At 69.7% G+C, this 40803-nt stretch carries 31 protein-coding genes and 1 pseudogene; 16 read left to right on the top strand and 16 right to left on the bottom strand.

Annotated elements, in window-relative coordinates; genetic code table 11:
* The coding region (locus ABZ319_RS24890; RefSeq protein WP_354988883.1) for a DEAD/DEAH box helicase at positions 1 to 2291 on the top strand (2291 nt) is incomplete at its 5' end.
* A 61-nt stretch (positions 2292 to 2352) separates the two neighbouring features.
* Here ABZ319_RS24890 and ABZ319_RS24885 read toward each other — a convergent pair.
* Together ABZ319_RS24885 and ABZ319_RS24880 are read right to left on the bottom strand one after the other, a co-directional pair.
* Positions 2353 to 3525, bottom strand: coding sequence for an amino acid deaminase/aldolase (locus ABZ319_RS24885; protein WP_354988882.1), 1173 nt, complete (start codon positions 3523 to 3525; stop codon positions 2353 to 2355).
* A 65-nt stretch (positions 3526 to 3590) separates the two neighbouring features.
* Positions 3591 to 4028 carry a TetR family transcriptional regulator gene (locus tag ABZ319_RS24880; protein WP_354988881.1) on the bottom strand — a complete coding sequence of 146 codons (438 nt, stop codon included), beginning with the start codon at positions 4026 to 4028 and terminating at the stop codon, positions 3591 to 3593.
* Between the two features lie 466 nt (positions 4029 to 4494).
* Between ABZ319_RS24880 and ABZ319_RS24875 the strand changes: the two genes are divergently transcribed.
* Complete coding sequence (locus ABZ319_RS24875; RefSeq protein ID WP_354988880.1) at positions 4495 to 5229, top strand: tyrosine-protein phosphatase; 735 nt, start codon at positions 4495 to 4497, stop codon at positions 5227 to 5229.
* A 214-nt stretch (positions 5230 to 5443) separates the two neighbouring features.
* On the opposite strand, the gene ABZ319_RS24870 is transcribed toward ABZ319_RS24875, so the two are convergent.
* On the bottom strand, positions 5444 to 6685 hold the full coding sequence (locus ABZ319_RS24870) for an AMP-binding protein (protein ID WP_354988879.1): 1242 nt from the start codon (positions 6683 to 6685) through the stop codon (positions 5444 to 5446).
* Positions 6686 to 6876: 191 nt separating this feature from the next.
* On the bottom strand, positions 6877 to 7671 hold the full coding sequence (locus ABZ319_RS24865) for an enoyl-CoA hydratase/isomerase family protein (protein WP_354988878.1): 795 nt from the start codon (positions 7669 to 7671) through the stop codon (positions 6877 to 6879).
* 41 nt (positions 7672 to 7712) lie between these two features.
* Here ABZ319_RS24865 and ABZ319_RS24860 point away from each other — a divergent pair, with 41 nt between their 5' ends.
* The gene (locus ABZ319_RS24860; RefSeq protein ID WP_354988877.1) at positions 7713 to 8735 is read left to right on the top strand and encodes a glutathione S-transferase C-terminal domain-containing protein; all 1023 of its coding nucleotides are present in this window, start codon (positions 7713 to 7715) and stop codon (positions 8733 to 8735) included.
* A 224-nt stretch (positions 8736 to 8959) separates the two neighbouring features.
* On the opposite strand, the gene ABZ319_RS24855 is transcribed toward ABZ319_RS24860, so the two are convergent.
* A complete protein-coding gene (locus ABZ319_RS24855; protein ID WP_354988876.1) occupies positions 8960 to 9367 on the bottom strand; it encodes a VOC family protein in 408 nt (135 codons plus the stop codon).
* A gap of 4 nt (positions 9368 to 9371) precedes the next feature.
* On the bottom strand, positions 9372 to 10211 hold the full coding sequence (locus tag ABZ319_RS24850) for a helix-turn-helix transcriptional regulator (RefSeq protein WP_354988875.1): 840 nt from the start codon (positions 10209 to 10211) through the stop codon (positions 9372 to 9374).
* A 118-nt stretch (positions 10212 to 10329) separates the two neighbouring features.
* On the opposite strand from ABZ319_RS24850, the gene ABZ319_RS24845 reads away from it, so the two are divergent.
* From ABZ319_RS24845 to ABZ319_RS24835, 3 genes are all read left to right on the top strand, one after another.
* Entirely contained in the window at positions 10330 to 11046 is a 717-nt protein-coding gene (locus ABZ319_RS24845; protein ID WP_354988874.1) for a hypothetical protein, read from the top strand.
* Positions 11043 to 11981 (top strand): ABC transporter ATP-binding protein, encoded by a 939-nt coding sequence (locus ABZ319_RS24840; protein ID WP_354988873.1) that lies wholly within the window; start codon positions 11043 to 11045, stop codon positions 11979 to 11981. Before ABZ319_RS24845 ends, ABZ319_RS24840 begins: the two co-directional genes overlap by 4 nt.
* Before the next feature lie 97 nt (positions 11982 to 12078).
* The gene (locus ABZ319_RS24835) at positions 12079 to 12873 is read left to right on the top strand and encodes an ABC transporter permease (RefSeq protein WP_354988872.1); all 795 of its coding nucleotides are present in this window, start codon (positions 12079 to 12081) and stop codon (positions 12871 to 12873) included.
* A gap of 78 nt (positions 12874 to 12951) precedes the next feature.
* Here ABZ319_RS24835 and ABZ319_RS24830 read toward each other — a convergent pair whose 3' ends face one another.
* Positions 12952 to 13485: a VOC family protein gene (locus ABZ319_RS24830; protein ID WP_354988871.1), complete on the bottom strand. Its 534-nt coding sequence runs from the start codon at positions 13483 to 13485 to the stop codon at positions 12952 to 12954.
* Positions 13486 to 13767: 282 nt separating this feature from the next.
* On the opposite strand from ABZ319_RS24830, the pseudogene ABZ319_RS24825 reads away from it, so the two are divergent.
* Together ABZ319_RS24825 and ABZ319_RS24820 are read left to right on the top strand one after the other, a co-directional pair.
* A pseudogene (locus tag ABZ319_RS24825) lies at positions 13768 to 17684 on the top strand (ABC transporter transmembrane domain-containing protein).
* Between the two features lie 113 nt (positions 17685 to 17797).
* A complete protein-coding gene (locus ABZ319_RS24820) occupies positions 17798 to 21586 on the top strand; it encodes a multifunctional oxoglutarate decarboxylase/oxoglutarate dehydrogenase thiamine pyrophosphate-binding subunit/dihydrolipoyllysine-residue succinyltransferase subunit (protein WP_354988870.1) in 3789 nt (1262 codons plus the stop codon).
* 91 nt (positions 21587 to 21677) lie between these two features.
* Here the strand turns inward: ABZ319_RS24820 and ABZ319_RS24815 are convergent, their stop codons facing one another.
* Positions 21678 to 23042, bottom strand: coding sequence for a VWA domain-containing protein (locus ABZ319_RS24815; protein WP_354988869.1), 1365 nt, complete (start codon positions 23040 to 23042; stop codon positions 21678 to 21680).
* A gap of 274 nt (positions 23043 to 23316) precedes the next feature.
* Between ABZ319_RS24815 and ABZ319_RS24810 the strand changes: the two genes are divergently transcribed.
* Together ABZ319_RS24810 and ABZ319_RS24805 are read left to right on the top strand one after the other, a co-directional pair.
* Entirely contained in the window at positions 23317 to 24036 is a 720-nt protein-coding gene (locus tag ABZ319_RS24810) for a PadR family transcriptional regulator (RefSeq protein ID WP_354988868.1), read from the top strand.
* Positions 24037 to 24096: 60 nt separating this feature from the next.
* Complete coding sequence (locus tag ABZ319_RS24805) at positions 24097 to 25572, top strand: DHA2 family efflux MFS transporter permease subunit (protein ID WP_354988867.1); 1476 nt, start codon at positions 24097 to 24099, stop codon at positions 25570 to 25572.
* Positions 25573 to 25663: 91 nt separating this feature from the next.
* On the opposite strand, the gene ABZ319_RS24800 is transcribed toward ABZ319_RS24805, so the two are convergent.
* The 7 genes from ABZ319_RS24800 to ABZ319_RS24770 all read right to left on the bottom strand — a co-directional run bounded on the left by ABZ319_RS24800 (position 25664) and on the right by ABZ319_RS24770 (position 34578).
* Positions 25664 to 26284, bottom strand: coding sequence for a Uma2 family endonuclease (locus ABZ319_RS24800; RefSeq protein ID WP_354988866.1), 621 nt, complete (start codon positions 26282 to 26284; stop codon positions 25664 to 25666).
* A gap of 332 nt (positions 26285 to 26616) precedes the next feature.
* Positions 26617 to 28311: a molybdopterin-dependent oxidoreductase gene (locus ABZ319_RS24795; protein WP_354988865.1), complete on the bottom strand. Its 1695-nt coding sequence runs from the start codon at positions 28309 to 28311 to the stop codon at positions 26617 to 26619.
* Positions 28312 to 28392: 81 nt separating this feature from the next.
* Entirely contained in the window at positions 28393 to 28806 is a 414-nt protein-coding gene (locus ABZ319_RS24790) for a VOC family protein (protein WP_354988864.1), read from the bottom strand.
* Positions 28807 to 29346: 540 nt separating this feature from the next.
* Positions 29347 to 31140 carry a long-chain fatty acid--CoA ligase gene (locus ABZ319_RS24785; RefSeq protein WP_354988863.1) on the bottom strand — a complete coding sequence of 598 codons (1794 nt, stop codon included), beginning with the start codon at positions 31138 to 31140 and terminating at the stop codon, positions 29347 to 29349.
* 122 nt (positions 31141 to 31262) lie between these two features.
* The gene (locus tag ABZ319_RS24780; RefSeq protein WP_354988862.1) at positions 31263 to 32177 is read right to left on the bottom strand and encodes an alpha/beta hydrolase; all 915 of its coding nucleotides are present in this window, start codon (positions 32175 to 32177) and stop codon (positions 31263 to 31265) included.
* A 10-nt stretch (positions 32178 to 32187) separates the two neighbouring features.
* Entirely contained in the window at positions 32188 to 33018 is an 831-nt protein-coding gene (locus ABZ319_RS24775) for an SDR family NAD(P)-dependent oxidoreductase (RefSeq protein WP_354988861.1), read from the bottom strand.
* A 39-nt stretch (positions 33019 to 33057) separates the two neighbouring features.
* The gene (locus ABZ319_RS24770) at positions 33058 to 34578 is read right to left on the bottom strand and encodes an NAD(P)/FAD-dependent oxidoreductase (protein WP_354988860.1); all 1521 of its coding nucleotides are present in this window, start codon (positions 34576 to 34578) and stop codon (positions 33058 to 33060) included.
* Positions 34579 to 34647: 69 nt separating this feature from the next.
* Here ABZ319_RS24770 and ABZ319_RS24765 point away from each other — a divergent pair, with 69 nt between their 5' ends.
* Positions 34648 to 35289: a TetR/AcrR family transcriptional regulator gene (locus tag ABZ319_RS24765; protein WP_354988859.1), complete on the top strand. Its 642-nt coding sequence runs from the start codon at positions 34648 to 34650 to the stop codon at positions 35287 to 35289.
* 73 nt (positions 35290 to 35362) lie between these two features.
* Here the strand turns inward: ABZ319_RS24765 and ABZ319_RS24760 are convergent, their stop codons facing one another.
* Complete coding sequence (locus ABZ319_RS24760) at positions 35363 to 36247, bottom strand: glycine betaine ABC transporter substrate-binding protein (protein WP_354988858.1); 885 nt, start codon at positions 36245 to 36247, stop codon at positions 35363 to 35365.
* Positions 36248 to 36602: 355 nt separating this feature from the next.
* On the opposite strand from ABZ319_RS24760, the gene ABZ319_RS24755 reads away from it, so the two are divergent.
* The 5 genes from ABZ319_RS24755 to ABZ319_RS24735 all read left to right on the top strand — a co-directional run bounded on the left by ABZ319_RS24755 (position 36603) and on the right by ABZ319_RS24735 (position 40630).
* Complete coding sequence (locus ABZ319_RS24755) at positions 36603 to 37496, top strand: ABC transporter substrate-binding protein (protein ID WP_354988889.1); 894 nt, start codon at positions 36603 to 36605, stop codon at positions 37494 to 37496.
* Between the two features lie 26 nt (positions 37497 to 37522).
* On the top strand, positions 37523 to 38671 hold the full coding sequence (locus ABZ319_RS24750; RefSeq protein WP_354988857.1) for an ATP-binding cassette domain-containing protein: 1149 nt from the start codon (positions 37523 to 37525) through the stop codon (positions 38669 to 38671).
* Positions 38668 to 39336 (top strand): ABC transporter permease, encoded by a 669-nt coding sequence (locus ABZ319_RS24745; RefSeq protein WP_354988856.1) that lies wholly within the window; start codon positions 38668 to 38670, stop codon positions 39334 to 39336. The genes ABZ319_RS24750 and ABZ319_RS24745 overlap by 4 nt, the downstream gene beginning before the upstream one ends.
* Positions 39333 to 40070: an ABC transporter permease gene (locus tag ABZ319_RS24740; RefSeq protein WP_354988855.1), complete on the top strand. Its 738-nt coding sequence runs from the start codon at positions 39333 to 39335 to the stop codon at positions 40068 to 40070. Before ABZ319_RS24745 ends, ABZ319_RS24740 begins: the two co-directional genes overlap by 4 nt.
* A gap of 110 nt (positions 40071 to 40180) precedes the next feature.
* Positions 40181 to 40630, top strand: coding sequence for a CBS domain-containing protein (locus tag ABZ319_RS24735; RefSeq protein WP_354988888.1), 450 nt, complete (start codon positions 40181 to 40183; stop codon positions 40628 to 40630).
* Positions 40631 to 40803: the final 173 nt, after the last annotated feature.

The following is a 40803-nucleotide window of genomic DNA, read 5'->3' as shown; positions in this document are numbered from 1 at the left end:
AGACCGACGCGAATCCCGTACACGCGAGCGGCATGAATCTCGCACACCAGACCGACGCGAATCCCGTACACGCGAGCGGCATGAATCTCGCACACCAGACCGACGCGAATCCCGTACACGCGAGCGGCATGAATCTCGCACACCCGACCGACGCGAATCCCGTACACGCGAGCGGCATGAATCTCGCACACCCGAGCGGCGTGGATCTCATACACCTGAGCGGCACGAATCTCACCGTCCCCAACGGCGCGGATCGCCGGGGAGCGGGCCGGGGTCGCCCGGCCGACGGCGAACCCCTCGGGCACCCGACCGCGAGAGTGCCGGGCGGCGCGATCGCCGGGCCCCACGACGACCCCGAAGCCGTACTCCGGCTGCGGGATTGGCTGCTCGAACTGGCCGCCGAACACGGGGTGCTGCCCGCCCGGCGCATGTCCTACGACTACTGGGAGAGCGGACCGGACGAGGTCGAGGCCGCGCTGCGGGAGTTCGCCGACAGCGAGTGCCCGGAGCGACGCGACATCGCACAGGTCGCGGCCGCGTATACCGCTGCCGCACTGGGCTATCACCGGCGCGAGCGGCGGCCGCTGCGCTGGGCGCACGAGGACCGCCTCGATCATCCGGTGGACGAATGGGCCGAGACGCCCGGGGTGCTGATCGCCGATTCGGGCACCGTCGACACCGACTGGCACGGCACCGGACAGCAGCCGCTGCGCCGCTACCTCACCCTCACCGGGCGGCTCGGCACCGGCAACCCGCCGCCGCCCGGCACCCCGGTACTGACCGTCTACGACCGGCCCGCGCCCGGCATGCGCACCGCGCCCGGCCGCCGGGCCACCGCGTACGCCACGGTCCTGGGCTGCGCGCCGGCCGCCAATTTCGAGGACGTGGTGCGGGTGGTGGAACTGCTGCCCGAGGACTGTGCGCCGTACGCCGAACTCCCGGCGGCCATCGCGCCCCGACCGCCCGGCCGGGACGAGCATCTGGAGGAGGTACTCGAGGACGTCGCGCACCAGCTGCTGGTGGCCCTGCCCGAGGTGCCGGAGAACGCGGTCTTCGACCTGCTGTGCCGGCGCGCACCGCGGCTGCGCGACGGCGCGGCGCTGCCGGAGGTGTTCGGCGATCACGCGTCCGCGGTCACCGCCGCCGTTCTCGAACTCGACGATTCCTACGTGGCGGTGCAGGGCCCGCCCGGCACCGGCAAGACCGACACCGTCGCGCGCGTGCTGGAAAGACTCGTCACCCGGTACCGATGGCGCGTGGGGGTCATGGCGCGTGCGCATCCGGTGGTGGAGCACGTGCTGGACGCCGTTGTGCGCGAAGGCATTCTGCCCGAACTGGTCGGTAAGACCGACGCGCTGTCGGTGGCCTCGGAGTGGCTGCACATCGAGGCCGCGCACTACACCCGATTCCTGGACAACGCGGTCAACGGCTGCGTTGTGGGCGGGCTGACCCGCGATTACACCGAGCCCGGGCGCATTCCGCGCGATCGCCTGGACCTGCTGGTCATCGTGGACGCGGGCCGGATACCGCTGGCCGAGGCGGTCGCCGTGGCGGCGGGCGCCCGAAACCTGCTGCTGGTCGGGGATCTCGCGCCGGCCGCCGGGCACGGCAGGCACCCCGAACCGGTCGATGAATCGGTGCTCGGGCGCGTGGTGGGACCGCACCGTACCTTGCCCGCCGCCTTCGGCTACTTCCTGGACCGCACCTGGCGCATGCATCCGCGCATGTCCGGCCCGGTGTCCCGGCTGCGCTACGACAATCGGCTGCGATCGAACGAAACCGTCACCCTGGCAAGAGAACTCGACGGCGTAGCCCCGGGCGTGCGCACGATCACCGTCGAACATCACGGCAACAGCACCGAATCCGCCGAGGAGGCGCGCGAGATCGTGCGCCAGGTGCGCACCCTGATCGGGCTGCCGTGGCAGACCGCGACGGGCACCCGCCGCCTGCACCCGCACGACATCCTGGTGGTCGCGCCGTATCACGCGCAGGTCGCGCGGATCCGAACCCTGCTGTCCCGCGCCAGAATCGAGGATGTCCTGGTCGGCACGGCCGATCATTTCCAGGGCCGCGAGGCGGCGGTGGTCCTGGTCTCGATGACCACCTCCGCCCCCGGCGACGCGCCCTACGGCGTCGGCGCGCTGGTCTCGCGGCACTGGGTCACCGGCGCGATATCCCGGGCCATGTGGGCGGCGATCATCGTGCGCTCACCGCTGCTGACCGAATTCCTGCCCGCCACCGAGGCCGGGCTCTCCGACCTGGCCGCGGTGCTCCAGGTGGATGGGATGTGACGGGGTTCGGCAGCGGACCGCTACCGTGCCCGTCGCGGAACCGGAGATCCCGCGGCGGCCACTAGCCGAAGCACTGCCCCTCGCCACGATAGGTCGGCACGGTGACGCGCTCACCGTCGGTGACGAGCTGCACCGCGGTGAAGCGCTCGCACAGCTCGCCCGCCTTGGCGTGCCGGAACCAGACGCGGTCGCCGATGGCGAGGTCCTCGGCGCCGGTGAGCGGGGTCTGCACCTCACCCGCGCCCTCGGTGCCGATCAGCCCCAGGCCCAAGGGCCACACCGGTTTCGGCACCCGCGAGGCCCCGGTCGGACCGGAGGCGATGTAGCCGCCGGAGTAGGCGGTGGCCATGCCCTCGGCCGGATGGCGCAGCACCGGCAGGGCGAAGTACATCGCCGGGCGGGGAGCGAGGTTGCGGTAGCCGTCGAACAGGGTCGGCAGGTACAGACCCGAACCGGCGGTCACCTCGGTGACGCCGGGTTCCTGAATGCTGACCTCGATGGAACCGGTGCCGCCGCTGTTCACGATCTCGAGCTCGCCGACCTCGGCGCGGACCGCGTCCAGCACCCGGCGGCGACGGCGCAGGATCTCCATGGCGGAGAGCTTCTTCACCACGCGCACAGCGGGATTGGTGTCGGGCAACCCGGCGATCTGGGCCTCGTAGGTCATGACGCCGACCACCCGGAAACCGCGCCGCTTCGCGGCGGCCGCCACCCGCGCCACGTCCTCGGGTTCGCGCAGCGGCGAGCGGCGCACGCCCAGGTGCAGCGGCCCGATGCGCAGGGACGCGTCCACGTCCAGACAGATTCGAGGACCGGGCTTGTCACCGATGACGGCGCGCACGAAGTCGAGCTGATCGAGATCGTCGATCATGAGCGTGATGGCGTCCAGCAGCACCGGGTCGGCGGCGAGTTCGCGCAGTGCGCCCCGATCGACGCTGGGGTAACCGAGCAGGATGTCCCGCGCGCCCTGGCGGGCGAGCCAAATGGCTTCGGCGAGCGAATATCCCATGATTCCGGCGAAGCCGCCGGAGCGGGTGAGGTCGCTGCCGAGCACCTCTTCGAGCACGGCGCGGCAGCGCACGGACTTGCTGGCCACGCGAATCGGCACCCCGCGCGCCCGGCGCACCAGATCGGCGGCGTTGGCCCGCAGCGCGGTCATGTCGACGGCGGCGAGCGGCGGGTCGAGGTCCTCGGTGGCCGCGTGCAGCCCCGTGATCGGAGACGGTTGGGTCACCGCTTCATTCGATCACGAAACTGGTCATGCGTCCAGTATCTCGGTGGATTCTTACCGGGCTCCGATCAGAGGTCGACGGCCTTGGTCGACATGTAGGACACCAGATCGTCGAGCACGACCAGGGCCGTCTCGTCGTCGCAATCGGAGAGCCAGCGCAGCACCATGCCCTGGATGACGGCCACCAGGTAGGCCGCGACCGCCTCGACCGGCTCGAGCCACTGCGTGCCCGAGCGCTGGGCGCACAGCTCGAGGAAATCGGTCACCGCCGCGTCCATGTTCTGGAACATGGCCGAGGCGACCGGGTCCGGCACACAGACCGACCGGCCACCCTCCCAGCGCTGGCGCAGGATGGCCAGCGTGGCCTCGTACGACTGGATCTGCCGGTCGGGGCTGGACTTCAGGATCGGCCACAGCGTGCTGATCCCGGCGTGCAGCAGCACCCGCAGCGCACGATTACCACTGAAGTCGAGCGACGCGGCAGCTTTCTCGATGGCCTCGGTCATAGCAGGACGAAGTCCGACCTGGGTGATTTCTCCACTAGCGCTCAACGACGACTCCCTATGGCGAAAAGAACTCGCGCACCTCGCCTGCGCGGCTGCCTCAACGGGTGATAGATCAGCATTGATCCCGAGCTGCACCTCGGTGGACCCGTTCAACAGGTATCGATGCTACGTCGTTTTCTGGGTTCGCGACCAGCTTTGATAGCCGATTTCGTACCGGAAGATTGTTTTGTTACCTAATCGGGACGCGCCCGCGATCGAATGGGAATGGCCGAAATTCCCGGATCGCCCGGTAAACCAGGCATTAGTACCGCTAGGTATTTTACGGACACCACTTCCCCGGAAGATAGCCACTGTGGGTCAGGGCACAGTGACGCACCGGCGCAACGCGCCGGTCACTACCTGGAATTCACTTCCACCCATCGGATTCGATACCCCCCGCGCCCGCGCTCACCGATAGCCTGAGCGGGTGACTTCTGCGCGCCACGATCCTTTCCTGATCACCGGCACCTTCAACTTCCGTGACGTGGGCGGAGCCCGGACCGCCGCCGGAGCCCGCGTCCGCGACGGGGTCCTGCTCCGCTCGGCACAGCTCAGCGGGCTCGACGACCAGGGCCGCTCCCGGCTGCTCGACCTCGGCGTCACCGACGTGCACGACCTGCGCGGCTTCGCCGAGATCGACCACATCGGCCACGACGCCCTGCCCGATCAGGTCCGCCTGCACGTCACCCCGTTCGACTCCCAGATCAGCCTGACCCCGCCGCACGAGGCACGGGCGCACGCCACCGCGTCCAACCACATGCTCGAGGTCTACCGCACGTTCCCCGCCATGCCCGAGGCGCACGTGGCCATCCGGACCCTGGCCGAATCGGCCCTCGCCGGCACCGCGCTCGTGCACTGCGCCGCGGGCAAGGACCGCACCGGCTGGGCCATCGCGACCCTGCTGCGCACGGTGGACGTCACCGAGGAGGACGTCTACGCCGACTACCTGCTCAGCAACGACGCCGTGCCCACCCTGCGCGCGATCATGACCGAGGGCTCGAACGAGGAGCTCTCCGACGACCTGCTCGGCGTCAAACCCGAGTACCTCGCCTCGGCCACGGACTCGATGATCGCGATGTACGGGGACCTGGACGGCTACCTCGCCGAGGTGGGCATCACCCCCGAACAGCGCACCGCGCTGCGCGGCCGCTTCATCGAGTAGGCGATAGCCCGGCGCTTGATCCACAGTTCGCATCGTCTCCGCACGGGGCCCCGTGTGTCGTGCGCGGATGTCGGTTTAGCGGCCGCGCGAGGGTCCGCGATGTTGGCAACCGGCACACCCCGGCAGGCGGCCCCTGCGGCGTCAGCATGTTCGACGCGGGCTTGTGCCGGATGTCGGCGGTCATGCGCGCGGCGCGCCGCGGGAACGCCTCGTCTCAGGCGACGGGAGCCCGGCGGACCAGGCCGGTCGGGTCGATGGTCACGTGGTTGCCCGTGTGGAACCACGAACCGGTGAACCGGGATTCGGTGGTCTGCGGGTCGTTCCAATAGCGCGGGGCGATATTCGGCCCGCGACAGAGCAATTCGCCGCGACCGGTGTCCGCGGCGGGGCCGAAGAGCGCGAGTTCGGTTCCGCCGAAGGCGAATCCGAGGGAGTCGCAGGCATCGGGGGCGGCGTCGTCGCGAGCCAGCCCGATGCCGCTGGTCTCGGTGGCGCCCCACACCGACCACTGCCGGGCCGCGGGGAAGACCGCGCGGAGCGAGTCCGAGACCGTGTCGGCGGCGCCCGGTTCCACGGCGGCGAGTTCGGCGCGATGACCCGCGCTGCACACCTTGCGGACCCCCTCCATCCGCAGTCCAGCCAGCTCCGGTAGCAGGCCCGCGAAGATGCGCGGGGTGGCCGCCACCATGTCTATTCGCTCGGCGGCAAGGGTTTCGGCGATCGCGGCCGGATCCGGGGCCAGCACCACGGTGCCGCCCACCGCGAAGGTCGGCAGCAGCTGATCGACGCAGCCGCTCGCGTGCGCCAGGGGCAGCAGCACCAGGTTGCGCAGCCCCGCCGTGGGTAGCTCCAGCGCCCCGACCACCGAGCGGATCGCGGACAGCAGATTCTCGTTGGTGAGTTCGACCCCGCGCGGGCCGACCGGAGAGCCGGGACTGGTGTAGCAGAGCAGGGCCAGCTCACCCAGGGACGCGCCGTCGTCGATGAACGCGGCGGCGTCGGGCAGCGCCGCGCGGTATCCGTGCGCACGGCCGCCGCCGTCGAGGATGTAGTCGGCGCTGGCGTCGTGAATGACCTTGTCCGCCAGGGCGTCCGGGAGCCGGTCGTGCACCAGCACCGGCACCGCGCCGGACAGCAGCGCGCCCAGGAACGCCTGCACCCAGCGCACGCCCACCGGCATGCGGACCGCGACCCGATCCCCGTAGCCGATCCCGTGCTCCTGCAACCCGCCGGCTATCCGCGAGGCGGAATACCATAGCTCGCGATAGGTGAGCCGCGGGCCCCCGATCTCGACGACCGCCTCCCGCGCGGCGAACGTGTGCACCTGAATATCCAGTAACTCGGTGAGTGCCGGATTGAGGTTTCCGTAGCGCAGGACGCCATCGGCCCCACGCGCAAGGGGGTTGTCGCACCGGGCATTTCGCGAGTGCGGGTATTCCACCAGTAGCTGCGACATAGGTCCCTCCGAGCGCCTTGTGGCCAGCAGGCACCAGTGACTATATGATGCAGATCACAGCTACGGGCGGATTGCGCCGTCTTTGCGGCTAGTTGCCCGTGTCCGGGGCTCCCCCGCTCCGGTTTCCACCCGCCCCGCACACCCCCGCACCACCCGGCCCGGAACCCGGGCGCGGACGGCTGCGCGGGGAACTACTCGCCCGTGTACGTGGCCTTGCCCGGCCCCACATCGAGGAAGCTGCGGACCGCGTTCTTCAGGTCCGAGGTGGCGAACAGGCGGCCCGAGATCTCCGGGGTCACCGAATCCGCGTGCGCCACACCGCCCGAACGCCAGGCCCCGATGATCTCCTTGGTGGCGGCGTGCGCGCGGGTCGGCCCGTCGGCCAGGCGGGCCAGCAGGGCGCGCGCGGCGTCGTCGACGTCCTCGTGCACCGCGTTGACCACGCCCCAGTCGGCCATGGTGGCCGCGTCGTACAGGTCCCCCGTCATCACGAACTCGCGGGCGCGGCCGGAACCGGCGCGCTCGGCCAGGCGCTGCGGGCCGCCCATCGACGGGGTCAGCCCGACCACGGTCTCCACCAGGCCGAACTTGGCCTTGGGCGCGGCCAGGATGATGTCGCAGGCCAGCGCGATCTCGAAGGCCGCGGTCAGCGTCAGCCCGTGCGCGGCGAACACCACGGGGCACGGCAGCGCCTCGATGGGATGGATGACCCGCGCGAACAGGGTCTGCCACAGCTGCGCGCCCTCCTCGGTGGTGAGGCCGTCGAACACGTGCACGTCCACCCCGCCCGAGACCAGCTTGCCCTCCGCGCGCAGCAGCAGCGCCCGCGGCGGATCGGCGGCCAGCTCCTCGAAATCGGCGGCGAGCGCGTCCAGCAGCGCCTTGTCGAACAGATTCAGCGGCGGATGCGCGACGGTGATGATCGCGGCCCGCGCACCTCCCGCGGTGACGATGCGTTCCAGGCGGGTGGGCTTCGAGTCAGTCATGGTCCCGAATGTACGACACGGTCTCTGCCAGACTGGATCGCGTGACCACCTCGGAATCGCAGAACGGGACCTACGTCGAAGCCGGCGGGTTCAAGCGGGACACGAACTACATCACCACCCGGATCACCGCCGACGGGCGCGAGGGCTACCCGGTCGAGGCCGGGCGCTACCGCCTGGTCGCGGCGCGGGCCTGCCCGTGGGCCAACCGCACGCTGATCGTGCGGCGGCTGCTGGGCCTGGAATCGGCCCTGTCCGTGGGCATGCCCGGCCCGACCCACGACAAGCGGAGCTGGACCTTCGATCTCGACCCCGGCGGCGTGGATCCGGTACTCGGCATCCACTTCCTGCGCGACGCCTACCTGGCGCGCTTCCCCGACTACCCGCGCGGCATCACCGTGCCCGCGATCGTGGAGATCGCCACCGGGCAGGTCGTCACCAACGACTACGCGCAGATCACCCTCGACTTCTCCACCGAATGGACCGAGTTCCACCGGCCCGGCGCGCCGCGGCTGTATCCGCAGGAGCTGCGCGAGGAGATCGACACGGTCAACAAGCGGGTGTACACCGAGGTCAACAACGGCGTGTACCGCTGCGGGTTCGCCGGTGATCAGGACGCCTACGACGCGGCCTACGACCGGCTGTTCACCGCCCTGGACTGGCTGACCGAACGCCTGGCCGGGCAGCGGTACCTGGTGGGCGACACCATCACCGAGGCCGACGTGCGCCTGTTCACCACCCTCGCGCGTTTCGATCCCGTGTACCACGGCCACTTCAAGTGCAATCGGCAGAAACTGTCCGAGATGGACGTGCTGTGGGCCTACGCCCGCGACCTGTTCCAGACCCCGGGCTTCGGCGACACCATCGACTTCACCCAGATCAAAGAGCACTACTACATCGTGCACACCGACATCAATCCCACGCGGATCGTCCCCAAGGGCCCCGAGCTGTCCGATTGGCTCACCCCGCACGGCCGGGAAGCGCTGGGCGGCAACCCCTTCGGCGACGGCACCCCACCCCCGCCGCCACAGCCCGGCGACGTGGTCCCGGCCGCGCACTCCGCGTAGCGCCTCGACGGTCGGAGTTCACCGGCCGGACCAGCGGCAGGTCGGCCGGGCAGTCGGTCGGCCCGGCGGTCGATCGGCCCGGCGGTCGATCGGCCCGGCGGTCGATCGGCCCGGCGGTCGGTCGAGCGGGCCGTCAACCAGGCTCGGCAGTCAGTCAGCTCGCGGTCGGCCCGGCCGCGGGCATCCGAGCACCGGTGCCGGGATACCCGGCCCGGCAGGCGACCCTACTCCCCCGCGAAGGTGCCGAAGCTCCAGTAGACGCCCTCGGGGTCGCGGCAGGTGAAACCGCGTGACTCGTAATCGGTTTCGTCGCGGAGCTCGCGAATGACGGTCGCGCCCGCGGCGACCGCGCGGGCGTAGATCGCGTCGGGTTCGGCGGTGACGATGTAGATCGCGCCGACCCCGGCGGGCTGCCCGCTCAGGGCCGAGTCCTCGCGGACCGAGCCGAGCATGATGCCGCCGCCGGTGGGCCAGCGCAGTTCGGCGTGGTCGACGACCTCGCGGGAGCCGTGCCGGGCGGTGCATTCGAAGCCGAAGACGTTCTCCAGGAAGGAGATCGCCGCGTCGGCGTCCCGATAGATCAGGGCGGGCCAGATGGTGGTCAGGGTCTTGGTGCTCGCTGATTCGCTCATGCCACTAGGGTGTCGCGGCGGCCCCGTGTCGGTCTTGGACGAATGGGAACTCCTCGCGTTCGCGCCAGACCGAGGGCGGCAATCCGGCCAGCTCACGCCATTCGCGGGCCATATGGGCCTGGTCGTAGTAGCCGGTCAGCGCCGCGATCTCGGCGAGCGCGGGCGGATCGGGCAGCCGCAGCATCAGGTGCGAGCGCTCGAAGCGAGCCAGGCGCACCGCGTCCTTGGGCGTGATGCCGAACTCGGCGGCGAACCGGCCGCTCAGATGCCGCCGGCTCCAGCCGATCTCGTCCGCGACCGCCGCCACCCGCACACCCGGATCCGCCCCGGCGAGCAGGTCCCAGGCGCGGGCCAGCTCCGGATCCCAGTGCACCGGGCGCATGCGGCGCAGCAGGATCTCGTCGAAGATCTCGAAGCGCGCTGTCCAGTCGGCGGTGGCGGCGAGCCGCTCGCGCAGTTCGCGGGCGTCTCCCCCGAGCAGATCGTCCAGCTCCACCATCCAGGAACCGAGGGCGGCGGTGGGCACCCCGAGCAGCGCCCGGCAGCCGCGCGGGGTCAGCGTCAGCTGGACGCCGTGCTGATACCCCGAGTGCGCGATGACCACCGGCCGCACGGTCAGCCCGCTGGCCAGGGTCTCCCAGCTGCCGCCCGGTTGCCCGGGATGCGCGGTGACCGGAATCCGCAGCGGCTCGTCGAAGGTGACGATCACGGTCAGGCCCGGACCGGGCATTCCCACGTGAACGCCTGGTTCGAATCCGCGCAAAAGGTAACCCTCGTAACCGAGGACAAACTCGCGCAGGCGCGGATCGGGTACTCCGCTCGCGCCCTCCGACACACCGGACACCACTTCACCGTAGGCGGGTCCGGTGCGAACGCGCGGGGCGGAACCGGCTTCTCTCGCGGTTCGTTGTCCGATTGCCATAGAGTTTCGGTCGGAGGACCGCACGAAGAAGGGGATCGCGATGTACAAGACCGGGCTCGAGCGGGCGGTCGTCTCGCTGCTCGACAATGGGGCGCAGGTACAGGCACCCGCCGTCGCCAAGTACGTGGACAAGCTGCGGCGCAGCCACCCCGACGAATCTCCGGCGCAGATCATCGCGCGCATCGAGAAGCTGTACCTCACCACCGTGACCGGCAGCGGCACCGCCGTGGGCGCGACCGCCGCGGTCCCCGGCGTCGGTACCGTCGCCTCGCTGGCGGCCATGAGCGCGGAGACCGCGTTCTTCATGGAGGCCTCCGCCGTCTACACCCTGGCCGTGGCGGCCGTGCACGGCGTCGCGCCCGAGGACAAGGAACGCCGCCGCGCGCTCGTGCTCGCGGTCGTGCTGGGCGACAGCGGCATGGCGATCGTGCAGAAGAGCGTCGGGCATTCGGCCAAGAACTGGGGAAACCTGCTGGCCAACAAGATTCCCGGACTCAGCGCGATGAACGATTCGCTGCTCAAGCGCTTCATGGTGCAATTCCTGGCCAAGCGCAGCGCGCTCATGCTCGGCAAGGTGATCCCGGCCGGAATCGGTGCGGTCATCGGCGGTTTCGGCAACCGCGCCCTGGGCCACAACCTGATCGACAACTCGCGCAAGGCTTTCGGGCCGCCGCCGCGGGTGTGGCCGCAACTGCTGGTCATCGACGCCGACCCGCTGCCCGCCGTGGAAGCCGCGCCCAAGAAACTGCAGAAGTGAGCCAGGCCCGCCCGCTCGCCTTCGCCGCCGCCGGACTGAGCCGGGATTTCGGGACCGTCCGGGTCGTGGACGAGGTCAGTTTCGTGGTGCCCGCCGGGACCGTGGCCGCGCTCATCGGGCCGGCCGCCGCGGGCAAGAGCACCGTGCTGCGCATGCTGCTCGGGCAATTGCGGCCGACCTCGGGCACCGCGAGCGTGGGCGGGCCCGGCTCGGGCGTACGGCGCGGACGGCAGCCCGTCGGGGCGATGCTCACCCCGCGCGGACTGCATCCGGCGCGCACGGTGCGCGCGCAACTGCGGGTCTTCGCCGCGGCCGCCGGCGTCCCCGACGAGCGGGCCGACGAGCTGCTGACGCTGACCCGCCTGGAACCCGTGGCCGGAGAACGCATCTCGATGCTGCCCCCGGGCGCGCAGACGCGCCTCGCGCTGGCCGTCGCGCTGCTCGGCGATCCGCCGCTGCTGGTGCTGGACGAGCCGTTGTCCGGGCTCGATCTCGCCGAATCCGCCTGGCTCTTCGAGTTCTTACAGGGGCACGCCCGCCGCGGCGGCACCGTGCTGCTGACCTCGCGGACCCTGAGCACGGTGCTGCCGGTCGCGGACGAGCTCATCGTGCTCGATCGCGGCAAGGTCACCTATCAGGGCAGCCCGGCGCGGCTGCGCCGCAGCCATCCGGATCGACTGCTGGTCAAGGCTTCCAGCCCCATCGCGCTGGCCACCACCCTGGCCGCGCAGGGCTTCACCGACGCGGTCATGCGCCCCGACGGCCGCCTCGCCGTCGCCGAAGCCTCACTCGCGCAGCTGGAATCGGCCGCCGCCCTGGCCCGGGTCCAGCTCACCGAGATCACCCCGGAACACATCCACCCGGACCAGGTCCTGGCCACCCTGACCCGCCCGGCCCCCACTCCCTACCCCGCCGCGTACGGCATGCCGCGTTGAGCACGAGTCCCCGGCCGGCCGCGCCCCACGGGACTGGAGCCGGGGCCTCGAAGCATCCCGATTCCGTGCGCGCTCGTTCGCGACGAAAGGACTGTCGATGAACCGCATCGTCGTACCGGAACCCGTACTGCGGGCGGCCCGTTCGGAGGCGCGCAAGGCCGGCTCGCTGCGGGTGAACCAGGCGCTGGGCGGGCTGGTGCCGGTGCTGGCCGTGCTGGCCTTCGCGACGCTGGGGCTGATGCTGGACCGGCTGCCGTCCGAGGACGAAGACAAGGTCATTTCCGCCGCGGGCTGGCCGGGGCTGTTCGCCGCCGTCGCCATGGTGGCCGCCGTGCTGGCCGCCGGGGTGTTCGGGGCGCTGTCCGCGGGTGCGGAGTACCAGTACGGATCGCTCGCGCTGACCGCGCTGTACACCCGCGACCGCAACGTGCTGCTCGGGGCGAAAACCGCCGTGGTGGCGGCGATTTCGCTGGCGATCGTGGTGCTGGCGGAGGCACTCGCGGTGGGCGCGCTGCTGCTGTTCGGCCGGGACCGGGTGCAGCTCGGGTCCTGGTTGTTCGCCGTGCTGGCCGGGGTGGCCCTGGCCGCGGTGTGCTGGTCGGTACTCGGCACGGCCCTGGGCTTCCTGCTGCGCTCGCCGGTGCGGGCGCTGGCGGTCGGCCTGGCCGTGGTGCTGCTGGAACCGCTGCTCTGGCTCATCGTCCGCGCGGCCGGGATCCCGGGTGTCGCCGCCGTGCTTCCGGTCTCGGCCACCCTCGGCACCATGACCAGCAGCGAGTTCACCGACGGCGGGCTCATCGCCCCGACCCCGGCGGCCATCGTGGTGCTGCTGCTCTGGACCGCCGCGGCGGCCGGTGCGGCGTGGTGGTTCACCACCACCCGCGACCTCTGACCCACCCGCGACCCCGGCGGAACGCCGCCGCCCCCAGAACTATTCGCGAGCGGCGCCTCAGGGTTCGCGAGCGGCTCCTCAGCCGCGACCCGCGAACAGCCGCCGCCAGACCTCGTGATCGGTGCGCGGGCCGCCCGGGGTGTCACCGCCGTATTCGGCGATGAGTGCGGGCAGATCGAGCGGAACCGTGGGCGCCGACATGCCGGACAGCGCCTTTTCCACGGCGGCGTCCGGGACCAGCCAGCAGACCTCGAACTCGATGCCGTCCGGATCGGCCGCGTACAGGGCCTTGGTGGAGCCGTGATCGGAGGCGCCGGTCAGGGCGTTCGCCGCCGTGAGCGCCGCGCGCACGCGCTGGAGTTCGTCGAGCGTGTCCACCTCCCAGGCCAGGTGATAGAGGCCGACCCGGCCGGTGCGGTGCGGCGTCGACGGATCCGGCGACTGGAACAGACCCAGGTCGTGGTCGTTGGCCGAGCCCTCCGCCTGGAGGAACGCTCCGCCCGGAAACCCCATCGGCAGCCGGCGGAAGCCGAGCACCTCGCCGTAGAACGCGGCCGAGCGCTCCACATCGGAGACGAACAGCACAGCGTGGTTGAGACGCTGGATTGGCATGGGCGCGGCCCCTTTCGAATGGACAGTTCCGTCCAGCCGACCACGCAGACGCCACCGGGCACAAGGCGACGTCCCGACTTCGCACCCGGACACCTCCGGACACTCGCGGACCCGCCGGACACGGCCCGCCACGCGGGACAACCCGGGCGCCCGGGAACAAACGGGGGGTGCTCCCGTCGTTAGACGATCCAGATGAGTGTGAGTCGAGTGGATGAGATCGGGGGTGACCCCGTGGTGCGGGCGACGGCCGGGAACGGGCGGACCGGCGGCTGGTTGCGGCGGCTGTGGCGGCGGGCGCGGGAGCACCCCTGGATGCTGGCCGGAATCGGGCTGGCCGTGCTGGTGGGCGCGGTCATCGAGGTGACCGGGCCGCTGCTGGCCAAACGCGCCCTGGACGGCGCGACCGCCGGGAACACCGAGATCATCACGGCCATGGCCGGACTGCTCGCCCTGCTCGCCGCCGCCCGGTTCGGCACCAGCTTCAGCCGGGCATGCTCGCCGGCCGCCTGGCCCTGGACGTGCAGCACGAACTGCGCGTCGATCTGCTCGGCGCGCTCCAGCGCCTGGACGGGCCGGGTCAGGACGCCCTGCGCACCGGCCAGGTCGTGTCGCGATCCATCAGCGACCTCACCCTCGTCCAGGGCCTGCTGGCCATGGGCCCGTGGTCCTCGCTCGCCGCGGTGCAATTCGTGCTCGCGGCCGGGGTCATGCTGTGGCTCTCGCCGCCGCTGGCCCTGACCGCGCTGCTGGTCGTGCCGGTGCTGGGACTCGTGGTCTACCGCGTGCGACCGCGGCTGTACGCGGCCACCTGGTCCGCGCAGCAGCGCGCCGCGGATCTGGCCCAGCACGTGGAGGAGACCGTCACCGGCGTCCGGGTGGTCAAGGGCTTCGGCCAGGAAGCGCGCATGGTGGATGTGCTCGAACGGCACGGCCGCGAGCTGTACGGGGAGCGCATGCGCGCGGCCCGCATCGACGCCCGCTTCGCACCGACCCTGGCGGCCATCCCCCAGCTCGGACTGGTCGCGGTGATCGCGGTCGGCGGCGCGCTGGCCCTGCGCGGCTCGATCGGCCTGGGCACCTTCCTGGCCTTCAGCGCCTATGTCGGCACGATGACCGCGGCGACCCGCACCGTGTCCATGGTGGTGGTGCTCGCCCAGCTGACCCGGGCCGCCGCCGAACGCGTCCACGAGGTCATCGACAGCGCGCCGGAGCAGACCGATCCGGAGCATCCGGTGGAGTTGCCCGCCGGCCCGCTGGGCGTCGAGATCGAGGCTCTCACTTTCGGTTTCACCCCGGACCGGCACGTCCTGGACGGCTTCGACCTGACCATCGCGCCCGGGGAGACCGTCGCGATCATCGGCCCGGCGGGTTCGGGCAAGTCGACGCTGTCGCTGCTGATCCCGCGCTTCTACACCCCGCAGTCCGGCCGGATCACGCTGTACGGCAACGATTCCCGGGCCGACATCGCGGACCTGCGCGCCACCGACCTGCGTTCGGCCGTCGGCGTGGTCTTCGACGAGGCGTTCCTGCTCTCGGACACCATCTCCGCCAACATCGCCCTGGGCCGACCCGAGGCGACCGCCGCCGAGATCCGGTCCGCGGCGACCCGGGCCGCGGCCGACGAGTTCATCACCGCGCTCCCCGACGGCTACGACACCGTGGTCGGCGAACGCGGCCTCACCCTGTCCGGCGGCCAGCGCCAGCGCATCGCCCTGGCCCGCGCGCTGCTCACCGACCCCCGCGTCCTGATCCTGGACGACGCCACCTCCGCCGTCGACGCCCTCACCGAGGCCGCGATCTTCGACGCCCTCCCCACCGATCACCCCCGCACGACCCTGATCCTGGCCCACCGCGAGTCCACCCTGGCCCGCGCCGACCGCGTGATCCGCCTCCCCGGCCCGCTCCCGCCCGCGGACCCGGAACAGCCCGGCCTCGCCGCGACGGGCGCGCCCGCACCGTTCCCGGCGGCGGCTGAGCCGGCGAGCCGGGCCGATACCAACGGCCGGCGTTCGGACCCGGCGAGTGGGCTCGCATCGATCGAGCGCGCGACCGATCCCACCGCCGGTCTCACACCGGCCGAGCACACAACAGGCTCGGCCGGCGGATCCGAGGTAGTCGAGCAGGCAACCGTCCCCGGGACCGGGCACACGCCCCCCGAGTCAGCGAGCGTCGGCGACCACCGGCCCGAGCAGTCGAAACCGGCGGCGCGCGAGGCCGATCGGCCGATCGCACCCGGCGCCGAGATCCCGGCCGAGGTGCTGCGCGGGCTGCGGGGGATGCCCGCGGCGACCGAGCGACCGGAGATGGACGGGAAGCGGCTGCGGGAGCCCGATCCCGGGTTCCGGCTGGCGAGCGCGCTGCGGCCGGTGCGGTGGCTGGTCGCGGGGACCATGGCGCTGCTGGCGGTGGATGCCGTTGCGGGCGTCGGGTTTCCGTCGATCGTGCGGTACGCCATCGACGGGGGCGTGACCCGGCAGGACGCGGGGACGCTGGTCATCGCGGCCGTCGCGGGGACGGTATTGGCGGTGATCGGCTGGCTCGCGGCCTCGACGGCGCTGGTGTGGGGCGCCAAGGCCGGCGAGCGGGTGCTGTTCGGCCTGCGGGTGCGCAGTTACGCGCATCTGCAGCGGCTCGGGCTCGACTACTACGAGCGCGAGCTGTCCGGAAAGATCCTCACGCGCATGACCACCGACGTCGACGCGCTGTCCACCTTCCTGCAGACGGGTATGCCCGACGCCCTGGTCAGTCTGCTCATGGTGGCGGGTGTGGCGGTCGCGCTGACCGTCATCGACGCCCGCCTGGCGCTGGTCGTGCTGGTCGCGCTGCCGCCACTCATCATCGCCACCTGGGCTTTCCGCCGCGCGTCCAACGCGGCCTACAGTGCCTCGCGCGAGCACGCGGCGACCGTGAACGGCGACTTCGCCGAGAACGTCGCCGGGCTGCGCGTGGTGCAGGCGCACCGGCACGAGGCGCTCGCGGCCCGGCGCTTCGCCGAGTACTCGGGGCGCTACCGCGACAGCCGGATGCGGGCCCAGCGCGCCATCTCGCTGTTCTTCGCCTTCGTCGGCGGCTGGGCGGATCTGGCGCTGGCGGCGGTGGTGTTCCTGGGGGCGCGGCAGGTGGCCGAGGGCGTCACCAGCGCGGGCACCCTGGTCGCGTTCGTGCTCTATCTCGGCCTGCTGTTCGGACCGGTCCATCAGCTGTCGCAGCTGTTCGACGGGTATCAGCAGGCCCGGGTCGGCCTGCGGCGCATCGGCGAACTGCTGCGCACGCCCTCCTCGATCGCACCGGATCCGGACGGCGCGGTGGACGCCGCGCCGGGCCTGCGCGGCGAGGTCGAGTTCGATCGGGTGCGCTTCCAATACCCCGGCACCCGGACGCCAGCCCTCGACGGTGTGAGTTTGCGAATCCCGGCGGGGACGAGTCTGGCGCTGGTCGGGGCGACGGGCGCGGGCAAGTCCACGGTCGTGAAACTGCTTGCCCGGCTTTACGACATGCCGCGTGAGGCAAATCACGGTTCACTCACGGCGCTATCGAAGATCGATATAGCGGATTCGCATCACAGCGCCGAAAACAACGAGGAAAACGGCGCTATCAGGGTCGACGGCATCGATATCCGCGACTACGCGCTGGCCGGCTTCCGTTCGCGGCTCGGGGTGGTGCCGCAGGAAGCTCACTTATTCGCCGGCGACATTGCCAGCAACATTGCATTTGGCAAACCTTTTGCGAGTCTTGCGGAGATCGAATCCGCGGCCGCCGCGGTCGGCGCGCTGCCCACGATCAACGCTTTGCCGCTGGGAATGCGGCAACCGGTGGGCGAACGGGGTCGCGGGCTGTCCGCGGGGCAGCGGCAGCTGATTGCCCTGGCCCGAGCCGAACTGGTCGGTCCGGATCTACTGCTGCTGGACGAGGCGACCGCTGTCCTCGACCCCGCCGCCGAAGCATCGGTGCTGGTAGCGAACGAATCGGTGACTCGCGGCCGGACCGCTGTGATCGTCGCGCACCGGCTCGCGACCGCCGCGCAGGCCGATCGAATCGCCGTCGTGGAACACGGGCGAATCACCGAAATCGGCACTCATGACGAACTCCTATCAATGCACGGCCCCTACTCTCGCCTGTGGGCTGCGGCGGGCGCCGAAGTAGGAATATTCTCGGTCCAGGACGAGTCGTCACGAGAAGATGTGTCCGCTCGGTGGTAGTCCATGCCCAGGCGCGAACAGGCGTGGGCATATCCTCAGAGGGGGCGCGTCGGTGCGCATCCGCCGATTACCCGTGCCGGGCACGTCACAAACGTCGCAGCGCGAAGAACGAAATGAGGCGAACACCTGCTGTGAGCAGCTCAACATCCCAGTTCGGACAGAACCAGTGGCTCGTCGACGAGATGTACCAGAAGTACAAGCAAGACCCGTCGTCGGTCGATGAGAGCTGGCACGAGTTCCTCGCGGACTACACGCCGGAAGCCACCGGCGACTCCGGCAACAGCCAGGCAGTAGCCCCCGCTCCCGCCGCCGCGGCCCCCGCGCCCGCCCCCAAGGCTGCCGCGCCCGCGCCCAAGGCGACAGCGCCCGCGCCCGCCAAGGCCCCCGCCGCGCCGAAGCCCGCCGCGGCTCCCGCGCCCGCCAAGGCCCAGGAGCGCGCGCCCCAGACCGTTCCGGCCAAGACGTCCAACGCCGCCCCCACCGCGGGCGCGCCGAAGACCGAGTCGGCCGACGAGTCCAAGGTGCTGCGCGGTCCGGCCGCGGCCATCGTCAAGAACATGTCGGCCTCGCTGACCATCCCCACCGCCACCAGCGTCCGGGCCATCCCCGCGAAGCTGATGATCGACAACCGGCTGGTCATCAACAACCACCTGGCCCGTACCCGCGGCGGCAAGATCTCCTTCACCCACCTGCTGGGTTACGCCATCGTGCAGGGCATCAAGTCCTTCCCGGTCATGAACCGGCACTTCGCCGAGATCGACGGCAAGCCGAACGCGGTCACCCCCGCACACACCAACCTCGGCCTGGCCATCGACCTGCCGGGCAAGGACGGCGGCCGCACCCTGGCGGTCGCGGCCATCAAGAACACCGAAGACATGACCTTCGCGCAGTTCCACACCGCGTACGAGGACGTGGTGCGGCGCGCGCGCAACGGCAAGCTCACCAACGACGACTTCACCGGCGTCACCATCTCGCTGACCAACCCGGGCACCATCGGCACCAACCACTCGGTGCCGCGGCTCATGCCCGGACAGGGCGCGATCATCGGCGCCGGCGCCATGGAGTACCCGGCCGAGTTCCAGGGCATGGGCGACGAGCAGCTGGCCGAGATCGGCATCGGCAAGCTCATGACGCTGACCTCGACCTACGACCACCGCATAATCCAGGGCGCGGAGTCCGGCGACTTCCTGCGGACCGTGCACAACCTGCTGATCTCGGACGAGTTCTACGACGAGATCTTCCACGGCATGGGTGTCCCCTACGAGCCGGTGCGCTGGCGCAAGGACATCAAGGAACGCGGCATCGACAAGTCGACCCGCGTCCAGGAGATGATCACCGCGTACCGCAACCGCGGTCACCTCATGGCCGACACCGACCCGCTGCGGCTGGTGCACGACAAGTTCCGCTCGCACCCGGACCTCGATGTCACCCAGCACGGGCTGACCCTGTGGGACCTCGATCGCGAGTTCAACGTCGCGGGCTTCCACGGCAAGGAGCGCATGAAGCTGCGCGACGTGCTGTCGATCCTGCGTGACGCCTACTGCCGGCACGTGGGTGTGGAATACACCCACATCCTGGATCCCGAACAGCTGCAGTGGATTCAGGACCGCGTCGAGCAGAAGCACGAGAAGCCTTCTGTCGCCGAGCAGAAGTACATCATGTCCCGGCTCAACGCGGCCGAGGCGTTCGAGACCTTCCTGGCCACCAAATACGTGGGCCAGAAGCGCTTCTCGCTCGAAGGCGCCGAGTCCGTCATCCCGATGATGGACGGCGTCATCGACCAGTGCGCCGAGTACGCCCTCGACGAGGTCGTCATCGGCATGCCGCACCGCGGCCGCCTGAACGTGCTGGCCAACATCGTCGGCAAGCCCTACTCGAAGATCTTCACCGAGTTCGAGGGCAACATGAACCCGGCCGCCACCCATGGCTCGGGCGACGTGAAGTACCACCTGGGCGCGCGCGGCACCTACATCCAGATGTTCGGCGACAACGACATCGAGGTGTCGCTGACCGCCAACCCCTCGCACCTGGAAGCGGTCGACCCGGTCCTCGAGGGTCTGGTGCGCGCCAAGCAGGATCTGCTCACCAAGGAAGACCTCGTCACCAAGGGCGAAGAGGCGCGCACCTTCTCGGTCGTGCCGCTCATGCTGCACGGTGACGCGGCGTTCGCGGGCCAGGGCGTCGTCGCCGAGACCCTGAACCTGTCCGTGCTGCGCGGCTACCGCACCGGCGGCACCGTGCACATCGTGGTGAACAACCAGATCGGCTTCACCACCTCGCCGGAGTACTCGCGCTCGACCGAATACTCCACGGACATCGCGAAGTTCATCGGCGCGCCGGTGTTCCACGTGAACGGCGACGACCCCGAAGCCTGCGTGTGGGTCGCCAAGCTGGCCGTGGACTACCGCCAGAAGTTCAACCGCGACGTCGTGATCGACCTGATCTGCTACCGCCGTCGCGGCCACAACGAGGGCGACGACCCGTCGATGACCCAGCCGCACATGTACGACGTCATCGACACCAAGCGCTCGGTGCGCAAGACCTACACCGAATCGCTCATCGGCCGCGGCGACATCTCCATGAAGGAGGCCGAGGACGCGCTGCGCGACTACCAGGGCCAGCTGGAGCGGATCTTCAACGAGGTTCGCGAACTGGAGAAGTACCGGCCCGAGAAGTCCGAGTCCGTCGAGGACGAGCAGCAGATGCCGGCGAACATGGTCACGGCCGTGGACAAGTCGGTGCTGCAGCGCATCGGTGACGCGTTCGTGAACGTGCCCGAGGGCTTCAGCGTGCACCCGCGCGTCAAGCCGGTGCTGGACCGCCGCAAGGAGATGGCGTACGAGGGCAAGGTCGACTGGGCGTTCGCCGAGTTGCTGGCCTTCGGCTCGCTCATCGATCAGGGCCACGCGGTGCGCCTGACCGGTCAGGATTCGCGGCGCGGCACCTTCACCCAGCGGCACTCGGTCATCATCGACCGCAAGACCGGCGGCGAGTACACCCCGCTGCACAACATCGGGTCCGAGAAGGCCGGCTGGTTCGCGGTGCACGACTCGGCGCTGTCCGAGTTCGCCGCCGTCGGTTTCGAATACGGCTACTCGCTGGGCAACCCGGACGCGCTCGTGCTGTGGGAAGCGCAGTTCGGTGACTTCGTCAACGGCGCGCAGACCATCATCGACGAGTTCATCTCCTCCGGTGAGGCCAAGTGGGGCCAGCTGTCCGAGGTCGTGCTGCTGCTGCCGCACGGTCACGAGGGCCAGGGTCCGGACCACACCTCCGGCCGTATCGAGCGCTTCCTGCAGCTGTGTGCCGAGGGTTCGATGACCGTGGCGGTTCCGTCCACGCCGTCGAACTACTTCCACCTGCTGCGCCGGCACGCGCTGGACGGCATCCGCCGCCCGCTGGTGGTCTTCACCCCGAAGTCCATGCTGCGCAACAAGGCCGTGGTCTCCGACATCGAGGACTTCACGGACAACAAGTTCCGCAGCGTGCTCGAGGAGCCCACCTACGAGACCGGCGACGGTGATCGTTCGAAGGTCAAGCGCGTGCTGCTGACCTCGGGCAAGATCTACTACGAGCTGCTCGCGGAGAAGGTCAAGAACAACCGCGACGATCTGGCGATCGTGCGCGTCGAGCAGCTGTACCCGATCCCGAAGTTCCGCCTCAACGAGGCCCTGGAGGGCTACGCCAACGCCACCGATCTGGCGTGGGTCCAGGAGGAACCGGCCAACCAGGGCGCCTGGCCCTTCTTCGGCCTGAACCTCCCGGAGATCCTCCCGGCCCGCTTCGCGAAGCTGCGCCGCATCTCCCGCCGCGCCATGTCGGCCCCGTCCTCGGGTTCGTCGAAGGTGCACGCGGTCGAACAGGCCGAGATCATCGCCGAGGCCATGAGCCCCACCTCCTAGGCGAAAACCGTTCCGCCCTGGGGCCGGATCTCCTTCGGGAGGTCCGGCCCTGTCGCGTTGCCGCCCCGGCACGAAACCGGGCCTGCCGCCGTCAGCGGGTGATGCCCGCCGCGCGGGCGGCGCGGAGCCAGTCGGGGAACTCGCCGAGCAGGCTCGTGTAGAGGGCGGGATCGTCGAGTTCGTCTATGTTCAGGGCGGGGAAGAAGCCGGCGTTGTCGACGGTGCGGCCGTCGAGCTCGTCGAGGGTGTTCAGGACGCCGAAGTTGGCCTTGCCCAGGCCGATGAACTGCCAGAAGGCGGGGAGGTTCGCGGCTTCGCGCATCAGGTCGGCGATCTCGCGCTTTTTCGAGAAGCCGCCGTCGGTGAAGAACAGCACCAGGGTCGGCGGGCCGCCGGGCTTCAGGGTGCGCATGATCTCGCGCATGATCGGCATCTCGACATTGCCCAGGCCGATGAAGTCGTAGTCCAGTCCCTCGCGGGTGCCGGACAGGTGCAGGTACTTCTCGGTCCACGAATGCGCCTGGTCCACGGCGATACTCGGCAGTTTCAGGAAGTCGCGGGCGTACAGGTACGGCTCGAGGAGTCCGTCGTCGTCGAGTTGGATGGCGATGGGGATCATGCGCTCGACCACGCGGTGCACCACCTTCTGGTTGTAGAGCTGGCGCATGCTGCCGGTCTTGTCGATGACGAGAACGACGCGGGCGCGCACACCGGTGGCACGCTTGGTCAGCAAAACCTTGGCGACCTCGCGCTTGCGCAGGTCGAGGCGCTGGCGCTGCTCGGGCGGGAGTGCGGACTCGCCTGGCGCGCTGCGTATTTCGAGTTGGTCCGAAGCAGGCGGCGGTGTGCCGGGCGGGAGCGCCGCGGAAACCGGAGCCACGGATGCCGTAGCGGAGGTCGCCGAGGCGGCGGAAGTCGCGGTGACAGCAGCGGGGGCCGCAGCCGCAACGGGCTCGGGTGAATCATCGACGCTCACACCGTGATCGGTGACCAGCGCGGCGAAGCCGCCCGCGTACCCCTGCCCCACCGCACGCACCTTCCACGCTTCGGCGCGGCGATAGACCTCCAGCGCGATGACCACCGATTCGGTGTCGAGTCCTTCGACCGTGTACTCGCACAGCGTGTTTCCCGAGCTGTCGCGGACGCCGACGACCGGTGGCGCGAATCGCCCGAAGGTGGCCGCCGGATCGTCCAGGGTCAGCACCACGCGCACCTGGTCGATCTCGGCGGGGACCGCCGCGGGTGAAACCCACAGCGACGCGGGCGAACCCGGCACGAAGTCGACCCCGGGCCCGGACGGCTGGTTGAAGAAGACGAAGTCCGCGTCCGAGCGCACCTTCCCGTTCGCGGTCACCAGGAGCGCGGACACGTCCACGGCCGCGGCGCTGCGCACCGAGATCGCGACGCCCGCCGCCTCCAGCGGGGCGTTCTGCCCCTTCGTCAGCGTGGCGGCCATGACTGCTCCTTCGTGCGCGCGGGTTTCGGCTGCCAGCCTACGAAAGCCCCGCGCCCGCCGCGATCGTTTCCTCGCCGCGCACGGCTACCCCGGAGCGTGGTGGCCCGCAATCCCTCGGCGTCTGCACCCGGCGCTCCAGCCGAACAGCAGCCGCCCCTCGGCAATAATTCGGCTCGGTGAGCTGTTTCACAAGCGGTGACCGACGCCTTGTCCCGCCAATCCTCCGGGCCGTATATTCCACGTGGAATATTTGGCACGGAGGATGGAGGTTCCGGTGAACCGGAAGCAGGCGGGTGTGGCGCTGACGCCGATGGCGATCGCGGTGCTCGCGCTGCTGGAAGAGCGGGCGATGCATCCGTACGAGATGTATCAGCTGCTCATGACCCGACACGAAGACGAACTGGTCAAGATCAAGCCCGGGTCGCTCTATCACACGGTGGCACGCCTGGCCGAGCAGGGATTGGTGCTCGCGGAAGGCACGGATCGGGCGGGCAACCGGCCCGAACGCACCATCTATCGCATCCGATCCGAGGGCCGCAGGTGCCTGCGCGCCCGCATCACCGAGATCCTGCGCCAGCCGGTCAGGGAGTACCCGATCTTCCCCATCGCCTTGGCCGAGGCGCACAATTTGCCGGTGCAGGAAGTGATCGCGCTCTTGCGCGAACGCCTGACCTGGATAGACAGTCGCAGCGCCGAAATCGAGGCGCTGCGCGAGTGGGCGGTGAGCCGGCAGGTGCCGCGCCGTTTCTGGGCCGTCATCGAGTACATGCGCGCACTCAACGTCGCCGAGGGCGACTGGGTCCGCGGCTTCGTCGCCGATCTGGTGAGCGGCGAGCTGCCCTGGGAGGAATTCGACCCGGAGACCGGCGAGCGCCTCCAGATCCTGCCGACCGAAACCCTCGGCTCGGACTGGGGTGCGGGCCTGAGCGCCCAGGACGTGGCCGCGGTCCGCGAGGGCCGCAATCCACTGGCTCCGGACGCGAGCGCCCCGTGACCACTTCTCTTTCCCGGCAGTCGTTTTCGACTGCCCCCGCCAGACAGGAAACCTGAATCCATGTCCACCCAACGCAATCCGTGGCTGGCGCTATACGCGCTGGTCGTCGGCTTCTTCATGATCCTGCTGGATATGACCATCGTCGCGGTGGCCAACCCGGCCATCATGGACGATCTGAACGCCGATATCAGCAAGGTCATCTGGGTGACCAGCGCCTACCTGCTCGCCTACGCGGTGCCGCTGCTCATCACCGGCCGGCTCGGAGATCGCTTCGGCCCCAAGAACATCTATCTCATCGGCCTGACCGTGTTCACCGCCGCCTCGCTGTGGTGCGCGATGTCCGGCAGCATCGAGATGCTGATCGCGGCCCGCGCGGTGCAGGGCCTGGGCGCGGCGCTCATGACCCCGCAGACCATGGCCGTCATCACCCGCACCTTCCCGCCGGACAAGCGCGGCGCGGCCATGGGCCTGTGGGGCGGCGTGGCCGGTCTGGCCACCCTGGTCGGCCCGATCCTGGGCGGCGTCCTGGTCGACTGGCAGGGCTGGGAGTGGATCTTCTACGTGAACGTCCCGATCGGCATCATCGCCTTCGCGCTGGCCGTGTGGCTGGTGCCCGCGCTGCCGACGCACGAGCACAAGTTCGATCTCGTCGGCGTCGCGCTGTCGGCCGTGGGCATGTTCCTGCTGGTCTTCGGCATCCAGGAAGGCAACACCCGTGATTGGGACGCGCTGATCTGGCTGCTCATCGGCGCGGGCGTCGTGGTGCTCGGGCTGTTCGTGGTCAATCAGGCCCGCAACACCGGTGAGCCGCTGGTGCCGCTGAGCCTGTTCAAGGACCGCAACTTCGCCATGTCGAACCTGGCCATCGCGGCCATGGGCGCCTCGGTCACCGCGGTGTTCGTGCCGTTCTACTTCTACCTGCAGCAGGTGCGCGACATGTCGCCCACCCGCTCGGCGCTGGTGCTGGCGCCCATGGCGATCCTGACCGGCGTCTTCGCCCCGATCGTGGGCAAACTGTCCGATCGCATGCCGCCCCGGGTGTTCCCGACCATCGGTTTCGCCGCGTTCTCCGCGACGATCTTCGCCTTCGCGGCGCTGATGAAGCCGGACGCCTCGATCCTGGCGTTCCTGGTCATCGGCGGCGTCGCCGGCATCGCCAACGCGTGCATCTGGGCGCCGCTGGCCACCACCGCGACGCACAATCTGCCGGTCTCGCAGGCCGGTGCGGGCGCGGGCGTCTACAACACGACCCGCCAGGTGGGTTCGGTGCTGGGTTCGGCGGCGATCGCCGCGCTGATGTCCTCGCGGATCGCGGCGCAGCACCTGCCCGCCGGCCCGATCCACGAGGGCGGCGCGGGGATGGCGCAGTTGCCGGACGAGGTGCTGGACAAGGTCAGCACGGCGCTGAGCCAGTCGATGCTGCTGCCGGGCTTCATCCTGCTGATCGGCGTGGTGGCCTCGGCGCTGTTCGTCGGGCACGGGAAGTCGGCCGAAAAGCCGGCGGACCGGCTGGACAAGGAGCCGGTCGCGAGCTGAATCTCGCGGCGGAACAGCTGATTTCGCATACCGGACAGTGAAAGAAACAGGCTCCCTGCCGCATTCGCGGAAGGGAGCCTGTTCGCACGGGTCAATAGGCCAGCGCGATGAGCCAGTGCCAGTCGAGGCGGATCTCGATGGGCATGTCCAGCACCGTTTCCCCGACGATCGGCATGAGCCTGCGGTGCGGGCGGTAGTGCCCGAGCACCAGCACGAAGGTCTGGATGTAGGCGACGCGGTCGCGATCCATGTAGACCAGCCAGTACCAGGGAATTCCGGCCATCGCGTATTCCGCCTGTTTGTCGGCGGTGTCCACGCGCTCGCTGATCGGGGTCACGACCTCGACCACGATGCGGATCCGCGAGGCGGGCAGCAGGCCCATTTCCGAAGGGCTGCACGAGAACATCACGATGTCGGGCCTGCGCACGGTGAGGCGCGGCGACTCCCACAGCAGGACGTCCAGGCCGGTGCCGACGTAGAGCACGCCGTCCTGGTAGCGGCCCATATGGGCTTCGGCGGCGTTCTCCAGCATGGAGGCCAGATGTTTGGCGGCGTTGCCGTGCCAGATGCCGGTGGCTTCGGCGCGCACGACATCGCCGTTCACCACCTCGACGAGCCGGCAGAACTCCCGGGGGAGCTGCTGCCAATGATCGAGCGTGAGCGGTTCCGGTTGCAGGTTCTCCGCCCGCGCCCATTCCAGTACTCCGGTCAAGCGCGCTCCCTCGGATGGCTCGGATGGGCTCGGGCGGGCGTGGACGGCCGCCGCCGATCGTAATCCCGCCGCGCCGCTCGAGAGGCCGTTCGGCACTTAGCCACACCGAAAAGCTGCGCACACCACGGCAAACCGGTCGAACCACACCGGTTTTCGGCGATCGCGGTCGCCGGGCATCGTGGTCGGAGAATGGCCGCGAGGCTCACGCCGCAGCGGTCGGACGGTCCAGCGACCGGCGATACGGCGATCGGCGATCCAGCCGCCGTGGTCGCGAATATCGAGGGGGTAGCGGCTGCGCATCCGCCAGGATTCACGCCGCGGTCGATCGGCCTTCAGGCGTTGACGCGGATCGTGACCGAGGGGTAGCCGCTCGCGCCGTCGGGGATCACGTCCCGGCGGTCGGCGGTCTGGGTTTCGCCGGTGCCGTCGGTGGCGCGCGCCCAGAGGGTGTGCACGCCGGGTTCGGCCTGCCAGTCGAAGGCCCACTGCCGCCAGGTGTCGATGGAGGGTTCCGCGGCCAGGCGCGCGGGCCGCCATTCGCCGTTGTCGACGCGCACCTCGACGCCCCGGATCCCGCGGTGCTGCGCCCAGGCCACCCCGGCCACGGTGACGACGCCCGGTGCGCGGGTGCCGCCGCGCGGGGTGTCGATGCGGGTGCCGGTCTTGATGGGGCCCTCGGCCGACCAGCCGCGCTTGGTCCAATACGCCTGCGCGCGATCGAATCTGGTGATCTCCAGTTCGGTGACCCATTTGGTCGCCGAGACGTACCCGTACAGTCCGGGCACCACCAGCCGGGCCGGGTAGCCGTGCGCGGTCGGCAGCGGTTCGCCGTTCATGCCGACCGCGAGCAGCGCGTCGCGCCCATCGGTGAGGGCGGCCAGCGGGCTGCCCGCGGTGAAGCCGTCGACGCTGCGGGACAGCACCATGTCGGCGTCCGGGTGCGGGCCCGCCTCGGCGATGAGTTCGTCGAGCCGGTACCCCAGCCACTGGGCGTTGCCGATCAGGTCCCCGCCCACGGGATTCGACACACAGGCCAGGGTGACGAGCCGTTCCACCGGGGTGCGAGCGTCGAGATCGGCCCAGCTCAACCGGATTTCGCGATCCACCATGCCGTGGATGCGCAGCGTCCAGTTCTCCCGGCTCAGCTGCGGCACGGTCAGCGCGGTGTCGATGCGGTAGAAGTCGGAGTTCGGCGTGAGGTAGGGCGTGAGCCCCGGCAGCCGCAGGTCCGCGGCCGGATCCACCGCCACCGGAACACCTTTCGGCGTCGGCAGCACAACCTCGGCCCGCTCCCCCGCGACGCTGCGCGACCGCACCCCGAGCACCCGCCCGGCGATGCCCGCGCCGATGCCCGCGACGGCCGCGACGGCGATCCCCCGCACCACGAGTCGCCGTTCCAGTGCGACATCGTCGGTCGACGCCGTGCGAGCCGTGCGGTCTCCGGTCGCGTCCCGTTGCACCGCAGCGGTTCCCGGTGAGGTGGCCGGATCCCCGGCTGCCCCCGCATCGAGAGCATGATCGGCCGTCCCCGAAGATCCCGCTGCCGCACCGGATCCACCGCCCGCACCCGTCCCGCCCGCGGCCGCCGACACGTCCTCGAGGTCCGCGATGCGATCGATCAGCGTGCGCAGCACCATGATTCCGGCCCACGCGCCGAGTATCGAAGGGAACAGCCAGTTCCAGGTCGCGTGCGGGCGGGTGACCGCCGCGACGGCCGACAGCAGCCCGAAGACCCCGAACAGAACCGACCCGGCGGGCCGCTTCGGTCGCTCGATCAGCCCCGCGACGGCCGCGAGCAGCACCGCGACCACACCCATCAGCACGAAGAGCACGAGCTTGTCGTTGGCGCCGAAGGTGTCGATCGCCCATTCGCGCAGCCCGTCCGGCGTGTGGTCGATGACCCACGCGCCGACGGCCTGGAACGGGGTGGCGTCCGGGCTGATGAAGGCCGCCACGATCTCCGCGCCGCCGAGAATCACCCCGGCGGCGACGAGGCCACTACCTATCCGGAATCCACGACCGGTCACGAATCCGACCCTACTGCCCGTTTCGCCGGTTCCCCCCGGCCCATCGGTGACATAACGGTGACGGGCGCGGGGTGACGGGCGTCAGCGCGGGGCGTAGTTGACCATCCACGGCACCGAGAACTTGTCGGTGACCATCCCGAAGGACTCGGCCCATTCGGTCTTGCCCAGGGGCATCGCCACGTCCCCGCCGGCGGACAGGGCGGTGAACACGCGCTCGGCCTCGGCGGCGCTGTCCACGTCCAGGCTCACCGAGTAGCCCGGGTTCGCGGTGTTCACGGTCTGCCCGGGCGGGACGTCGGACCCCATGAGCAGGGAATCGCCCAGCGGCAGGGTCACATTCGCGATCTTGTCGCGGAATTCGGCCGGGAAGTCGTCGGTGCCGCCCATGTCACCGAATCGGGCGATCTGCAGCTCCCCGCCCAGCACGGACCGATAGAAGACGAACGCCTCTTCGGCGTTGCCGTTGAAGACGAGATACGGGTTCACAGCGGTCATGGTTGCCTCCTGGGTCGGTTCCTCGGGTGGCCGAACGCGCCACCCACAGACTAGGACGACCGAGATGCCCGTTTCTCATCGCCCGGGCCGAACTCGATCAGGTCCGGCGACTCCCCGCACGTAGCCGACGCGCACTGCCTCGCGTTCCCGGCGCTGCACACCCCCGCGCTCCCGGTCATGCACCAGCCCCGCGTTCTTCAGCACTGCATCACCAGGCGTTCCCGATGCTGCACTGCCTCACGTTCCCGGCGCTGCACGACCCCGCGCTCCCGGCCATGCACCGGCCCCGCGTTCTTCAGCACTGCATCACCAGGCGTTCCCGATGCTGCACTGCCTCACGTTCCCGGTGGGGCGCTACCGCGTTCCCGGTGTTGCGCTGCCCCGCTGATCGCGGCGGTGCGCTGTCTCGCGTGCCGGCGCTATCCGCGCGCGATCACGCGCAGCGCCCCTCGTGCGCTGCCGCCGCCGGATCGCATCCCGCTACGAAAAAGCGCCGCCCGCGGACAATTCCGCGGGCGGCGCTGCGTTCACGTGCCGGGTCTAGGAGTAGATCGCGTCCACGTCGGACGCGTACTGCTTCATGACCACGTTGCGCTTGAGGGACATCTTCGGGGTCAGCTCCCCGCCCTCCTGGGTCCAGTCGACCGGCAGGATCCGGATCTTCTTGATCGCCTCGGCGTGCGAGACCAGCTTGTTGGTCGCGGCCACCGCGGCGTCGATCTCCGACTTCAGGGTGGCGTTCTCGATCAGCTCTTCCATCGAGATGTCGGCGGCGATCCCGTTGCGTTCCTTCCAGCCCGGCAGCGCCTCCTGATCGATCGTGATCAGCGCGCCGATGAAGGGCTGACCGTCGCCGACGACCATGACCTGGCTGATCAGCGGGTGCTGGCGCAGGGAATCCTCGAGCATCGCCGGGGAGACGTTCTTGCCGCCCGCGGTGACCAGGATTTCCTTCTTGCGGCCGGTGATCGAGATGAAGCCCTGCTCGTCGATCGCGCCCAGGTCGCCGGTCTTGAACCAGCCGTCACCGTCGAACGCGTCGGCGGTGGCCTGCTCGTTCTTCCAGTAGCCGCTGAAGACCACCGGGCCGCGGATGAGCAGCTCGCCGTCCTCGGCGACCTTGGCGCCGTGGCCGGGCAGCGGGCGGCCGACCGAGCCGACCTTGATGAACTTGGGGGTGTTGACGCTGACGGCCGCGGTGGACTCGGTCAGGCCGTAGCCCTCGTAGATGGTGACGCCGGCGCCGCGGAAGTAGTGGCCCAGGCGCGCGCCCAGGGGCCCGCCGCCGGAGACCGCGGACTCGCACTGCCCGCCCATGGCCTCGCGCAGCTTGCTGAAGACCAGCTTGTCCAGGACCGCGTGCTTGATCTTCAGACCAAGGCCGGGGCCGCCGTTCTGCAGCGACTCGCTGTAGGCGATGGCCACCTCGGTGGCGTAGTCGAAGATCTTGCCCTTGCCGCCGTCGTGCGCCTTCTGCTTCGCGCCGTTGAAAACCTTCTCGAACACGCGCGGCACCGAGAGGATGAAGTCCGGCTTGTACTTGCCGAACTGCTCGACCAGCGTGGACCAGTCGGCGGTGTGCGCGACGGTGACACCGGCGTCGAAGGCGGCCAGGGCCACCGCGCGGGCGAAGACGTGGGCCAGCGGCAGGAACAGCAGCGACTTGCGGCCCGGGCGCAGGAACTCGCTCATCGAGGAGCGGTCCGCGGCCGATTCGGCGTACAGGTTGGCATGCGAGAGCATGACGCCCTTGGGCTTGCCGGTGGTGCCGGAGGTGTAGATCAGGGTCGCCGGGGAGGCGGCCTTGACCTGCGCGCGCCGCTCGTGCACGACGCTGTCGTCCAGCTCCGCGCCGCGCTTGGTGAGCTCGGCGATGACGCCGGACTCGAGCACCAGCACCTCGCGCAGCTCGGGCAGGCTGCCCTCGACCTCGGCGACGGTGGCGCGCAGCTTGTCGTTCTGCACGATGGTGATCTTGGTGGCCGAATCCTCGAGGATCCAGCGCACCTGCTCGGCGGAGGAGCTGTCGAAAATCGCCACGCCGCAGCCGCCGGCCGCCCAGATGGCGAAGTCCAGCACGACCCAGTCGTAGCTGGTCGCCGCCATGATGGCGACGCGGTCACCGAGTTCGATGCCGGAGGCGACGAGCCCCTTGGCCACGCCCGTCACCGTCGCGGCGAACTCCTTCGCCGTGACATCGTTCCAGCCGCCGTTGCCATCCGGAGTGTTGAAAACGACCAGGTCGGGCGTTTCCTTCGCATGCCGGAACGCGCCGTCCGACATATTGGCGGTCTCCGGGATGGTGTAGGTAGCCGGGACTTCGAACTCTCGCATCGCTGCCCTCCACATTGAGTAATACTGGCGAGTAATTTACGCCACGCTTCCAGGTCACACCCCACGGACCGCCCGAACATGTTCTCGTTCGCCGGTCCGGGCGGTCACACGCGTTCTGCTGCCTATCCTATGGACCTGGTAGGCGCGGGGCGCAGCGCTTGGCGCAGGAAGTCGCCGAGTTCCAGCGTGATCGCGGCGGCCGGGGCCACCAGCGACGCCTGCAATTGCGCGACGTGCCAGAGGCCGTCGGTTTCGGAGAACTCGGTGCGCACCCCGGCCGCGGTGAGTTTGCCGACCAGTCGCACGCACTGCGGGTGCAGCAGTTCGTCGCGATCGGCCTGCACGTAGGTCGGCGGCAGCCCGTGCAGCTCGGCCAGCAGCGGCGCGTAGCCGACGTCCCGGCTGTCGCCGTCGCCGAGATAGGCGTCGGCGCACGACCGCGACCACGGCTTGGTCAGCACCAGATCCTCGTCCCGCCCGGGCACCTCGTTGGGGTCGGTCCACGGCGCGATCAACCCGAGCGCGGCGGGCACGTAGCCGTGCTTGTCCCGCAGCCGCAACGCCAGCGCGAGCGAGAGCCCGCCGCCGGCCGAGTCACCGCCGAGCGCGATGCGTTCGGGCCGGTATCCCGAGGCGACCAGTTCCAGGAAGGCCATCTCGGCGTCGTCGAGTCCGGCCGGGAACGGATGTTCGGGTGCCAGGCGGTAATCCAGAACGTGGACCGCGCACCCCGTTTCGCGAGCCAGGTAGCCAGCCAGCGCGCGGTGGGTGACGGGCGAGCCGACCGTGTAGCCGCCGCCGTGCAGGTAGAGCACGGTGGCCTGATCGCTGACCGGGCCGACGGTGACCCGTTCGGCCGGACGCCCGCCGAGGCGGACGCGCTCCACGTGGGTGCCGCGCGGCGGGCGCTGCGCCGGCGCACCGATCTCCATGAGCTTGCGCTGCACGGTGAAGGGCAGCCGGGCGTTCAGCATGACCCGGAAGACCGGGCGCAGCACCGCACGCGCCACGGGCAGTGGCAGTTTCACGTCCAACATATCCAATTCCCTAGGGCAGGAAGCGCTTCTGCACCACCGCGGAGATGCGCTGGTAGTACGAACCGGTGCTGCGGACGAACAGGTCGAGAAGCTTGGCCTCCCAGCCGATCAGTACGCGGCCGTGCCCCTTGGCCACGCCCTCGGTGATGACCTGCGCGGCCATTTCCGGGGTGTGCAGCGCGAGCTGCTTGTCGAACATCGTGGCCAGGTTCTTCTGGTCCAGGCCCTCGGCGACGGTGGCGTTGCGGGCCACGGCGGTCTTGATGCCGCCGGGGTGCACGCAGGTGACCTTGACCGGCTTGCCGCTCATGATCATTTCCTGGCGCAGCGCCTCGGTGAAGCCGCGCACCGCGAACTTGGCCGCGTTGTAGGCGCTCTGACCCGGCACCGCGATCAGGCCGAAGAGGCTGGATACGTTCACCACGTGGCCCGCGCCCGACTCGATCAGGTAGGGCAGGAAGGCCTTGGTGCCGTTGACGACTCCGTAGAAGTCGACGTCCATGATGCGTTCGATGTCCTTGAACGCGGTGCTGACCACGTCGCCGTGATGGGCGATGCCGGCGTTGTTGTAGATCTGGTTGACCCTGCCGAAGTGCTTGTTGACCTCGTCGGCGTACAGCAGCACCGCTTCGCGCTCGGCGACGTTCAGGCGATCGGACTTGATGTCGACGCCGTACCGCTCGCAGCGCTGCACCGTTTCGGCGAGGCCCTCGGTGTCGATGTCCGAGAGCGCGAGCTTCGCACCCCGGCGAGCCAGGTTCTCGGCCAGGGCGCGGCCGATGCCGGAGCCCGCGCCGGTGATCACACAGACTTTGTCCTTGAAGTAAGCATCATTGCTCACGGGGTTACCACTTTCGTTTGTGCTTGGGCCCGTAGGGAATCAGACGGAGGCCGGGGCGGCGGTCTTGGCGGTGTCGTACGCGGACACGTCGAACTTCTCGAGCAGACTACGGAAGCGGAAGGTGAAGTCCGGCCACAGCGTGGTGTTGTTGCCGTGCTTGTCCATGTACCAGGAGGCACAGCCGCCGGTGCTCCACACCGCGCCCTCGAGCTTGCCCTGCAACTCGACGTTGTACTGATCCTGCGCATCCTTGCGCACCTCGATGGTGCGCAGGCCGAGCCGGTCGATGGTGGCCACGGCGTCGGAGATGTAGTTGATCTGCGATTCGATCATGTACACCATCGAGGTGTGGCCCAGGCCCACGTTCGGGCCGAGCATGAAGAACATGTTGGGGAAGTTGTTGATGGCCGAGCCCTTGTAGCCCTGCTGGCCGCCCTCTTCGAAAACCCCCGCGAGCGTGCGGCCGTCACGACCGGAGATGGTCTCGTAGGCCGGGGAATCGGTGACGTGGAAGCCGGTGGCCACGATGATCGCGTCCACTTCGCGCTCGACGCCGTCCTTGGTGACGACGGAGTTGCCGCGAATCTCCTTGATGCCGTCGGTCACCAGGTCCACGTTCTCGCGACCCAGGGCCGGGTAGTACTCGTTGGAGATGAGCATGCGCTTGCACCCGATGCGGAAGTTCGGGGTGACCTTGGCGCGCAGCTCGGGATCGCGGACCTCGACACGCAGCTTGGCGCGCGCGATGGTCTCGAGGATCTTCATCGCGGGCGGGAACTTGGCCAGGCCGACGACCTGGCTCTCGCGGACCGCGTAGATGGCCGCGCGCGAGAGCGCCTGCGCACCCGGGATGTACTTGAACGCGAGGCGTTCGGGCAGCAGGTACGGGCGGTCGCCGCGCGGCAGCAGCCACGGCGCGGTGCGCTGGTAGACGTCCAGGTGCGCGACCTGCTTGGCGATGGCGGGCACGATCTGGATGGCCGAAGCGCCGGTGCCGATGACCGCGACGCGCTTGCCGGTCAGGTCCGAATCGTGGTTCCAGCGCGCGGAGTGGAAGATCTCGCCCTGGAATTCGTTGATGCCCTTGATATCCGGCAGGTTCGGCTCGCAGAGCGCGCCGACGGCGGAGATCAGGATGTCGGCGGTGAACGCGCCCTGCGAGGTCTGGATCTCCCAGCGAGCGGTCGCGTTGTCGAACTGCGCGCCGGTCATGTCGCAGCCGAAGATGTGCTTGTCGCGCACGCCGTACTTGTCGGCGACGCCCTGAATGTACTTCTGGATCTCCGGCTGCTTGGAGAACGAGCGCGTCCACTCCGGGTTCAGCGCGAAGGAGTACGAGTACAGGTGCGAGGGCACGTCGCAGGCCGCGCCCGGGTAGGTGTTGTCGCGCCAGGTGCCGCCGACGTCATCGCCGCGCTCCAGCACGAGGTAATCCTGCTGGCCCTGCTGGCTCAGGCGGATCGCCATGCCCAGGCCCGAGAACCCGCTGCCGACGATGATGATGTGCGAATGCCGGACCGGCCGATTATCGACAGCTTTGTCTGTAACCTTGCGACTCATGAAAACGAGGGTAGGGTCTTATTGAGTCCGAGTCAACAGTGTTGACTCGCGTTCAGTAGGATTTTCCCGGTGACCGAAGGACAAAGCGTGAGCAGACCGGCCTCCGCCGCCAAACGCGTACGCCTCAGCCCCGAGGAACGCCGCCGGCAGCTGATCACACTGGGTACCCGCATGCTGCGCGAGCGGGAGCTGGAAGACATCTCGGTCAGCGAGATCGCCAAGCAGGCGGGGATCTCGCGGGCCCTGCTCTTTCACTACTTCCCCACCAAACAGGACTTCTACCTGGCCGTGGTGGCGCACGCCAATGCCGAACTGCTGGCCCGCACCGCCCCCGACCCGGACCTGAACATGCTCGACATGCTGCGCGACTCGATCACGCGCTACGTCGACTACGTCAGCGAGAACCGCACCTCGTACCGCGCCCTGCTGCGCGGCCCGGCCAGCGCCATCCCCGAACTCATCGCCATGGTCGACGCGCACCGCGGCGCGCAGGTCGAGCGCATCCTCGCCAACTCGCCGCTGCCGATCGAGGACGCCGAACTCCCCGGACTCACCCTGGCCGTGCGCGGCTGGATCGCGTTCCTGGAGGAGACCACCCTCATCTGGCTGCGCGAGGAACCCATCCCCCGCGACGAACTCATCGAACTGCTGGTGGAATCGCTGCCGTCGCTGGCGCTCACCCCGCGGCTCGCGGCCGCGCTGCTGGACTGAACCCGGCACCTGCCGGACCGAGCACCGCGGCGCACTCGATTCGCCGCCGCGCCCGCACGCGTCCGGCGCTCGCCTACAGCGCGTGCGCGTCCAGCCAGGCCCGCGCCGCCTCGTTCGGAGCCACCCCGTCTTCGCGCACCTGGCGGATCAGGTCCGCCAGGTCGACCGTGGTCAGTTCACCGCCGACGTAGTTGAGTTTGCGCAGCTGGATCTCGCTCAGCTCGCCCTTGCGCAGCAGCGGCAGCACCATCGCGGCCCGGAAGGCGTAGTCCGGATCGGCCAGCGCGACCAGATCAGCGCCGCCGTCCGGCAGATAGGACGGCGGGCCGGACAGCACACCCAGCTGAATACGGCCCTCGGCGAGCGCTTTTCGCAGCTCGGCGGGGTCGGCGAAGGGCACCGGCTCGGCGAGTTCGCAGCCGTACACCGCACGCAGCGGCTCCACCACGTCCCGGTGCGGATCGAGCGGCGCGCGCTGGGGATCCAGCGCGGGCCCGGTGGCGACACCCACCGCAAGCCCGGCACAGCGCGGGCCGAGATCCTTTAGCGTGGGCGGGAATTCGGCGACGCGGGTGGCCGCCGCGACCACCGTCGGCCGCAGATCCGTGCCGTCGGCCGCGTCGCCGACGATCAGGCCCGCGGGCAGCGCGGCATTGAGCGCCGCGGTGACGGCGTCGGGTTTGCGTGCGGCGGAGCCGGAATCGAGAGCGGTGAGCAGATCGCCGTTCACCTCGCCGACCGCGACGACCCGGTCCGCGTCCAGCGCCGCGATCGCGGCCGCCCGATCGCCGAGTCCGTCCCGCACGGCGGTGCGCGCTCCGGTGCGGGCCAGCGCCCCGGCGTACACCGCGGCCAGCACCTGCGATTGGGTGGACTCCCCCGCGCCGACGGTGAGCACCGGGCCGGAATCGGAACCGCAACTCGCGGCCAGGACCGCCAGCGTCGCGAGCACGGCCACGCGCCGGATCACACGCGGCGCACGCGCTGATCGCCGCCGGGCGCGCGGGGCCCGGGTGAGGTAAACCGTTCTGCCGAACACCCGCAACAGTCTGCCGTCCCGGGTTCCGGGAAACGGGATCGGGGCCTCAACACTCCGAAATTCGGTGTCGTGCCAGGCGAATTCAAAACCGACCCCGGGTAGGCGGCGTTCGCGTGGGTAAACGGGCACTATAAACAGTCGAGTCTGTTTTCTTGATGAAGTACTTGGTGGAAGGAAGCCTGTGCACCCCCTACTCACCACGCGGGCCAATGGCCGGCGAAACGCTCGGACCGTTCTGCGTATCCTCGCCGCGGCGGTGGCCCTGGCGGCCGCGATGGTGGCCTCGGCCTGCGGCGGCGACTCCGATCCGCTCGGCGCCTCGGGTGACTGCGGCGGCGGCACGGACCAGCTGACGGTCGGATCCGCCAACTTCCCCGAATCCGAGACCGTGGCCAACGTGTACGCGGAAGCGTTGCGCGCCAACGGTTTCGTCATCGACACGAAGCTGAACATCGGCAGCCGCGAAGCGTACGTACCGGCCGTGCGCCAGTGCGCCATCGATCTGGTGCCCGATTACACCGGCAACCTGCTGCAGTACCTGAACAAGGACGCCACCGCGACCGCGGCCGTCGACGTGAACTCCGCGCTGATCACCGAGCTGGGCACCGAACTCGGCATCGGCAAGCCCGCTCCCGCCGAGGATTCCGACGCCGTGGTGGTCACCGCGGCCACCGCGCAGCGCTGGAATCTGCGCAGCATCGCCGATCTGGCCGCGCATTCGGCCGAGGTGAAGTTCGCCGCACCGGCCGAATTCGCCGAGCGCCCGGGCGGTCTGCCCGGACTGAAGAAGTTCTACAACCTCGACATCGCGCCCGCCAACTTCGTGCCCATCGCCGACGGCGGCGGGCCGGCCACCGTGCGCGCCCTGGTCGAGGGCCAGGTCACCGCGGCCGACATCTTCACCACCTCACCCGCCATCGTCGCCAACAACCTGGTGGTGCTCGCCGATCCGCTGCACAACTTCGCGGCGCAGAACGTGGTGCCGCTGTTCAACACCGCGAAGAAGAGCGACAAGATGATCGCGGTGCTCAACGCTGTCTCCACCAAATTGACCACCGCCGAACTGATTTCGCTGAACACCGCGGTCTCCGGGGATGCCAAGACCGAGCCCGCCGCGGCGGCCAAGGCGTGGATCGTCGCGCAGGGACTCGACAAGCCGGTCGCGTAGCGAGAATCAAGCAGTAGGGAAACACGGTGTCCGACATCGAATTCAGCGGCGTCAGCAAGACCTATCCGGACGGCACCACCGCCGTTCACGATCTCGGACTGCGCATCGAATCCGGCTCGTTCACCGTGTTCGTCGGCCCCTCCGGCTGTGGCAAGACCACCTCCATGCGAATGATCAACCGCATGATCACGCCCACCACCGGTGTCATCACCATCGGCGGGCAGGATATTTCGACACAGAATGCGGTGCGGCTGCGGCTGGGCATCGGCTACGTCATCCAGAGCGGGGGCCTGCTGCCGCATCGCACCGTGGTCGACAACGTGGCCACCGTGCCGGTGCTGCGCGGCGTGACCCGGCGGACGGCCCGCGCGAACGCGCTCGACCTGCTCGACCGGGTCGGGCTCGATCGCGCACTGGCCCAGCGCTATCCGGCCCAGCTCTCGGGCGGTCAGCAGCAGCGCGTCGGGGTGGCGCGGGCGCTGGCCGCCGACCCGCCCATCCTGCTCATGGACGAACCGTTCAGCGCCGTGGACCCGGTGGTGCGCGCCGAACTCCAGGCCGAGATGCGGCGGTTGCAGGCCGAACTGCACAAGACCATCGTCTTCGTCACGCACGACATCGACGAGGCCATCAAGCTCGGCGATCGCATCGCGGTGTTCGGTCCCGGCGGCCGGCTCCAGCAGTACGACCGGCCCCAGCGCGTACTCTCGCAGCCCGCAACGGATTTCGTCGCGGGCTTCGTCGGCCGCGACCGCGGCTACCGCGAACTCTCCTTCCGCAGCGCGGCCGGGGTCACGCCGGTGGAACTGACGACGCTGACCCCCGAGACCGTGCCCGATGCACGCCTGGAGAAGAACGAATGGCGGCTCGTGGTCGACGCCGCGCGGCATCCCATCGGCTGGATCGACACCACCGGGGTGGAAGGGGTGCGGGCCGGGCGCGCGCTGACCGACTGCGTCTCCGCGGGCGGCTCGCTCTTCCCGCCCGGCGGCGATCTGCGCCAGGCCCTGGACAGCGCCATCTCCTCGCCGTCGGAAATCGGTGTCGCGGTCGATGATTCGGGCGCCGCGGTGGGCGGCATCCGCGCCGCGGACGTGCTGGAGCAACTCAGCCGCCAGCGCGCGGACGAGGACGCCGAACGCAATCGCGCGTTCTTCGCGCGGGAGCAGCGGTGAACTACCTCCTCGACAACTTCGCGGAGATCGCCGGATTCACGCGCACCCACCTGTATCTGGCGCTGCTGCCGCTGGCGATCGCGCTGGCCGTCGCGGTGCCGGTGGGCGCGCTGGTGCACCGCACCCGCTGGCCGCGGCGCGTCACCACGGTGGCCGCGAGCATCGCCTACACGATTCCCTCGCTGGCCCTGTTCGTCATCATTCCCCCGCTACTGGGCATCGCCGTCATCGATCCGCTCAATGTGGTCATCGCCCTGACCATCTACTCGGTCGCGCTGCTGGTGACCGCGGTGCCCGCCGCACTGGACTCGGTGCCCGCCGCGGTGCTCGACGCCGCCGACGCCATCGGCTACACCCGGGTGCGGCGCGTGCTCACCGTCGACTTCCCGCTCGCCCTACCGGTTTTCGTCGCCAACCTGCGGGTCGTGGCCGTCACCAACATCTCGATGGTGACCGTCGGCGCGCTCATCGGCGTCGGCGGCCTGGGCAAGCTGTTCACCCAGGGCTATCAGCGCGACTACCCGGACGAGATCATGGCGGGCATCATCGTGGTGCTGGTCCTGGCGCTGGTGGTGGATCGCGCGCTGTTCCTGCTCGGTCGGCTCGCGACCCCGTGGCTGCGCGCCGGCGGCGGCGCGCGACCGGCGAAAGGGCGTGCGGCATGAGTCTTTTCGTCGACGCCTGGGCGTTTCTCACCGACGGCGCGAACTGGTCCGGGCCGACCGGGATCGGCGCCCGTGTGCTGCAGCATCTCTGGTACAGCTTTCTGGCCGTCGGCCTGTCGGCGCTGATCGCGGTGCCGCTGGGCCTGGCCATCGGGCACACCCGGCGGGGTTCGGCGCTGATCGTCGGCTTCGCCAACGCCATGCGCGCGCTGCCGACGCTGGGTCTGCTCACCTTCGCGGTGCTGGGAATGGGCCTGGGTCTGGTGCCGCCGATCCTGGCCCTGCTCACCGTCGGCATTCCGCCGCTGCTGGCGGGCGCGTACGCCGGGATCGCGAACGTGGACGCCACGGTGGTGGACGCCTCGCGGGCCATGGGTATGACCGAACGCCAGGTGTTGTTCCGCGTGGAACTGCCCAATGCCCTGCCGGTGCTGCTCACCGGGCTGCGCGCGGCCACGCTGCAGGTGGTCGCGACAGCGACCATCGCCGCCTACGTCAACCTGGGCGGGCTGGGCCGCTACATCTTCGACGGCATCGGCCTCTACCGCTACGACCGCGTCCTGGTGGGCGCGATCCTGGTCGCGGCCCTGGCCCTGATCCTGGACGCGCTGCTGGCGGCGGCGGTGTGGGCCGCGGCCCCGGGCTCGGGCCGCCTGCGCCGGACGGGCGGAGCGCGCGCGATCGGCACCGGCGTCACGCGGCCCATCGACACCGGCGTCACGCGGCCCGAGTAGGCGGTACAGCTACCTCTCGGCAAAGATCGCATTGACCTCGACTGTGATCCGGGACACGATGGGCAGTGGCTAGAGCACCATCCACCCCACAGGAGGTTTGCGTGAAAGCCATGAAAGCCCGCGACATCATGCACGACAGCGTGGAGTGCATTCCGGCGGACGAAACCCTGGACCGCGCCGCGCAGCTGATGCGCAACATGGACGTCGGCGCGCTCCCCATCTGCAACAACGAGCGCATGATCGGCATGCTCACCGACCGCGACATCGTGGTCCGATGTATCGCCGAGGGCCACGACCCCGCCCGCGTCCGCGCCGGCGATCTGGCCATGGGCACCCCGCGCTGGGTCGACGCCGACACCGACGTCTCCGAGATCCTCGAGATCATGGAACAGAACCAGATCAAACGCCTGCCCGTGGTGGACATGAAGAACGGCAAACGCCTGATCGGCATGATCTGCGAATCCGACCTGGCCCGCAACGTCACCGACAAACAGCTGGCCGAGTTCGTAGCCGCTGTTACCGCCTCCCCGGAAATTCAGCGGGCCACCGAGAGCCGTTGACCGTTCCGCATCCGTGGTGCGGGCGGGTGCCGAGCCGATTCTGGGCGTACCCGGGGAGTTACCCCGACCTCACGAAACCAGTTGTCGCCTAGGCATCTCTGCCGCGGCACCTCTGACGCGCAGGGGTCGAATTTCCCCCTCAATTGACCCGGCCCCCGCACAGGAACTGTGCG

Source organism: Nocardia sp. NPDC005978 (genome assembly GCF_040614455.1).
In the GTDB taxonomy this organism is placed as follows: domain Bacteria; phylum Actinomycetota; class Actinomycetes; order Mycobacteriales; family Mycobacteriaceae; genus Nocardia.
This window is presented reverse-complemented; position numbering and strand designations above follow the sequence as displayed.

What these genes read in the sequence shown, in the direction of transcription:
- ABZ319_RS24880 (WP_354988881.1), bottom strand. Translation starts at nt 4,028, where the DNA reads ATGACCGAGGCCATCGAGAAAGCTGCCGCGTCGCTCGACTTCAGTGGT.
- ABZ319_RS24870 (WP_354988879.1), bottom strand. Translation starts at nt 6,685, where the DNA reads ATGTCGCAGCTACTGGTGGAATACCCGCACTCGCGAAATGCCCGGTGC.
- ABZ319_RS24865 (WP_354988878.1), bottom strand. Translation starts at nt 7,671, where the DNA reads ATGACTGACTCGAAGCCCACCCGCCTGGAACGCATCGTCACCGCGGGA.
- ABZ319_RS24855 (WP_354988876.1), bottom strand. Translation starts at nt 9,367, where the DNA reads ATGAGCGAATCAGCGAGCACCAAGACCCTGACCACCATCTGGCCCGCC.
- ABZ319_RS24845 (WP_354988874.1), top strand. Translation starts at nt 10,330, where the DNA reads ATGTACAAGACCGGGCTCGAGCGGGCGGTCGTCTCGCTGCTCGACAAT.
- ABZ319_RS24835 (WP_354988872.1), top strand. Translation starts at nt 12,079, where the DNA reads ATGAACCGCATCGTCGTACCGGAACCCGTACTGCGGGCGGCCCGTTCG.
- ABZ319_RS24830 (WP_354988871.1), bottom strand. Translation starts at nt 13,485, where the DNA reads ATGCCAATCCAGCGTCTCAACCACGCTGTGCTGTTCGTCTCCGATGTG.
- ABZ319_RS24820 (WP_354988870.1), top strand. Translation starts at nt 17,798, where the DNA reads ATGAGGCGAACACCTGCTGTGAGCAGCTCAACATCCCAGTTCGGACAG.
- ABZ319_RS24815 (WP_354988869.1), bottom strand. Translation starts at nt 23,042, where the DNA reads ATGGCCGCCACGCTGACGAAGGGGCAGAACGCCCCGCTGGAGGCGGCG.
- ABZ319_RS24805 (WP_354988867.1), top strand. Translation starts at nt 24,097, where the DNA reads ATGTCCACCCAACGCAATCCGTGGCTGGCGCTATACGCGCTGGTCGTC.
- ABZ319_RS24790 (WP_354988864.1), bottom strand. Translation starts at nt 28,806, where the DNA reads ATGACCGCTGTGAACCCGTATCTCGTCTTCAACGGCAACGCCGAAGAG.
- ABZ319_RS24785 (WP_354988863.1), bottom strand. Translation starts at nt 31,140, where the DNA reads ATGCGAGAGTTCGAAGTCCCGGCTACCTACACCATCCCGGAGACCGCC.
- ABZ319_RS24780 (WP_354988862.1), bottom strand. Translation starts at nt 32,177, where the DNA reads ATGTTGGACGTGAAACTGCCACTGCCCGTGGCGCGTGCGGTGCTGCGC.
- ABZ319_RS24770 (WP_354988860.1), bottom strand. Translation starts at nt 34,578, where the DNA reads ATGAGTCGCAAGGTTACAGACAAAGCTGTCGATAATCGGCCGGTCCGG.
- ABZ319_RS24755 (WP_354988889.1), top strand. Translation starts at nt 36,603, where the DNA reads ATGGTGGCCTCGGCCTGCGGCGGCGACTCCGATCCGCTCGGCGCCTCG.
- ABZ319_RS24740 (WP_354988855.1), top strand. Translation starts at nt 39,333, where the DNA reads ATGAGTCTTTTCGTCGACGCCTGGGCGTTTCTCACCGACGGCGCGAAC.
- ABZ319_RS24735 (WP_354988888.1), top strand. Translation starts at nt 40,181, where the DNA reads ATGAAAGCCCGCGACATCATGCACGACAGCGTGGAGTGCATTCCGGCG.